57 protein-coding genes (2 of these 57 running past the window's edge) are annotated in these 54647 nt (G+C 57.2%); 35 read left to right on the forward strand and 22 right to left on the reverse strand.

All coding sequences use genetic code 11. The annotated features are described in order from the left end of the window. Positions 1-319 carry the final stretch of an SMP-30/gluconolactonase/LRE family protein gene (locus tag AC2FLE_RS15130; RefSeq protein WP_496698037.1) on the forward strand. Its footprint begins 752 nt before the window's first position, so the window shows 319 of its 1071 coding nt (coding positions 753-1071); its start codon lies off the left edge, out of view; the stop codon is at positions 317-319. Between the two features lie 66 nt (positions 320-385). Next, positions 386-1168 (forward strand): crotonase/enoyl-CoA hydratase family protein, encoded by a 783-nt coding sequence (locus AC2FLE_RS15135; protein WP_496698039.1) that lies wholly within the window; start codon positions 386-388, stop codon positions 1166-1168. Between the two features lie 205 nt (positions 1169-1373). Here the strand turns inward: AC2FLE_RS15135 and AC2FLE_RS15140 are convergent, their stop codons facing one another. Together AC2FLE_RS15140 and AC2FLE_RS15145 are read right to left on the reverse strand one after the other, a co-directional pair. Further along, the gene (locus AC2FLE_RS15140; RefSeq protein ID WP_496698041.1) at positions 1374-2537 is read right to left on the reverse strand and encodes a benzoate/H(+) symporter BenE family transporter; all 1164 of its coding nucleotides are present in this window, start codon (positions 2535-2537) and stop codon (positions 1374-1376) included. Between the two features lie 143 nt (positions 2538-2680). Then, on the reverse strand, positions 2681-5833 hold the full coding sequence (locus tag AC2FLE_RS15145) for a valine--tRNA ligase (RefSeq protein ID WP_496698043.1): 3153 nt from the start codon (positions 5831-5833) through the stop codon (positions 2681-2683). Positions 5834-5975: 142 nt separating this feature from the next. Here AC2FLE_RS15145 and AC2FLE_RS15150 point away from each other — a divergent pair, with 142 nt between their 5' ends. The 3 genes from AC2FLE_RS15150 (at position 5976) to AC2FLE_RS15160 (ending at position 10534) form a co-directional block, all read left to right on the forward strand. Then, complete coding sequence (locus AC2FLE_RS15150; protein WP_496698044.1) at positions 5976-8267, forward strand: xanthine dehydrogenase family protein molybdopterin-binding subunit; 2292 nt, start codon at positions 5976-5978, stop codon at positions 8265-8267. After that, a complete protein-coding gene (locus AC2FLE_RS15155; RefSeq protein WP_142638056.1) occupies positions 8245-9321 on the forward strand; it encodes a T6SS phospholipase effector Tle1-like catalytic domain-containing protein in 1077 nt (358 codons plus the stop codon). The genes AC2FLE_RS15150 and AC2FLE_RS15155 overlap by 23 nt, the downstream gene beginning before the upstream one ends. Positions 9322-9445: 124 nt before the next feature. Next, positions 9446-10534, forward strand: coding sequence for a Hint domain-containing protein (locus tag AC2FLE_RS15160; RefSeq protein ID WP_496698046.1), 1089 nt, complete (start codon positions 9446-9448; stop codon positions 10532-10534). Between the two features lie 101 nt (positions 10535-10635). Here AC2FLE_RS15160 and AC2FLE_RS15165 read toward each other — a convergent pair whose 3' ends face one another. Further along, positions 10636-11211: a GcrA family cell cycle regulator gene (locus AC2FLE_RS15165; protein ID WP_142638060.1), complete on the reverse strand. Its 576-nt coding sequence runs from the start codon at positions 11209-11211 to the stop codon at positions 10636-10638. Between the two features lie 126 nt (positions 11212-11337). On the opposite strand from AC2FLE_RS15165, the gene AC2FLE_RS15170 reads away from it, so the two are divergent. Continuing rightward, a complete protein-coding gene (locus AC2FLE_RS15170; RefSeq protein WP_142638062.1) occupies positions 11338-12141 on the forward strand; it encodes an ABC transporter permease in 804 nt (267 codons plus the stop codon). On the opposite strand, the gene AC2FLE_RS15175 is transcribed toward AC2FLE_RS15170, so the two are convergent. After that, complete coding sequence (locus tag AC2FLE_RS15175) at positions 12123-13016, reverse strand: DMT family transporter (RefSeq protein WP_281973253.1); 894 nt, start codon at positions 13014-13016, stop codon at positions 12123-12125. The two genes, AC2FLE_RS15170 and AC2FLE_RS15175, sit on opposite strands and share 19 nt — an antisense overlap. A 47-nt stretch (positions 13017-13063) precedes the next feature. After that, the gene (locus AC2FLE_RS15180) at positions 13064-13429 is read right to left on the reverse strand and encodes a MerR family transcriptional regulator (RefSeq protein ID WP_496698048.1); all 366 of its coding nucleotides are present in this window, start codon (positions 13427-13429) and stop codon (positions 13064-13066) included. A gap of 72 nt (positions 13430-13501) precedes the next feature. Here AC2FLE_RS15180 and AC2FLE_RS15185 point away from each other — a divergent pair, with 72 nt between their 5' ends. The 6 genes from AC2FLE_RS15185 (at position 13502) to AC2FLE_RS15210 (ending at position 18845) form a co-directional block, all read left to right on the forward strand. Further along, complete coding sequence (locus AC2FLE_RS15185) at positions 13502-13759, forward strand: zinc ribbon domain-containing protein (RefSeq protein ID WP_496698050.1); 258 nt, start codon at positions 13502-13504, stop codon at positions 13757-13759. A 239-nt stretch (positions 13760-13998) separates the two neighbouring features. Continuing rightward, entirely contained in the window at positions 13999-15186 is a 1188-nt protein-coding gene (locus AC2FLE_RS15190; protein WP_496698052.1) for an aspartate aminotransferase family protein, read from the forward strand. Positions 15187-15214: 28 nt separating this feature from the next. After that, positions 15215-16141, forward strand: coding sequence for an ornithine carbamoyltransferase (argF, locus tag AC2FLE_RS15195; RefSeq protein ID WP_271950442.1), 927 nt, complete (start codon positions 15215-15217; stop codon positions 16139-16141). Between the two features lie 57 nt (positions 16142-16198). Continuing rightward, entirely contained in the window at positions 16199-16540 is a 342-nt protein-coding gene (locus tag AC2FLE_RS15200) for a 5-carboxymethyl-2-hydroxymuconate Delta-isomerase (protein WP_496698054.1), read from the forward strand. 309 nt (positions 16541-16849) lie between these two features. Continuing rightward, a complete protein-coding gene (locus tag AC2FLE_RS15205; RefSeq protein WP_282027759.1) occupies positions 16850-17812 on the forward strand; it encodes a pirin family protein in 963 nt (320 codons plus the stop codon). A gap of 67 nt (positions 17813-17879) precedes the next feature. Next, on the forward strand, positions 17880-18845 hold the full coding sequence (locus tag AC2FLE_RS15210; RefSeq protein ID WP_496698056.1) for a 2-dehydropantoate 2-reductase: 966 nt from the start codon (positions 17880-17882) through the stop codon (positions 18843-18845). 4 nt (positions 18846-18849) lie between these two features. On the opposite strand, the gene AC2FLE_RS15215 is transcribed toward AC2FLE_RS15210, so the two are convergent. The 3 genes from AC2FLE_RS15215 to hrpB form a co-directional block, all read right to left on the reverse strand. Continuing rightward, positions 18850-20328: an inorganic phosphate transporter gene (locus AC2FLE_RS15215; RefSeq protein WP_496698058.1), complete on the reverse strand. Its 1479-nt coding sequence runs from the start codon at positions 20326-20328 to the stop codon at positions 18850-18852. 93 nt (positions 20329-20421) lie between these two features. Beyond that, positions 20422-20880: an NUDIX hydrolase gene (locus AC2FLE_RS15220; RefSeq protein ID WP_496698060.1), complete on the reverse strand. Its 459-nt coding sequence runs from the start codon at positions 20878-20880 to the stop codon at positions 20422-20424. Between the two features lie 139 nt (positions 20881-21019). After that, the gene (gene hrpB / locus AC2FLE_RS15225; RefSeq protein ID WP_496698062.1) at positions 21020-23452 is read right to left on the reverse strand and encodes an ATP-dependent helicase HrpB; all 2433 of its coding nucleotides are present in this window, start codon (positions 23450-23452) and stop codon (positions 21020-21022) included. Positions 23453-23605: 153 nt separating this feature from the next. Between hrpB and meaB the strand changes: the two genes are divergently transcribed. From meaB to AC2FLE_RS15250, 5 genes are all read left to right on the forward strand, one after another. After that, entirely contained in the window at positions 23606-24583 is a 978-nt protein-coding gene (gene meaB / locus AC2FLE_RS15230) for a methylmalonyl Co-A mutase-associated GTPase MeaB (protein ID WP_142638208.1), read from the forward strand. Between the two features lie 149 nt (positions 24584-24732). Further along, positions 24733-25872 carry a Hint domain-containing protein gene (locus AC2FLE_RS15235; protein ID WP_496698064.1) on the forward strand — a complete coding sequence of 380 codons (1140 nt, stop codon included), beginning with the start codon at positions 24733-24735 and terminating at the stop codon, positions 25870-25872. Positions 25873-26041: 169 nt separating this feature from the next. Continuing rightward, positions 26042-26329 (forward strand): 50S ribosomal protein L28, encoded by a 288-nt coding sequence (rpmB, locus tag AC2FLE_RS15240; RefSeq protein ID WP_142638086.1) that lies wholly within the window; start codon positions 26042-26044, stop codon positions 26327-26329. A 407-nt stretch (positions 26330-26736) separates the two neighbouring features. After that, positions 26737-27087, forward strand: coding sequence for a hypothetical protein (locus AC2FLE_RS15245; RefSeq protein WP_496698066.1), 351 nt, complete (start codon positions 26737-26739; stop codon positions 27085-27087). A gap of 42 nt (positions 27088-27129) precedes the next feature. Beyond that, positions 27130-27594 carry a copper chaperone PCu(A)C gene (locus AC2FLE_RS15250; protein ID WP_142638090.1) on the forward strand — a complete coding sequence of 155 codons (465 nt, stop codon included), beginning with the start codon at positions 27130-27132 and terminating at the stop codon, positions 27592-27594. An 81-nt stretch (positions 27595-27675) separates the two neighbouring features. On the opposite strand, the gene AC2FLE_RS15255 is transcribed toward AC2FLE_RS15250, so the two are convergent. Both AC2FLE_RS15255 and AC2FLE_RS15260 read right to left on the reverse strand, forming a co-directional pair. Further along, positions 27676-28284: an HdeD family acid-resistance protein gene (locus AC2FLE_RS15255; RefSeq protein ID WP_496698068.1), complete on the reverse strand. Its 609-nt coding sequence runs from the start codon at positions 28282-28284 to the stop codon at positions 27676-27678. Positions 28285-28338: 54 nt separating this feature from the next. Then, positions 28339-29034 (reverse strand): NAD-dependent deacylase, encoded by a 696-nt coding sequence (locus AC2FLE_RS15260; RefSeq protein ID WP_496698070.1) that lies wholly within the window; start codon positions 29032-29034, stop codon positions 28339-28341. A gap of 28 nt (positions 29035-29062) precedes the next feature. On the opposite strand from AC2FLE_RS15260, the gene AC2FLE_RS15265 reads away from it, so the two are divergent. Continuing rightward, positions 29063-29506, forward strand: a complete 444-nt coding sequence (locus tag AC2FLE_RS15265; protein WP_496698072.1) for a low molecular weight protein-tyrosine-phosphatase — start codon at positions 29063-29065, stop codon at positions 29504-29506. Between the two features lie 67 nt (positions 29507-29573). Here the strand turns inward: AC2FLE_RS15265 and AC2FLE_RS15270 are convergent, their stop codons facing one another. The 3 genes from AC2FLE_RS15270 to AC2FLE_RS15280 all read right to left on the reverse strand — a co-directional run bounded on the left by AC2FLE_RS15270 (position 29574) and on the right by AC2FLE_RS15280 (position 31979). Next, on the reverse strand, positions 29574-30500 hold the full coding sequence (locus tag AC2FLE_RS15270; protein ID WP_496698074.1) for a DMT family transporter: 927 nt from the start codon (positions 30498-30500) through the stop codon (positions 29574-29576). Between the two features lie 159 nt (positions 30501-30659). Next, positions 30660-31601 carry a LysR family transcriptional regulator gene (locus AC2FLE_RS15275; RefSeq protein ID WP_496698076.1) on the reverse strand — a complete coding sequence of 314 codons (942 nt, stop codon included), beginning with the start codon at positions 31599-31601 and terminating at the stop codon, positions 30660-30662. A gap of 66 nt (positions 31602-31667) precedes the next feature. Beyond that, a complete protein-coding gene (locus AC2FLE_RS15280) occupies positions 31668-31979 on the reverse strand; it encodes a hypothetical protein (protein WP_496698078.1) in 312 nt (103 codons plus the stop codon). Between the two features lie 175 nt (positions 31980-32154). On the opposite strand from AC2FLE_RS15280, the gene AC2FLE_RS15285 reads away from it, so the two are divergent. From AC2FLE_RS15285 to AC2FLE_RS15305, 5 genes are all read left to right on the forward strand, one after another. Then, complete coding sequence (locus tag AC2FLE_RS15285) at positions 32155-32778, forward strand: RNA ligase family protein (RefSeq protein WP_496698079.1); 624 nt, start codon at positions 32155-32157, stop codon at positions 32776-32778. Between the two features lie 86 nt (positions 32779-32864). After that, positions 32865-34664 carry a translation elongation factor 4 gene (lepA, locus tag AC2FLE_RS15290; RefSeq protein WP_142638105.1) on the forward strand — a complete coding sequence of 600 codons (1800 nt, stop codon included), beginning with the start codon at positions 32865-32867 and terminating at the stop codon, positions 34662-34664. Between the two features lie 162 nt (positions 34665-34826). Continuing rightward, positions 34827-35744: an LAPAL motif-containing putative phage structural protein gene (locus AC2FLE_RS15295; RefSeq protein WP_496698081.1), complete on the forward strand. Its 918-nt coding sequence runs from the start codon at positions 34827-34829 to the stop codon at positions 35742-35744. Between the two features lie 303 nt (positions 35745-36047). Then, entirely contained in the window at positions 36048-36227 is a 180-nt protein-coding gene (locus AC2FLE_RS15300; protein ID WP_142638109.1) for a CTP synthetase, read from the forward strand. Between the two features lie 90 nt (positions 36228-36317). Beyond that, entirely contained in the window at positions 36318-36638 is a 321-nt protein-coding gene (locus tag AC2FLE_RS15305) for a hypothetical protein (RefSeq protein WP_496698083.1), read from the forward strand. 1294 nt (positions 36639-37932) lie between these two features. Here AC2FLE_RS15305 and AC2FLE_RS15310 read toward each other — a convergent pair. The 4 genes from AC2FLE_RS15310 to AC2FLE_RS15325 form a co-directional block, all read right to left on the reverse strand. Beyond that, on the reverse strand, positions 37933-38070 hold the full coding sequence (locus AC2FLE_RS15310) for an entericidin A/B family lipoprotein (RefSeq protein WP_142638111.1): 138 nt from the start codon (positions 38068-38070) through the stop codon (positions 37933-37935). Between the two features lie 76 nt (positions 38071-38146). Beyond that, entirely contained in the window at positions 38147-38941 is a 795-nt protein-coding gene (locus tag AC2FLE_RS15315) for a metal ABC transporter permease (protein ID WP_271950389.1), read from the reverse strand. Further along, positions 38941-39690, reverse strand: coding sequence for a metal ABC transporter ATP-binding protein (locus AC2FLE_RS15320; RefSeq protein WP_496678354.1), 750 nt, complete (start codon positions 39688-39690; stop codon positions 38941-38943). The genes AC2FLE_RS15315 and AC2FLE_RS15320 overlap by 1 nt, the downstream gene beginning before the upstream one ends. Further along, positions 39687-40166 (reverse strand): Fur family transcriptional regulator, encoded by a 480-nt coding sequence (locus AC2FLE_RS15325; protein ID WP_142638114.1) that lies wholly within the window; start codon positions 40164-40166, stop codon positions 39687-39689. The genes AC2FLE_RS15320 and AC2FLE_RS15325 overlap by 4 nt, the downstream gene beginning before the upstream one ends. Positions 40167-40259: 93 nt before the next feature. On the opposite strand from AC2FLE_RS15325, the gene AC2FLE_RS15330 reads away from it, so the two are divergent. Continuing rightward, positions 40260-41306 carry a zinc ABC transporter substrate-binding protein gene (locus tag AC2FLE_RS15330; protein WP_496698086.1) on the forward strand — a complete coding sequence of 349 codons (1047 nt, stop codon included), beginning with the start codon at positions 40260-40262 and terminating at the stop codon, positions 41304-41306. A 23-nt stretch (positions 41307-41329) separates the two neighbouring features. On the opposite strand, the gene AC2FLE_RS15335 is transcribed toward AC2FLE_RS15330, so the two are convergent. After that, positions 41330-41665, reverse strand: coding sequence for an ArsR/SmtB family transcription factor (locus AC2FLE_RS15335; RefSeq protein WP_496698088.1), 336 nt, complete (start codon positions 41663-41665; stop codon positions 41330-41332). A gap of 320 nt (positions 41666-41985) precedes the next feature. On the opposite strand from AC2FLE_RS15335, the gene AC2FLE_RS15340 reads away from it, so the two are divergent. The 6 genes from AC2FLE_RS15340 to AC2FLE_RS15365 all read left to right on the forward strand — a co-directional run bounded on the left by AC2FLE_RS15340 (position 41986) and on the right by AC2FLE_RS15365 (position 45751). Beyond that, entirely contained in the window at positions 41986-42618 is a 633-nt protein-coding gene (locus AC2FLE_RS15340; RefSeq protein WP_496698089.1) for an ATP-dependent Clp protease proteolytic subunit, read from the forward strand. 132 nt (positions 42619-42750) lie between these two features. After that, positions 42751-44016 (forward strand): ATP-dependent Clp protease ATP-binding subunit ClpX, encoded by a 1266-nt coding sequence (gene clpX, locus AC2FLE_RS15345; RefSeq protein ID WP_142638118.1) that lies wholly within the window; start codon positions 42751-42753, stop codon positions 44014-44016. Between the two features lie 66 nt (positions 44017-44082). Then, positions 44083-44457 carry a Rid family hydrolase gene (locus AC2FLE_RS15350; RefSeq protein ID WP_496698091.1) on the forward strand — a complete coding sequence of 125 codons (375 nt, stop codon included), beginning with the start codon at positions 44083-44085 and terminating at the stop codon, positions 44455-44457. Between the two features lie 79 nt (positions 44458-44536). Then, entirely contained in the window at positions 44537-44920 is a 384-nt protein-coding gene (locus AC2FLE_RS15355; protein WP_271950379.1) for an NADH:ubiquinone oxidoreductase subunit NDUFA12, read from the forward strand. A 13-nt stretch (positions 44921-44933) separates the two neighbouring features. Further along, positions 44934-45386 (forward strand): outer membrane lipid asymmetry maintenance protein MlaD, encoded by a 453-nt coding sequence (gene mlaD, locus AC2FLE_RS15360; protein WP_142638125.1) that lies wholly within the window; start codon positions 44934-44936, stop codon positions 45384-45386. Continuing rightward, positions 45383-45751, forward strand: coding sequence for a DUF2155 domain-containing protein (locus tag AC2FLE_RS15365; protein WP_496698093.1), 369 nt, complete (start codon positions 45383-45385; stop codon positions 45749-45751). The genes mlaD and AC2FLE_RS15365 overlap by 4 nt, the downstream gene beginning before the upstream one ends. Here AC2FLE_RS15365 and aat read toward each other — a convergent pair. The 4 genes from aat to AC2FLE_RS15385 form a co-directional block, all read right to left on the reverse strand. Then, entirely contained in the window at positions 45706-46338 is a 633-nt protein-coding gene (gene aat / locus AC2FLE_RS15370) for a leucyl/phenylalanyl-tRNA--protein transferase (protein ID WP_496698095.1), read from the reverse strand. The two genes, AC2FLE_RS15365 and aat, sit on opposite strands and share 46 nt — an antisense overlap. A gap of 48 nt (positions 46339-46386) precedes the next feature. Next, complete coding sequence (accC, locus tag AC2FLE_RS15375) at positions 46387-47736, reverse strand: acetyl-CoA carboxylase biotin carboxylase subunit (protein WP_496692843.1); 1350 nt, start codon at positions 47734-47736, stop codon at positions 46387-46389. A gap of 9 nt (positions 47737-47745) precedes the next feature. Further along, positions 47746-48237 (reverse strand): acetyl-CoA carboxylase biotin carboxyl carrier protein, encoded by a 492-nt coding sequence (gene accB / locus AC2FLE_RS15380; RefSeq protein WP_281995796.1) that lies wholly within the window; start codon positions 48235-48237, stop codon positions 47746-47748. 152 nt (positions 48238-48389) lie between these two features. Continuing rightward, positions 48390-48926 carry a helix-turn-helix domain-containing protein gene (locus AC2FLE_RS15385; protein ID WP_142638135.1) on the reverse strand — a complete coding sequence of 179 codons (537 nt, stop codon included), beginning with the start codon at positions 48924-48926 and terminating at the stop codon, positions 48390-48392. Positions 48927-49152: 226 nt separating this feature from the next. Here AC2FLE_RS15385 and AC2FLE_RS15390 point away from each other — a divergent pair, with 226 nt between their 5' ends. From AC2FLE_RS15390 to AC2FLE_RS15410, 5 genes are all read left to right on the forward strand, one after another. Then, the gene (locus tag AC2FLE_RS15390) at positions 49153-50448 is read left to right on the forward strand and encodes a helix-turn-helix domain-containing protein (protein ID WP_496698097.1); all 1296 of its coding nucleotides are present in this window, start codon (positions 49153-49155) and stop codon (positions 50446-50448) included. Between the two features lie 78 nt (positions 50449-50526). Next, positions 50527-50907: a response regulator transcription factor gene (locus tag AC2FLE_RS15395; RefSeq protein ID WP_142638139.1), complete on the forward strand. Its 381-nt coding sequence runs from the start codon at positions 50527-50529 to the stop codon at positions 50905-50907. After that, positions 50904-51206 (forward strand): hypothetical protein, encoded by a 303-nt coding sequence (locus tag AC2FLE_RS15400; RefSeq protein ID WP_496690133.1) that lies wholly within the window; start codon positions 50904-50906, stop codon positions 51204-51206. Before AC2FLE_RS15395 ends, AC2FLE_RS15400 begins: the two co-directional genes overlap by 4 nt. After that, on the forward strand, positions 51206-53884 hold the full coding sequence (locus AC2FLE_RS15405; RefSeq protein ID WP_496698099.1) for an ATP-binding protein: 2679 nt from the start codon (positions 51206-51208) through the stop codon (positions 53882-53884). The genes AC2FLE_RS15400 and AC2FLE_RS15405 overlap by 1 nt, the downstream gene beginning before the upstream one ends. Positions 53885-53961: 77 nt before the next feature. Next, positions 53962-54647, forward strand: the 5' portion of a protein-coding gene (locus AC2FLE_RS15410; protein WP_496698101.1) for a FliM/FliN family flagellar motor C-terminal domain-containing protein. It continues 406 nt past the right edge of the window; the window shows 686 of its 1092 coding nt (coding positions 1-686); the start codon lies at positions 53962-53964; its stop codon lies beyond the right edge, outside the window.

Below are 54647 nucleotides of genomic sequence, written 5' to 3' on the forward strand. Positions count from 1 at the left end.
CCCCGATAACCTCACGGCGCAGGGCGACGGCACTTATTGGATGGCCTTCGCCAGCCCACGGGTGCCGAGTGAAGCTTTGATGCCCTATCCGTTTTTGCGCAAGGTGATCTGGCGGCTGGGTCCCTTGGTGCGACCGGCGCCGATTCATCGCGGCATGATCGTCCAATTCGACGGGGATGGCACAATCCTGCAAACCTTGCAGGACCCCGGCGGGCGGCTGGGCATCACCACGGCGGGTCAGGTCGTTGGTGACCTGTTCTATGTCATGACGCTGGATTCGCCGTGGTATGGCCGGATGCCCGTCGCTGATTTGCCCTGACGTCGTGGTGGCACTGTCCTCATCTTGCTGGCATGGTTGACGCAACACTGATTTCCGGAGGGACCGATGTCTCGCGTTTCCATCGAATACAAAGACCATATCGCCCATGTCACGCTAACCCGTGGCGACAAGATGAACGCGCTGGACGAAGCCATGATCAAGGCGATCCTGTCTGCCGGGCAAGAGGTGGCGGTCTCCGACGCCCGCGCCGTGGTGCTGTCGGGTGAGGGTAAAAGCTTCTGCGCCGGTCTCGACATGGCCAGTTTCGCCAGCATGGCCCACAAGGACCCAACCGAATGGCTGATGAACCGCAGCCATGACGACGCCAACGAAATGCAGGAGCTTGCCTTGATCTGGCGCCGTGTTCCCGTTCCAGTCATCTGTGCCATTCAGGGTGTGGCCTATGGTGGCGGACTGCAAATCGCACTGGGCGCGGATATCCGCATTGCCCACCCCGAGGCGAAATTGGCGGTGATGGAGATGAAATGGGGTATCATTCCCGACATGGGCGGCATGGTTCTGCTGCCCGAGCTTGTGCGCTCGGACGTGCTGCGCTTGCTGACGTATACTGCACGTCCAATAGGCGCGCCGCAGGCGGCTGATTGGGGGCTGGTCACGAAACTCTCGGACGATCCTTTGACCGAGGCGCTGGCTCTGGCTGAAGACATCGCAGGCCAAAGCCCTTCAGCCATCCGTGCCGCCAAGCGCCTGATCGACGTGGCCGAAACCCGTTCGCGAGCCGACGTTCTGCTGGCCGAATCTGCCGAACAGGTGGAGCTGATCGGCAAACCCGATCAGATGGAGGTTGTCATGGCGCAGATGCAGGGTCGTAAGCCGAAGTTCAAGTAGTCACCACATGAATCCCGATGCGCATCGCGGACCTGCGTGTCAGGCAGTGGGGTGTAGGCTTTGCGCATCTTTTCCAGCGTTACATGAAACGAATTCTCTGGGTTGGACTTTGGTCTGTGCTTTCTTGACCCGGCGTTCCACCAGAGTTCCCAATGATCCAAATTTAAGCTGGTTTTGCTTTGGCTGTGGCCTCAAGGCTAAGCGGCTATCGCAGCCGGTTAGTCACCAGATAGGCAATGCCACCAGCCAGCAAACCCCAGACCGCGGCCCCCAGCCCGAAGACTGTGATACCGGACGCAGTGATAGCAAAAGTCAGGATCGCCGCCTCACGCTCGGCCACAACCTCCAGCGCAGCGTGGATCGCATTTGCCAGCACGCCGATCAGTGCGACCCCGGCCAGCGTCCCCATCAGCAACGGATCGGCATGGGCGGCAAATCCGGTGATGGCCACGGCAAAAATACCAAACAGGCAATAGAATACGCCACCCATGATGGCCGACCAATAGCGCAGCGCAGGATCGGGATGACTATCCTGATTTGAACACATCGCGGCAGTGATGGCGGCAAGGCAGGTGGCGGGGGCTCCGAACGGGGCGGACAGCAGGCTGGCCCCTCCGACGGCCGAGAACAATTTGCCCGGCACGGGCGCAAAGCCAAAGCTGCGCATCACCGCGATGCCGGGGATGTTCTGTGTCGCCATAGTGACGATGAACAGCGGCATTCCGATCCCTATGGCCGAGGCCAGCGAGAATGTAGGCATGGCCCAGATCGGTGCCGCAACCAGACGCTCGGGCATGATCGTTGTATCCCCGGCGTTCAGGATGACTATAATGGCTGCTGCGATCACTGCCGCGGGAACCGCAAAAAGCCGGTTGAACCGCCCCGCGATGAACCATGTCAGGATTACGGGTAGCGCCTGCGACGGAATCTCGACGGCCGCTTTGAACGGGAGGATACATAGCGGCATCAGAACCCCGGCAAGCATTGCCTGCGCTAACGTGGTCGGGATTGCAGCTGCCAACCTTCCCAGCGGTTTCCACAACCCAGCCACAACCGTCAAAGCGCCAGCGCACAGGAACGCACCGATAGCTCCTGAGAACCCCTCGACAGGTGTAGCGGATACAGCCAACAGCGCGACACCCGGCGTGGACCAGGCGACACTGATCGGCAACTTGTAGCGCAAGCTCAGCACGATGGCGGCCAGCCCCATGGCGATGGCGGCGGTCATCAGGCCCGATGCGGCCTCCTCCGGTGACGCGCCCATCGCATCCAGCCCCTGCAATACAATGGGGAATGAGCTGAAAAAGCCGACGATGGCCACAACCAATCCGGTTGAGATGGTCTGCATTGGTGGAAATGCGCGTGTCATTCTGCCCTCAGCGTTATCAACCTGCACTTGCTAGCAATCGTAAGCGGAGGTGAACAGGGCGAAATCCGGGCCGGGGAACGAAAACCCCGCCAACGCGGGCGTGGCGGGGTCTGGTATCTTGAACGGCTTGGAGCAGGCGAAGATCAGGCGATTTCGGCCAGACGTGCTAGCGCCTCGTTCAGTTTCACCTCTTCCTCTTCACGGGCGGCGAGGTTGGCTTTGGCTTCGGCAACAACCTCTTCCGGGGCCGAGGCCACAAATTTCGGATTGTTCAGACGACCGCGCAAACCACCCAGTTCCTTGGCAAGTTTGCCCTTGGCCTTCTCAAGTCGTTCCTTTTCGGCGCCGATATCGATGATATCCGCCAGCGGCAAACCGAACGTCGCACCCGGCGCGGCAATCGAGATCGTTCCCTTGGGAAATGCATCCACTTTGGTCAGGCTGTCGATCCGCGCCAGCCGCATGATCAGCGCCTCGTTACGGTCCCACGCAGCTTGGCCATGCGCGTCAATCTCTGTCACCAGCATCGGTACATAAAGGCCAGCGGGCACCCGCATCTGCGAACGCGCCGAGCGGGTGTTCTCGATCACCGAGATCACCCAGTTCATTTCGCGATCCGCCTCTGGGTCGACCAGTTCGGTGCCGTAAGTCGGCCAGTCGGCGTGTACGACCATCTTGGCGCGCGTGCCTGTCAGCCCCCACAGTTCCTCGGTAACGAAGGGCATGATCGGGTGCAGCAAGACCATGCACTGGTCCAGAACCCAGCGCATGGTAGCGCGGGTCTCGGCCTGTGCTTCGGCATCGTCACCCTGCAGCAGCGGTTTGGAGAGTTCAACGTACCAGTCGCAGACCTTACCCCAGACAAAGGCGTAAAGCCCGTTGGCCGCATCGTTGAAACGATAGCTTTCCAGTGCGGCGTCGACCTCGGCCCGTACGCGGGCAGTTTCGCCTATGATCCAACGGTTTACGGCGGCCTTGGGTTTCAGATCGGCGACGTCTAGTTGCGGTACGGCGTCGGTGAAGACCTCGTTCATCTCGGCAAAGCGAACAGCGTTCCAAAGTTTTGTACCAAAGTTGCGATAGCCGGTGATGCGTTCGCGAGACAGTTTCAACACGCCGCCAATCGCCGCCATCGAGGCATTGGTAAAGCGCAGCGCGTCGGCGCCGAATTCGTCCACGATCTCCAGCGGGTCGATGACGTTGCCGGTGGTCTTGGACATCTTCTTGCCCTTCTCGTCGCGGACGAGCTGGTGCAGGTAGACGGTGTGGAACGGGATCTGATCGACCACCGCCAGTTGCATCATCATCATCCGGGCGACCCAGAAGAACAGGATGTCAAAGCCGGTGATCAGAACGTCCGTGGGGAAGTAGCGTTCCAGCTCCTCGGTCTGCTCGGGCCAGCCCAGCGTGCCGATGGGCCAGAGGCCGGAGGAGAACCAGGTGTCGAGAACGTCGGGGTCACGCCAAACCGGATAAACCAGCTTCGTCGGGTCTTGTTCAACTGCATACTGAGCAAGGCTTTCGGCGAATTGATGGATCGCTTCTTGCTTATCGGCAACTTCGATTACAGTTGCGTGGCTTAGCGGGCTGGGAATGTTTGCATTATCGTCCAGGAATTTTTCAGTCACTGCCTCCAGACTCGACGCGCATTCCATGACATTGCCACGATGCAACATACCACCTTCGTTCAGCAAACGACCCAATTCGACCAGATCAAGGTTGCCGTCGTTTTCGTCATCTTTGAAGTTTTCGGCCGACAGGTCGAGACCATACCAAACCGGAATCTGATGCCCCCACCACAACTGGCGCGAGATGCACCAGGGCTCGATGTTTTCCAGCCAGTGGTAATAGGTCTTCTCGCCCGACTCGGGGATGATCTTGACCGTGCCGTCCTTGACCGCGTCCAGCGCGGGGCCGACGACTTTTTCGGCATCCACGAACCACTGGTCGGTGAACATCGGTTCGATCACGACCTTCGAGCGGTCGCCAAAGGGCTGCATGATCGGTTTGCTCTCGACCAGCGGGACGAGTGCAGCCGGGTCGTCGTCCTCACCCAGCTTTGTGCCCAGAACCGGATTGTCGGCGCGGGTCATTACGGCCAGGCCGTCGGCGGTGATCTCTTCGACCACTTTAGCGCGCGCTTCGAACCGGTCCAGTCCCCGCAGGTGATCAGGGATCAGGTTGATCGCGTCGATCTCATTCTCGGTGAATGCTTTGCCGCGTGCGTATTCCTGCGCTTTGCCCGCCTCCTCGGCGTAAGGCGCGCCATCGGCCCGCATTGCGCCACGCGTGTCCATCAGACGGTACATCGGAATACCGCCACGCTTGGCGACCATGTTGTCGTTGAAATCATGCGCGCCGGTGATCTTCACCGCGCCCGAGCCGAAATCGGGATCGGGATAGTCATCAGTAATGATCGGAATCTGCCGACGATGCACTTTCGGTCCAACGGGAATTTCACAGAGTTTGCCGATGATTGGCGCATACCGCTCATCTGACGGATGAACCGCAACCGCGCCGTCGCCCAGCATTGTTTCGGGCCGTGTCGTGGCGATTGAGATATAGTCGCGCTGTTCCTCAAGCACGATATTCCCGTCCTCATCCTTTTCGACATACGTATAGGTCTCACCACCCGCCAGCGGGTACTTGAAGTGCCACATATGGCCCGCGACTTCGATATTCTCGACCTCAAGATCCGAGATTGCGGTCTCAAAATGCGGGTCCCAGTTGACCAGACGCTTGCCGCGATAGATCAGGCCCTTTTCGTACATTTCTACGAAGACCTTGATGACGGCATCGTGGAAATTTGCAGAATTCTCATGCCCTGTGCGCGGGTCACCCGGTGCACCTGCCATGGTAAACGCGTTGCGCGACCAATCGCAGCTGGCGCCAAGACGCTTGAGCTGTTCAATGATCGTGCCACCGTATTCACCCTTCCATTCCCAGACTTTCTCAAGGAACTTCTCGCGCCCGAGTTCACGCCGCCCTTCGTTGCCCTGCGCCGCCAGCATCTTTTCAACCTGCATCTGCGTGGCGATGCCCGCGTGGTCCTGACCGGGTTGCCAAAGCGTGTCGAAGCCGCGCATCCGGTGCCAGCGGGTCAGGATATCCTGCAGCGTGTTATTGAACGCGTGTCCCACATGCAGCGCCCCCGTCACGTTGGGCGGCGGGATCATGATGGTAAAGCTTTCATCGCGCGATCTGTTCGCGCCCGCCTTGAAGGCTCCGACCTGTTCCCAAGCCTCGTAAATGCGGGCCTCGGCCTCGGCCGCGTTGAATGTCTTTTCCATCGCCATTGGATGCGTCCTGCGTCAACAAATTCGGGTTAGCGCTTGCAATATCGAAAGGATAGCAAAAGGGAAAGGGCCAAGCGCCGGGGCTATGGACAATGATGCATCGCAGCCTAATGTCGCCTAGAGGCACAGACAGGAGTGCGCGGTGGAAAAGTTTGGCAAAAGCCAGCCCGTCAAACGGACCGAGGACCAGCGGTTTCTGACCGGGCAGGGGCATTTTATGGACGATGTCCTACCGCACGGGGCTTTGCATGCGGTATTCGTGCGATCCCAGTTGGCGCATGGGGTGATTGGGGCGCTGGTTCTGGATGACGCGCGCGCGGCCGAAGGGGTGCGGCTGATCATGACGCTGGACGACCTGAAGGCCGCCGGGATCGACACGTGTATGAATGCGGCCATCCTGAATAACCGAGACGGTTCGAAAGCCGCTGCGCCGGACCGGCATATGCTGGCCGCGGATCGCATACGATTTGTCGGAGAACCCGTCGCTGTAGTCATTGCCGACACCGCCTTACAGGCCCGCGATGCGGCCGAGCTGATCTGGGTCGAAACCTCAGAATTGCCCGTAAAACTGGACGTGTGTGCGGGCGGAGAAACGCTGCACGCGGAAACTCCGGATAATCGGGCATTTGACTGGGCGCTGGGCGATGAGGCGGCAACTATTGCTGCGTTTCAGCAGGCGGCTCATACCGTTGCACTGAATGTAGTAGACAATCGAGTGATCATCACGTCGATTGAACCGCGGGGCTGTCAGGCGCATTGGGTTGATGGGCGGTTGCACTTTTCCTATGGCGGGCAGGGAGTTTGGGCCATGCGTGGTCAGCTGGCGCAAAAGTTGCGACTCAACCCCGAAGATATCCGCGTCACGACCCCGGATGTCGGTGGCGGGTTCGGCATGAAGGTCATGCCCTATCCCGAATATTTCTGTGTGGCCGTAGCTGCGATGAAGTTGGGCCAGCCTGTTCACTGGATGTCTGACCGTTCCGAGGCAATGTTGTCCGATCACCATGGCCGCGACCTGTCTTCGCTGGCAGAGCTGGCATTTGACAGCGATCACCGGATCACCGCCTATCGGGTGCACAGCAAGGTAAATCTTGGGGCCTATAACAGCCATTTCGGCCAGGCGATACAAACCAATCTCTTCAGCAAAGTGTTGATGGGCGCCTATGATGTACAAACCACCTATCTGCGGGTCGAGGGGTTCTTTACCAATACAACGCAGGTTGACGCCTATCGCGGCGCAGGGCGACCCGAGGCCATATATGTCCTTGAACGCGCTATCGACCGCGCGGCCCGAGAACTGGGCGTAGATCCCTGGGAGTTGAGGCGCAAGAATTTCATCCGGCCTGAGGCCTTTCCTTACAAGACCGCGACCGGCGAAACGTATGATGTCGGCGATTTCGACATGGTCCTGTCCCAAAGCCAAAGACAGTCCAGCGGCTTTGCCGCCCGCAAGATCGCCGATGCTGAACGCGGTTTGTTCCGGGGGCAGGGGATTTGTTACTATATCGAAAGCATTTTGGGCGACCCTTCCGAGAACGCAAAGATCGAGTTCGTTGAGGATGGCACCTTGAAACTTTTTGTCGGAACCCAATCCAACGGGCAGGGGCACGAAACGGTCTATGCTCAGTTCCTGTCTGACCAAACCGGGGTTCCCCTGGATTGCATCACCGTAGTTCAAGGTGACAGCGACCAGCTTCCGAATGGTGGGGGAACCGGGGGATCGCGATCAGTTACGGTGCAAAGCACAGCGACGCTTGCCACGATCGACGTCATGGTTGCCGCATTCACGCCCTATCTCGCAGATAAGATGGGGGTGGAGGAAAGCGACGTGCGCTTTGATTTTGAAACCTTCCGCGCGCCGGGATCAAACCTGACGCCCACTTTGACCGAGGCCGCGGATATGGCCCGTGCCGACGGGCGCGTTGATTTGTTGCAGCATCAGGCAAGCATCACGCTGGACGACCGTAGCTATCCCAACGGGGCACATGTTGCCGAAATCGTGATTGACCCTTGTACCGGCGAAACATGGGTAGACCGCTATACTGTGGTCGATGATTTCGGTAATCTTATCAATCCGATGCTGGCCGAGGGGCAAGTTCATGGTGGTGTCGCACAAGGCATCGGTCAGGCGCTGTCCGAACATGTTGTCCATGATGCGCAGGGGCAACTGCTCACGGCATCGTTGATGGATTACGCCTTGCCCCGCGCAGCCGAGATACCCATGATTAAGTTTACCTCGGCGCCGGTACCGTCAACCTCTAACCCGTTGGGAATGAAAGGATGCGGAGAGGCCGGCACCGTGGGCGCGCTGGCTGCAGTGGCAAATGCGGTTCAGGATGCGCTCTGGGATCACGAGGTGCGGCAGGCCGATATGCCTTTTACGCCGCACAAAGTATGGGAACTGCTGAACGATGCAACTGTCGCGGCTGAGTAGAAAGGTACTGGGGTGGCTTGGACGGCCGCTGCGTTCCGAGCATTCGGCCGAAACGCGCCATCGTGAACCTGTCAGCCATGTCATCATTCTAGACGGCACCATGTCGACGCTTGAGCCCGGATATGAAACTCATGCGGGGCAGGCGCTGCGGCTGTGCTGCGAGATGGGAAGCAAGGTATCCGTCTTCTATGAGGCCGGCGTGCAATGGGAAAGCTGGAAGTCCTCGTTGGATGTGATGATGGGGCGGGGGATCAATCGCCAGATACGCCGGGCCTATGGCTATCTGGCCTCGCGGTATAAGCCCGGCGACCGTATCTATTTCATCGGCTACTCACGTGGGGCCTACGGTGTGCGCAGCCTTGCGGGTGTGATCGACATGATTGGCCTGCTCAAGGCCGAGCACGCGACCGTTAGGAATATCAAACAGGCCTACCGCCACTATGAATGCAATGCCAATGGTAGCGCCGCCGCTGCGTTTCGCCGGCAGTTCTGCCATGAAGATGTTGCAATCGAAATGATCGGCGTGTGGGATACAGTAAAAGCGCTGGGCTTGCGTCTACCGCTGCTTTGGCGGTGGGCCGAGGATCGCCACGCCTTCCACAACCATCAGCTTGGTCCCGCTACGCGCCACGGCTACCACGCGATGGCGCTGGATGAAACGCGCGAGGTATTCGAGCCGGTCCTGTGGAAATGTACCCCCGATTTTAAAGGCCATATCGAGCAAGTCTGGTTCCGAGGCACCCATGGCGATGTGGGTGGCCAGTTGAACGGGTTTGAAGAAGCCCGTCCTCTTAGCAACATCTCGCTGGTTTGGATGCTGGACAAGGCAGAGCTGCACGGCCTGCCCTTGCCGGAGGGATGGAGAGACCGCTTTGTGATCGACCCTCATGCGCGTTCGGTCGGCACATGGCGCGGTTGGGGTAAGATTTTCCTACTGCGCAAGCACCGCAAAGTAGGCCGCGACCGATCCGAGCGGCTGCATGTCTCGGTTTCGCCAAACGAACTGCCCGGTTGGGTGCCGATGCTGGATTTGCCATCGCATCCAGCGCAGTAATTCGGTTCCAGCTGCGAACAAAAATCACTGGGAACATTTACTGGTTAGTGAGACCCTAGTACTCATATATTGAAACAAGTATCGGATCATCATACTCACGCCGAACACAAAGGCGAATTGACATATGGCAGACCCATATTTTTCCGAACTCAAGTACCTTGGAGGCCCACCACAGGACTTTATCGAGGTCGCTGTTGACGCGGGTGCGGATGTTTCTGGGCTTGTTGTTACGATCTACAACTCTGACGGATCTATCCGCAGCACTAACACGCTTGATGGGATCACCCCGACGACAGTCGCAGGCCGGGACGTCTATGTAATTGACTCAGCCAGTTCCGCCACCTTTACCGGGCTCGGTAAAACGAATGGTATCTCTTTATCCGACGGGTCAACGGTTTATCAGTTCAGCTCTTTCAGCGATCCCCCCAGCCCCGGCCCGATAACGGCGACAGCTGGCCCCGCCAATGGGATGAGTTCGACGGTTATCGGCGAGGCCGGGGCGGGAGATTCACTTATTTCCACCGACAATGGTGGAACCTATACTCTGAACACCACTCCGACACCGGGCACCATACCGTGCCTTACGGCAGGAACGTTGATTGCGACCGATCAGGGCCCAGTCTTGATCGAGAGTTTGAAGCAAGGTGATCGTGTCTTGACGGATCATGGTTGCACGCAGCCTTTATCACAAATCATTCGGCGACATGTCAGCGCGCGGGATTTGCGCCGCCATCCCAAGCTTTACCCAGTACGCATTTGCGCTGGCGCGCTAGGGCAGGGCCTGCCCAGACGCGACCTGCTCGTGTCCCGTCAGCACCGGATGCTGATATCCTCGGCGATCGTTAAGCGCATGTTTGAGTGCCCCGAGGTTCTGGTCTCAGCTATAAAGTTGGTCGAGCTTCCGGGGATATACGTCGACGACAGAATTACAGAAGTTACTTATTTCCACCTGGTGTTTTCTGAACATGAGGTAATTTATGCAGATGGCGCCCCGACCGAGAGCCTTTTGCTTGGCGATGAAGCACTGAAATCTCTACCGGCAGCAGCCATGGAAGAGCTTTTTACGCTGTTCCCCGATCTTGTCGAAACCCCGATGCAAAAGACCAACTACAAAATCCCAGAGGGGGGGCGGCAAAAGCGATTGATCGCTCGGCATGCACGGAACCGGCGGCCGCTTTTGGCAGATTACGACTCTTCTTCGATTCCAGTGTGATCGCTCTTAGATGACGCAGAGCCAAAACAGGTGTATTACCTACATTCCGGCCTGCTGCGGGCACCGCGCTCTTTTGCTAGGTGCCTGCCTTCGTCAAAGCCTTACCGCCGCCGGTCGCGACGTGAGCTCATAGGCTGGAACGCCACACCCACATGCGCTTCGCAATAAGGTTTGCCTGCCTCAACGGGCAGACCGCAAAACCAGAAATCCTCGGTCGCGGGGTCGCCGACGGGCCATTTGCAGGTCTTCTCGGTCAGTTCCATCAGTGTCAGCTTTTTGGCTTTCTTCTCAACCTCGTTGACCTTGGCCAGCGCCTCGGGGCTGATCTCGTTCGCTGAAGGTTGCGGCGGCAGCGGTTGACCGGCCGGGATGATCTGACGGCGGGCCGGAACAGCGGGCTTGGCCTCGGCTGCCGGCGCTGCGGCTGGACGTGCCGGTTCCGTCTTGGGCGTGGGTTTGGGCTTGGCCTCGGCCTTGGGCGCGGGCGCTGGTTTTTCCTTTGGCTCAGCCTTGGCGGGGGTCGCGCCGGTTGCGCGATTCGACAGGCCCAGCCGGTGGACTTTGCCGATAACCGCATTGCGGGTCACACCGCCCAGTTCCTTGGCGATCTGGCTGGCCGACTGGCCCTCGCCCCACATCTTTTTAAGCAGCTCTACACGCTCGTCAGTCCAGGACATCATTTGCCTTTCAAAAGCGGAAAGCGGCCCCGGATTCGGGCCGCCTTGGGAATTCGTCTCAGCCCCCTATTTTAAACACTGCGGTCCGAGTTACAAGCGGTCTTCGAATCAGGTAGAGGGCAGATCATGCAGAATCTCATGGATCAGGAGGCACGCCGCTTTGGTGCGGTGAACTGGATGGGTCTCTATACGCTGGCCCGGCGGGAAACTTTGCGGTTTATGGCGGTGTGGACGCAGACACTTTTGGCACCGCTGGTGACTGCGGGGCTGTTTCTGCTGATCTTCAACATCGCTATCGGGCCCAGCCGGTCTGATGTGATGGGCGTGCCATTTTTGACCTTTCTGGCGCCGGGCATCATGATGATGACGGTGATCCAGAATGCGTTTGCCAATACGTCGTCCTCGATGGTGATCTCGAAAGTACAGGGCAACATCGTCGATACCCTTATGCCGCCGCTTTCGCCGTTGGAGATTCTGCTGGGATACCTTGCGGGCGGCATTGCCCGCGGCTTTCTGATCGCTGTTGTCGTTGCAACCGCGCTGGCGCTGGTGCTGGGTATTGTCCCGCAGAACCCACTGATCGCCATGATCTTTGTAGTGCTGGGAGGGGCCTTTATGGGCGCGCTGGGCCTTTTTGCCGGGATATTCGCCAATAAGTTCGACCAGATGGCTGCAATTACCAACTTCATCGTCACGCCTTTGGCGTTTCTTTCTGGCACCTTTTACTCGGTCGAGGCCTTGCCGCCGGTTTTGTACCGGCTAAGCCACGCCAACCCGGTTTTCTATCTGATCGACGGGCTGCGGTATGGTATGATTGGGGTTTCAGACAGCTCGCCCTACCTTGGGATGTTGATCTGCACGGCTGCAACACTGGTGGTCGGTGCACTGACCTGGCAGATGCTGCGAACGGGCTATCGGCTCAAGGCCTGACGGTGCCGCGCCTCGCGCCACACAAGAATCAGCCCTCCGGCCAAGATGATGGCAGATCCAATCAGGCTGACCGCGTCGGGGACCACATCGAAAATCGCAAAATCATATAGCGCAGCGAACAGCAGTGTCGCATAGCTTATCGGCGCTACGAAAGACGCATCTGCCCGCGCCATGCCGTTAACGAAACAGGCCTGTGCGCAAGCCATCAATGCGCCGATTCCCGCAAGGGCCGCCCATTGCGCCGGGTTGGGCATCTGAAACACGAAACTCACCGCGACTGATGCGATGGTCAGGCCCATCGCGTTGTTTACCAATAGAATTTGGATCGGGCTCTCTCGCCCTGACAGCTTTTTGATAAAGATCAGCTCCATCCCAATGACGACCGCCGCCGCCAGCGCCAGTAACGCCGCAGGTTGGAAGCTCGCAGGTGTCGGGCGCAGCAGAACCATTGCCCCGATCAGGGCCACCGCCGCCGCCAGCCAGCGCCAGGGGCCGACGCCTTCTTTCAGCAAGGGAATGGCCAGAACCATCGCAAAGACCGGGTTCAAGAACGAAATCGCCGTCGCATCCGCCATCGGTATGAACGCGACCGATGCAAACATCAGCGTGATTCCCAGCCAGCCAAAGCTTGTCCTACCGATATGCAGCCCCCAATGGGGCCGCCGCAGGGTAGGGCGCATGATGCCCACTGCCGAAACGATGACCAGGAAGGCGAATAGAAACCGCCCGTGGCTGATCTGCATTGGATGCAAAGGAGCACCTAGCGTATCTGTCCCCAAAGCTTTGGCCAGCAGGGTAGTTGCTGCAAGGAATGCACTGGCGACAAAAATCAACAGTGCCGCTAGGGGCGGGTTATGCGCTTTGGGAACGAACATGCGTAAGCGGTGCTGTACGGGTGGACGAAAGGCAAGGGGTAAAACGGTCAGGGCTGTCCCGACGGTGTAGCAAGAGCCTGTTTGGCCTGTCGCAAGCTGTCCAGAAAACGATTTGCGCGCTCGATCCGCGCCTCAACCTCTTCGATCCGTTCCTGAAGAAATGCTACGCCGTCAAAGGTTTCGGGATCAGCCGCACCAAGTTGCCCCAGCAGGGTTGCAAGTTGGGCGATACTGATCCCCGCCGCCTGTGCATCGCCGATCTGTTCCAGCGTGATCAGCGTGTCATCCGGGTAGTCGCGATAGCTGTTTGTCGCTTCTGGCCCGGGGCGCGAGGCAATCAATCCGTGCCGCTCGTAAAACCGCAATGTGTCGCGGGGCAGCCCGCTTCGGCGGGACAGTTCTCCGATACGCATATGTAAACCATTGACTATACTCTATGGTTTTGATCTTATGGTCCGTGGTCAAAGCCTGCAAGGGGAAAGATGATGGGATCCAAATGTCAAAGCTGCGGCATGCCTCTTAGCAAGGATACCGAAGGGGGCGGCAGCGAAACGGACGGAACCCGCAGCACACGGTATTGTTCACTCTGTTACGCTGACGGTGCGTTTCGACATCCCGATGCCTCGTTCGAGGAATTTCAGTCCCATTGTCTGGATGCGCTGGTGAACAAGGGCATGCCCCGCATTCTGGCCTGGGCTTTTACGCGCGGTATGGGGCGATTAGACCGCTGGAGCGAAGGCTGATACGGGGGTTGCAGCGTTGCAGCAACAAAGCCCTTTTCATCGCAAAACTTCAGCGCTATACGGCATCCATGATCAAACACGCTGATATCCTGCGACTTCGACGCCGACGCTTTGCCGCGTAACCGGCCCGTTTGATCCTTTTGCGCTGTCCAAATCGGCGCATCTCCCACCAAATCAGTTGACGAACATGGCCCTCGTGTATCACTCACGGGGCTCAACATATCGAAAAGGATGATCCGATGATCCCGTCCGTTCTGCCGACCTATAATCGTGCGCCCCTGACCTTTGTGAAGGGCGAAGGCGCTTGGCTGACCGAGGCGGATGGCCGACGTTTTCTGGATATGGGCGCGGGGATTGCGGTGAATGCACTGGGCCATGCGCATCCGGCGCTGGTGAACGCGCTGACGGAACAGGCCCACGCGCTGTGGCATGTGTCGAACCTTTATAACATCCCTCAGCAGCAGGCGCTGGCTGATAAGCTGGTTGAACATACCTTTGCCGACACGGTGTTCTTTACCAATTCAGGCACGGAAGCCTGCGAGCTGGCTGTGAAAATGGCACGCAAATATTTCTACGATAAAGATCAGCCCGAACGGGTCGACATCATCACCTTTGACGGTTCGTTTCACGGTCGGTCTTCGGCAGGTATCGCCGCTGCGGGGTCCGAGAAGATGACCAAAGGTTTTGGCCCGCTGCTGCCCGGCTTTGTACACCTGACATTTGGTGATCTTGACGGTGTCACCAATGCGATCTCGGACAAGACCGCGGCGATCTTGATCGAACCCATTCAGGGCGAGGGCGGTATTCGCCCCGTCCCTGATGCCGAGCTCAAAGCGCTGCGTCAAATCTGCGACGACAATGGCCTGTTGCTGATCCTCGACGAGGTCCAATGCGGCGTTGGGCGTACCGGTAAACTTTTTGCCCATGAATGGGCAGGCATCACGCCTGACATCATGATGGTCGCCAAGGGCATCGGTGGAGGGTTCCCTCTGGGTGCGGTGCTGGCCACCGAAGACGCGGCCAGCGGCATGACGGCAGGTACGCACGGGTCGACCTATGGCGGAAACCCTCTCGGTTGCGCGGTGGGCTGCGCGGTGATCGACCAGGTTGCAACCCCCGCCTTTCTGGACGGGGTCAATCGCAAGGCGGGCATGTTGCGCCAGAAGCTCGAAGGATTGATTGCAAATCATCCGGACGTGTTCGAAGAGGTGCGCGGCGCAGGGCTCATGCTGGGTCTTAAATGCAAGGCGACCAACTTGGATGTGATGAATGCGGGATATGATAACGGCCTCATCACCGTTCCCGCCGCTGACAATGTGATCCGCCTATTGCCGCCTTTGACCCTGACAGAGGACGACATTGCACAGGCGGTTATTCGTCTGGAGAAAACGGCCGCGCAGGTCGAAAGCAATCTGGCGTCTGCCTGAGCCCACCCGATTAGAAAAGCGAAACGACATGAAGCACTTCCTCGACATTCACAAAACCAATGCCGCCGCTTTGCGGGGCATGATCGACCAGGCTGCTGCCATGAAGCAGGCGCGTCTGGGGCAGCCAAAGGCGGCACCGGATGACGAATTGGCACTCAAAGACCGCATGGTCGCCCTGATCTTTGAAAAACCGTCAACCCGGACGCGCGTGTCCTTTGATGTAGGCGTGCGCCAGATGGGTGGTCAGACGATGGTCCTTTCGGGCAAGGACATGCAGTTGGGCCACGGCGAAACCATCGCTGACACTGCCCGCGTGCTGTCGCGCTATGTCGATATGATCATGATCCGGACATTTGACGAAACCATCCTAACCGAAATGGCGGAATATTCCGATGTGCCGGTGATCAACGGCCTGACCGATCGCACCCATCCTTGCCAAATCATGGCCGATGTTCTGACGTTCGAAGAGCACCGTGGCCCGATCGCCGGGAAGAAAGTCGTTTGGACTGGCGATGGTAACAATGTGTGTGCCTCGTTCCTTCACGCGGCGGGCCAGTTCGGGTTTGATCTGACTTTTACGGGCCCGGCGCAATTCGACCCCGAAGAGGATTTCATGGGTTTTGCCCGTCAAAAAGGGTCCAAGATTGTTGTGGAACGGGACCCCTACAAGGCTGTAGATGGGGCCGATCTGGTTGTCGCCGATACCTGGGTTTCGATGCACGACTCTCAATCCGCGAAAGAACGGCGCCACAACCTGCTGCGTCCTTATCAGGTAAACGCCGAATTGATGGCCCATGCCAAACCCGATGCGTTGTTCATGCATTGCCTTCCCGCGCACCGCGAAGAAGAAGCGACATCCGATGTCATGGATGGGCCGAACTCGGTCATTTTTGATGAGGCCGAAAACCGACTGCACGCCCAGAAAGCCGTTATGCGTTGGTGTCTGGGCGTCTGAACACATGAAAATGGCAAGAGAGAGCCGTGTGCTCTCTCATGATTTCCGGAGTGCACAATGCCCCATATAGTCCTCGAATTCTCTCAGGGCCTTGAAGAGAAACATGATTTCCATGCGGTCTGCGAGAAGTTGTTTGCGGTGCTTTCTGAACATGCTGAGTTTGATGCACCGGCCCTTAAGATCCGGGCCAACCCGGTCACCTATTTTCGGATCGGGACCGAACCGCAGACCTTTGTCCATGCGACGCTTTTATTGATGCAGGGCCGGGATGGGGCTACGCGAGCTGAACTGAACGCTACCGTTTTGGATGTTCTGACTGTTGCCATGCCCGAGGTTGGCAGCATCACGGTACAAGAGGTCGAACTGAACCGTGCGTCTTATGCCAAACGCCTGGCGTGATTGTTTTTGGCAATTTGTCGATCTGAAGCACGGCGACTGACACCTTCTTTGGTCGTAAGCAACATTCCTTTGCAGGGCAGCAAAAATGCCCTGCATTCCCCGTCAAACAGGTGATCGGATAGCGAGCTGTTTGGATGGTTCTTTTCTCAGGTGGAACTTCTGTTAGAATTGTTATGTAATAACATTAATGATATGTCATAACGGACAAAAATCCACCGGAGTTGTGCAATTATTGAGGTTTCTTTCAGGTGCAGCGGCCTGCATCTTGCAGGGGCGAACCGTTGCCTGCCGAAAAAGGGAGAAACTGGAATGAGCTGGAACCCGTCTCACAACCCCGATCGTTTGACTGAGAACCCGTCTTTAGAGGCACTGATCATTCCTCGTGCACGTGATCTGGGTGGGTTCGAGGTGCGCCGCGCGCTACCCTCGGTCAAACGACAGCTTGTTGGCCCGTTCATTTTCTTTGACCAGGTCGGCCCTGCAGAATTCATCACAGAAGGCGGTATAGACGTCCGGCCTCACCCTCATATCGGGTTGGGCACGGTCACCTACCTGTATAAAGGGGAATTTGAGCATCGTGATAGCTTGGGCACCCATCAGATGATCTATCCCGGTGAGGTCAACTGGATGATTGCAGGACGTGGCGTGACCCATTCTGAACGCACCAGCAAGGAAACGCGCAGCAAAAGACACAGTCTTTTTGGCATTCAGACCTGGATCGCGCTGCCAGAGGACCAGGAAGATATTGCACCGGACTTCGAACATCACAAACAATCTGCGCTGCCCCATATTCAGGATGCTGGGGTCAGCGCTCGTCTCATCCTTGGCTCGGCTTATGGTGAAAGCAGCCCGGTCACGACACTGTCTGAAACCTTCTATCTGGACGTGCAGCTTGCCCCCGGGGCCTCTTTTCCTTTGCCTGATGATCAAGAAGACCGCGGTGTTTATGTGACGGAAGGAACGGTTGAGATTGCCGGCGATCAGTTCACCCAAGGTCGTATGATGGTGTTTCGGCCAAGGGATCGCCTTTCCGTTCAGGCAGGGCCGCAGGGTGCGCGGCTAATGTTGCTTGGAGGTGCGACGTTGAACGAGGATCGTTATATCTGGTGGAACTTCGTGTCGTCCTCAAAGGAAAAGATAGAAGCAGCCACCCGCGAATGGAAAACGGCGGACTGGGCCAAAGGGGCTTTTCAACTGCCTCCGGGGGACGATCAAGACTTCATCCCGATTTCAGAAGACCTTGAACGCACCCGTCCGAGGCGCGCGCGCTGACCTGGCGTCAGTTGGCCTTGTCTGACAGGCGGATCGCGGCAATCTTTGACCGAAGGGGAGGGGCGTCATGAGGATCGCAATCGCGGGGGCGGGCAGCATTGGATGTTACTGCGGGGCTTTGCTGGCCCGATCCGGTCACGATGTCACCCTGTTGGGGCGGGCACGAATCCTCGACCCGATCCGGGATAAGGGGCTGATGGTCACAGATTTTTCAGGCCTGCGGTGTCATGTGACCAACCTGTCCCTGACCGAAGATCCGGCGGAACTGAGTGATGCTGAAATAGTCATTGTCACGGTAAAGACCGGCGCGACGGAAGAGATGGCGAAGGATATCGGGAAACACGCTCCAGACGCTGTGATCCTCTCCTGGCAAAATGGGCTGGAAAACGCAGGCACCTTACGTACGATGCTTCCGCACCACGATGTCCGCGCCGGTATGGTGCCGTTCAACGTCGTACCGACAGATACCGGCGGATTTCATCGCGCGACTTCAGGTGAAATCGTTATCCAATCCGGCCTCGGCGATTTGGGCGCAAAGCTGACTGGCCCCGACCTACCGGTGTCAGAGAGTGACCAGATCGAAGCCGTCCAATGGGGCAAGCTGGTGATCAATCTCAATAACGCGCTGAATGCGCTGTCGGGGTTGACGTTGAAACAGCAGTTGCTGGACCGCAACTGGCGCCAACTGATGGCGGATCAGATGTCCGAGGCTCTGACCGTGCTGCACTCCGCCGGCCAACCGATTGCGTCAATGACGCCGCTGCCCGCATGGATGACACCGTATATCCTGCGCCTGCCGACGCCCTTGTTTTCGCGGGTTGCCTCCCGGATGCTGACCATTGACCCCTCGGCGCGCACCTCTATGGCCTATGACCTGTTGGCAGGGCGCCCAACGGAAATCGACAGTCTGCAAGGCGAGATCATCCGTTTGGGCGAGCGGCAAGGCATTGCGACCCCAATCTGCGCGCAGGTTCGCGAAAAGATTGCACAGAACCCAAAATCCCCGCTTACTCCCGAGCAAATCCGAATCTGATGGGCTAGAGAAAAGCCGTCAGCGTCCAGAAAATTGCTGCCGACAGCACTGCCGTTGCGGGAACCGTTATGATCCAGGCCGCCACAATCGTCATGAAATGCGAGCGACGGACGAGCTTCCGGCGCCTTTTCTCTTCTTGCGCCTGTCGCTGCTCGGGCGGGCGTTGGTGGTTCGCGTTTTTCCTGCGCCGTTCGGCATGCCATTCGCGATAAAACCCCACGCCGAACACCGCGCCCACCGCGATATGGGTGGAGCTGACAGGCAGGCCCAGCCAACTGGCTAGGATCACGGTGATTGCCGCAGACAGGGCGACACAGAATGCGCGCATTGGGTTGAGCTTGGTGATCTGACTGCCGACCATCCTGATCAATTTTGGGCCAAACAGGAACAGCCCAAAGGAAATTCCCAGCGCTCCGATCACCATCACCCAGGTTGGAATTGCGACTTGTGCAGCGAAATCCCCGAACTGCGCCGTATGCACGATTGCCGCCAACGGACCAACCGCATTTGCCACGTCATTGGCGCCGTGGGCAAAGCTAAGAAATGTTGCTGAAATAATAAGTGGTAGCCCAAACAGCGTTTTCAGAGACTTCGTTCTGTTTTCTAGTCCTTCTGATCTGCGATGCACCCAAGGGACTGTCACCAGCCATGTCAGAAATCCGGTGGCCAGACCGAACAGCAAAGCGACTTCAAGCTCAACTTTGACCAGCTTGTTCAGGCCTTTGACGGCCAAATAGGTGGTAAAGGCACCAGCCATGACAGCAACGAGTATCGGCACCCAACGGCGGGCAGCGGCGATCTTGTCGTCCTGATACTGAATTTTGGCATTGATCAAAGCCAGAAAGCCAGCGGCAATAGTTCCACCTAGCACAGGAGAGATGATCCAACTGGCGGCAATGGCGCTCATCGTGGTCCAACTGACCGCGCTTAGGCCAGCTGCTGCGATGCCCGCCCCCATGACGCCCCCTACCACCGAATGTGTGGTCGAAACAGGCGCGCCGACCCAGGTGGCCAAGTTGACCCACATGGCTGAAGAAATCAGAGCCGCCATCATCGCCCAAATAAAGACGGTGCTGTCGTGAACTGATGCCGGGTCTATAATCCCTTTCGAAATCGTCGAGACGACATCCCCACCTGCCAGCAAGGCCCCCGCGCTTTCTGCGATGGCGGCGATGACGATTGCGCCGGTCATGGTCAGCGCGTTGGCCCCGACAGCGGGGCCCATGTTATTGGCAACGTCATTTGCGCCGATATTGATGGCCATATAGGCCCCAAAACCCGCTGCCGCGACAACGATCAACCCGCCATCAGCCCGCCCAAAAACCACTGCGGCCGTCAGCCCGGCCAGCGCAATAAAGGCGAAGGCGATACCCGGCGCCAGCATGGGGCGTGCCACATGGGCATTGGCATACTCAACGCGCGAGATGCGCGCCAGATCGCTGTCCAGCGATTGCCAACGGAGTTTGGAGCTTGGGTTCGACATCAGGCTATTGCGGGCGGTTTCCAAAAGAACACCCGCGGCTATACGGTTTCGCTCAGACGAGCAACCGTGGCGTCATCACTTTTTGTGGAGGTGTCACAGCTGCAGCAGCAAAGCGCGCAGTTCGGGTTCCTGAACACGTTCGGCCGCTATCACGGGCGAAACCCACTCGCGGGTCCTTTCCTCGGCCTCGGGGTAGATATCGGCCAGTTCCTGCACTTCGATCCGATAGACATTGGTCACCACAGTCTGGCTGGCTCCGTCTTTTAGGATCTTGTCATAAGTATATTGCCCAACAGGGTCTTTGGATAGGGATTGGGCGCACACGCCGGCTTCTTCCCAGGCCTCTTGCCGGGCAGCCTCGGCGCCATCCAGGCCATCAATCGGCCAACCTTTGGGGATGATCCAGCGTCCGGTGTCCCGGCTGGTGATCAAAAGAACCTGCAGCCCGTCCTGCGTTTCGCGGGTGCACAAGGCGCCAAACTGCACCCGATGGGGGCGCAGGAACAGAGGCCGGGCGACCTCTTCCCAAATATTTCGCAGCCATTTTGTCATGTTTGTCGTTCGCGTACCCGGGTTTTACCTGAGCAGCCCACATAGCAATGAAACAGATAATCTTCAATGAACGCCCGGAATCGCCGTGCTTTCCGCATCTTCATGCCAAGAATTTTCGACGAAAATTCCCGACGGCCGCCTAATTTCGACGTTTTGCGCGCAGGGTGGGGTCGGCCTTGGTCGGATCTTCGGGCCAAGGGTGTCTGGGATATTGCGCGCGCATATCTTTGCGCACATCCGCGTATGACCCAGCCCAGAAACCGGGCAGGTCGCGCGTGATCTGGATGGGTCGTTGGGCCGGTGAAAGAAGCGTGATCTTGAGGGCCTCACCGCCAATGACTGGATGGCGCGTTACGCCAAACAGTTCCTGCAGCCGCACCGAGATTTCCGGTACTGCACCGCCATAATCTATCGGCACCTTTCGCCCCAGAGGAGTTTCAAACGACCCTGGAGCGCGCCGGTCCAGTTCCTGCGTCTGGGCCCAGTCCAGTCGGGCGCGCAACGCTGGCAACAGGTCGAACCGTTTCCAGTCTTCAGCATTGCGGACGCCGGAAAGCATCGGCAACAGCCAGTCTTGCAGCGTGTCGGTCAACCCCTCGATCGAGAAATCAGGCAGCTCTGCGCCTTCGGTCCGGACCAGTTCCACCCGTGCCGCCAATCGCGCAGCGGCCCCGTTCAGTCGCAGGCCAAGATCACGGACGCCATCCAGCATCGCCAATGCAACTGCTTCGTCCGGAACCTCTTTCCAAACACGATCACTCAACGTGATTGCGCCTAGCCGTTCTTGTTTGCGCGCAACGACACGGCGGTCACGTTTTGACCAGTCGCAGACCTCGATCCAGGTGATCTGATCCTCGAACAAGTCACGAATTTCCTTTTCCGAGATCTGTGCGGCCATGCGCACCTTTGCTTCGCGGGGGTTGCCATCGGTATCGGTCACAACCAGATAAGGCGCGGCAGCCAGCGTATCGCTGCCATCCAGCACAACACCCTTCCCTCCTGACAACACATAACGCGGCTCATCCCCTTTGCGCCGTTGTCCAATGCGATCGGGATAGGCGAGTGCGGCTGTTGCCGCTGGGCTGAAGTCGGACAGGTTGCCTTTGGTTTGCAGCCGCTTGGTCTCGGTTTTTATCCGTTCTAACGCACCAATGTTGACCTGCCAGACACGGTTGCGTTGAAAGGCGCGCATATCTCGCATGGCTTCGAGCCTAAGCAACAGATCCACCGGAGCACCCCGTAAGGGATCGCGTTCGGCCATGAGAGCGGCCAAAGGTGCGGCGGCGGGGCCGACCTGTTCCAGCATATGTCCCAATCGCGGGTGCAGAGGTAGCGCCGCTAGTGACCGCCCGTGGTCGGTGATCCGTCCCTTCCCATCCAGCGCGTCCAGCATCATCAGCAACGTGCGTGCCTCTGTCATCGTGCCCTCGGGTGGAGGGGTCAGGAAAGACAGTTCTTCGGGGTCCGCCCCCCAAAGTGCCAGTTCCAGCGCCAGCCCGGTCAGGTCGGTTGCCTCGATCTCGGCCGGGGGATAGGCGGCCAGCGCGCCTTCTTCGCCCTTCGACCATAAGCGATAGCACTTGCCTTCGGCGACACGACCAGCGCGGCCAGCGCGCTGCGTTGCCTCGGCGCGCGTCACCCGCTCGGTCACTAGTCTGGACATACCCGACCCCGGATCGAAACGCGCCCGCCGAGCCTGTCCCATGTCCAAGACCACGCGAATGTCTGGAATGGTCAACGAGGTTTCGGCAATGGACGTAGCCAAAACCACTTTGCGACCGGTTTCGATCGGTGCAATCGCTTGGCGCTGGGCAGCAAAAGGCATCGCACCGAATAGTGGTCGCACCGTAGCTTTGCTGGATAGCCGGCCAGCCAAGGCGGCCTCTGCCCGGCGGATTTCGCCTTCTCCGGGCAGGAACACCAACATCCCACCTTCTGTTTCGCGCTCGGCCTGAACCACAAGATCGACCAATGCGTCCAGCTTTCGCGCCTGTTGTCCTAGCGGTCGGTCCAGCCAACGTGTTTCGACCGGGTAATTGCGCCCTTGGGACGTCACAACGGGGGCCTCCATCAACCGCCCCACGGGTTCAGCGTCCAGCGTTGCCGACATTGCCAGCAGGATCAGATCGTCCCGCAATGCCCCGGCGACCTCAAGGCACAAGGCCAGGCCGAGATCCGCGTTCAGGGACCGTTCATGGAATTCATCGAAAATCACCGCACTAATGCCGGGCAGATCGGGTTTGACTTGCAGCATTCGGGTCAGGATACCTTCGGTGACGACCTCGATCCGGGTCGATTTCGATACCTTCGCCTCGCCCCGCACGCGATAACCAACTGTGTCGCCCACGCGCTGTCCCAGCGTATCGGCCATGCGCTCAGCAGCAGCCCGGGCCGCCAAGCGGCGGGGTTCCAGCATCACGATCTTGCCATCGCATAGCCCCGCCTCGAATATCGCCAGCGGCACTCGTGTTGTTTTCCCCGCGCCCGGAGGCGCCTGCAGCACTGCGCGGCCCGAAGCCTTTAGGGCGGCAAGAAGGTCAGGAATGGCGTCGTCGATGGGCAGGCGTATCATGCGGGCTTTATCCGCCAACGGTACGACAAGGTCCAGTTCCGTCTCTTATGCCCGGAGAGCGCATATCCCAGAGGTAAATTCTTGTGCGCTCTGGTCTGGACAAACCCCTCATTGGGACGGCAACTAGAACTGCCGCAACTGATTGGGGGCGAAATGGAACTGGACAGCCTGAGTGACAGGATTTTGAACGGAGACCGGCGCGCGCTGGCCCGTGGTATCACGCTGGTGGAAAGCGGTCGCGCCGATCATCGTGCGCAGGCGACGGAACTGCTGACCAGATTGACCAAAGAGGGCCGCCAGGCCCTGCGGATCGGATTGTCAGGAACGCCCGGCGTCGGCAAGTCCACGTTCATCGAAAGCTTTGGTATGATGCTGACAGGGCAGGGGCTGCGTGTTGCAGTTCTTGCAGTAGATCCCAGCTCGACTCGGTCGGGCGGGTCCATTCTGGGGGACAAGACCCGGATGGAACGCCTGAGCCGCGAGAAAAACGCCTTTATCCGTCCATCACCCAGCCAGTCGCACCTGGGCGGCGTTGCCCGCCGCACACGTGAGGCCATCGCTTTATGTGAGGCCGCTGGGTTCGATGTTGTTTTGATCGAAACGGTTGGTGTCGGGCAATCGGAGACGGTTGTCTCCGAGTTGTCGGATCTGTTTATGCTGTTGCTTGCCCCGGCGGGCGGTGACGAACTGCAGGGCGTCAAGCGCGGTATCATGGAAATGGCCGACATGATCTTGGTCAACAAGGCGGATGGTGACTTGAAATCTGCCGCCACTCGCACCTGCGCCGACTATTCCGGGGCGCTGCGTCTTTTGCGTAAACGACCCCAGGACCCGGAAGGATTTCCCAAGGCGATGACTGTCTCAGCGGTCGAGGAACATGGGCTGGCTCAAGCCTGGGAGGAGATGCAGTCCCTCAGTAAATGGCGCCGTGAAAATGGCCACTGGGAGGTCAACCGCGCCACGCAAGCACAATATTGGTTCGAACAAGAGGTTCGGTCTGCCCTTCTGGCACGCCTGGCGACTCCACAAGCGCGCTCGGAAATGGAGCGTCTGGGCTCGCAGGTCAGCACTGGTCAGCTCAGTCCGTCGGTTGCGGCGGAACATATGTTGTCTGCTTTAGTCGCTGGCTAAGGCCTTATTCAAGCCTTTGATCTCATTCTCTTTCTGATTTCGGATCGGTGGGATATCGCCCATAGGTTGCAAGTTGACCCAAACTTGATGCAAACTCAGGTTAAGGCCGCGCATCTGTCGCCAGGCCGGATATGCGGGAACCGTCAGCTATGCCCGATATTACTGGGACCAACGGCAACGACGATATCGACGTTAACAATGACACGGGGACCCTGAACGGTTCACCGGCTGGAACTCCGATTGATAATATCCGCGGCCGGGGTGGCGACGACGACGTCGACATCAATAACAGCACGATTACCGGGAATGTCATCGGCAATGCCGGCTCCGACACGATCACCGTCACCAGTAGCACCATTGGTGGCAGGATTGCCAGCGGGTCGGATGACGACACTGTCGATATCAGTGGCTCGAATGTTGGAAACATCCGGCTGGGGAGCGGCAACGATACCCTGAATTTCACCAGCACCAGCGTCAGTGGCGATTTGCGGGGTGGCGGCGGAACCGACACGTTGAACTTGCCTGTGGGTACCGTCATCACCGATACCAATTTTGGCGTCATTAACGTCGTAGATGGCGTAGGCTATACCCTGTCCAGCGGGACATTCACCCTACCATCCGGTATCACGGTCACATATTCTGCCTTTGAGAACGGAAGTGGCGTTCCTTGTTTTACCCGTGACACGCACATCCTGACGAAGGACGGCATGAAAGCAATCCAAGCGCTGCGGATCGGGGACATGGTCCCGACCATGGGGTGCGACCCTCAGCCTATACGCTGGATCGGTCGTCGACAGTTTGACCGCGCCGCCTTGCTGGAAAATCCCCGGCTCTTGCCGGTACGAATCCTTGCAGGTGCGTTGGGCGAGGGGTTGCCGCATCGCGATCTTCTGGTCTCACGCCAGCACAGGATGCTGGTGCAGTCCAGAATCGCGGAACGCATGTTCGGTACCACCGAAGTTTTGATTCCGGCGATCAAACTGACCGCACTGCCGGGAATCTATATCGATGAGGCCGTGCAATCGGTTGAGTATTTTCACCTGCTATTTGATCGCCATCATGTCATCTTTGCCGAAGATGCCCCAACCGAAAGCCTGTTCACCGGAGTCGAGGCCCTGAAATCCCTCGGATCGGAGGCGCGGCAAGAAATTTTCGAAATCTTTCCGGAACTGATCGAAAACCATGGTGAAAATCCGGCCCGGTTCATTCCATGTGGACGTCAACAATCCCATCTGATCCAGCGGCATTTGAAGAACAACAAACCCTTGCTTCAACGCAATGGCGCCTAGGTCTTATAGAGTTTAAGATGGGTGCAAAGATTTCGCACTGCCCGTCTTGACCCTTCCTGTGATTCCCACTAAACGCATCCAACCAGTTTTCGGGCGCGACTTCGGGTTGCGCCCCTTGTGATTTGGCCACGGGTCCTGTACCCAGCCCGCAGATACAAAGGAAGAAACCATGTCGCGCCGTTGCGAACTGACCGGAAAAGGCCCGATGACTGGCAACAATGTCAGCCACGCCAAAAACAGAACTCGTCGTCGTTTTCTGCCCAACCTGAACGACGTAACCCTGCAGTCGGAAACCCTGGGTCGTGGCGTCAAGCTGCGTATCTCGGCCGCTGCCCTGCGTTCAGTTGACCACCGTGGTGGTCTGGATGCGTTCCTGGCCAAAGCCAAGGATGACGAGCTGTCCACCAACGCACTGAAAGTGAAAAAAGAAATCGCCAAGGCTCAAGCTGCGGTCTAAGCGTTCTTTTTCACCAAAGATTTCGACCCTGTACCCGAACGGTGCAGGGTCTTTTCTTTTGTCTGATTGAGTTTAGACGATTTCGCCGTCAGAGCGTGATCTTGTTCACATACAGTGTTCTGATGTTTGAATATGTTTGTTCATATTCTATTGGCGGAGTTCGATCTCATGTCTTTCAAATCCTTTGATTCCCTCTCCCTGTTGGCGGCCTTTTTTGGCAAGACGTTTGGGACATGTGTGCGGATGCAGCGTCAGGTGAACAGGTTGCATACCAGCCTGACCAAAGGGTCTGTCAAACGTCCTGGATTGGACAACTGACCTCGTACTGACCAAAATGACCCGAGGGCTTCTGGCGCATTCGATTGTGCTTGAAGCCCTTTTTGTCTCGGGCGTATACCGAAGGCAGGATGAAACACTTTCGGAACAGATTTCTATCATTTGCCCTGTCGCTGCTGGTCATTCTGACCGGTCAGGGGGTGGCTGCGTCGCGTGGCGTTGATACCGCAGTCGGGCAGATGGTGCTGTGTACTGGTGTTGGTCCTGTGGTGATCTATATGGATGCCGAGGGGCAACCGGCAAAGCCCCCGCATTTCTGCCCCGAATATGCGCTGACGTTGCTGGGTGCTATTGCCGTCGTTTCACATGTGCTGCCCGATGCACCAAGTTATGCCGGGCCATTTTTAGAGCGCGGCGACAGGAGCCTAATAGCAGCGCCCGTTCCGTTTCAGCCCGCCCGCGCGCCACCTGCAAGAGCCTGATTAAATTTAACTTTTTCAGACACTTGACATAGGAGAGGCGCAATGTCCCTCACTTCCAAACTTTTGGCAACCCTGGCTGCGGCCGCATTTGCCACCACTGCTATGGCGCAGGAAACCATCACACTAGAAGATGCCTATGCGCGCTCCGCCGGCAAAACGGCGAAAGCGGGCGCGGCCTTTATGGTGATTCAGAACACGGGCGAGGCGGATGACCGTCTTGTTCGTGCGGAATCGGAGGCGGCTGCACGGGTTGAGCTGCACACGCATCTGATCGATGCCAACGGCGTGGCGCAGATGACCCATGTCGAAGAGGGATTCGTCATCCCAGCCGGTGGTGCGCATGCGCTCAAGCGCGGGGGCGATCACGTGATGTTCATGGGATTGGTTGCTCCGTTTGAACATGGTGCAACTGTGCCTGTAACGCTGGTTTTTGAAAAAGCCGGTGAGGTTGAGATCGACGTGCCGGTTGATCTGGAACGAAAAGACATGGGCGCCCACTCGAACTAAGGTCACGTCATCCTTCAAGCCGCTATGCGGCCGTCATCCACGCGTCAGGCCGGGCTTTGCCCGGCCTGTTTGCCTATCGCTTCAACGGTGAACAACCCGCATCGAAACGCGGTCATGTGCCCGTTTGAAGCGCACTGCCAGAAAGAACATCACGGCGGCGAAAGCCAGCGCGGAAAAGGCAATGGCCCACCCCAGTGCGACCATGCCACTGCCGGGCCAGAACAACAGCACCAACCCAATGATCAGTGCAATGATCCCCGAGTTTCGCACCATCACGGCATCCGGGTTGTTGCTGGGTATCTGCCGCCATGCCAGCAACGAACCGATGCCGACGATCAGCGCCCAAGCACCCAGCAGGAAAAACGTCAGCCGCGCAACACCCTCGGGCCAGATCAACAGGACAAGCCCAATCAATAGAGCCCCGATGCCGACGCCGCCGATCAATCCGCGCCGTCCAAAGCCCAGTAGGGTCAGGCCGCCATCTAGAACCAAAAGCAGGCCGACCAGTCGCAACAGCAAAGAGATACTGCCCGTTGGCCAAAACAGCGCGGCGATCCCCAATGCTCCGGCCAGACATCCGCGCAACAGGAAGGTCCACCACAGATTTGCCAGTTGGTCGCCAAATGTATCGCGGCCCTCCATACTGGAATCGTCCAGGATTTCTTCGCGCGTGTGGTGGGGGTCGGTCATGGGAGCCTCTTATTTAGATTGTCGTATCAATAATTTTGGTGCCGGTCTGGCGGGTTAAGATTCGCGCAGTAGCTTTTGAACCCAGCGTGGCACGGTTTCGGATGCAGGGCCAAGTATCACCTGATCGAAACTCGAGGCGCCGGATGACGGATCCAGGTTCAACTCGACGGTTCGTGCGCCTGACATTGTCGCCTCGTGCACAAATGCTGCGGCGGGGTAGACCTGACCCGAGGTGCCGATTGAAGCGAAGATTGTAGCATTGGCCAGGTGATCGTAGATCAGGTCCATAAAATAGGGCATCTCACCGAACCATACAACATCGGGTCGGGCGGTTGGGCCACCGCAGGCGGGGCAGGGTTCGCCCACCGACATCTCGGGCGGGGCGACCCAGCGGTAATCGCAGGTGGTGCATAAGGCCCCAGCGAGGGTGCCGTGCATATGGATCACATTCTCGGATCCTGCGGCTTCGTGGAGGCCGTCGACATTCTGGGTCACGATGATAACCTCGCCGGGCCAGTTGCGTTGCAGGTGGGTCAGCGCGGTATGGGCCGGATTGGGTTGCGCCTGTGCAGCCTGCACACGGCGCGCGTCGTAGAACTTGTGCACCACCGCCGGATTGCGGGCAAAGCCTTCGGGCGTGGCGACATCCTCGATCCTGTGCTGCGCCCACAGACCTCCTTCGTCGCGGAATGTGCCCAGCCCGCTTTCGGCGGAAATCCCGGCACCGGTCAGAATGACGATCTTTTGCATTTCCGCCTCACGCGTTACACCCGGTTGTATGACACACCGTATCCTTTTCGTCTGTTTGGGCAATATCTGCCGGTCTCCGGCCGCCGAAGGTGCTTTTCGCGCCCGTGCGCCGCATCATGCCACTGACAGCGCCGGAACCTCTGGCTGGCACATCGGAGACCCGCCTTATGGCCCAATGCAGCAGGCTGCTCATGCCCGTAGTATCGACATCAGCGATCTGCGCGCGCGCAAATTCGTGGCCGAAGATTTTGACCGCTTTGACCTGATCATCGGAATGGATGCAGAGAACCTTACCAATATCGAAAATTTGCGTCCCCGTGGCAACGAAACTCCGGTTCGCTTGCTGACTGATTTCGCTACTGAGACAGGCGCGGATCATGTGCCCGATCCGTATTACACCCGTGATTTCGAGGGCACGCTGGATTTGATCGAAAAGGCCGTCGCAGGTCTTGACGCACATCTGAGGGCTTAGTTGTAAGAGCTCTGATGTCTTCGACATTCAGATGTAAAATCAATCGACGCCTGCATCGGGGCCAAGCTCACCTGTTTGGTTCTTTCGCAATCACAGTGGATAAGGTGCGTGTCGTCCGGCTTCTGGTGATCGCAATCGCACCCAAAACCAAAGCGCAGGCTACGGCCTGTGGCGTTGTGATTGCTTCGCCAAAGGCAAGAAAGCCCACAGCAAACATTGTCGGCAATTCAATGCTGCCGACGACCGCAGTTTGAGAAGCGCCGATCAACGGTGAGCAGATCGTATAAATGAGCTGTGGCACAAGCGCTGTGACCAGGCCAATTCCGACGATCAAAATCCAGTCGGATTGCCCCTGCGGGAGCAACTTGGCAACATCGGCGTTCAGCATCAGCGGCAAGAGCCCGAGAACCGATCCCAAGGAAACCGAAGCAATGCGCGCAAGCGGTGCGATGCGGGACAACCTGTGAACCAAGACACATATGCCGAAGCCGAACCCGATTGGGGCTGCTAGCGACATCAGAAGCGTTGGTATGTGCTGTAGCGGAACGGATGCGGGCGATCCTGCAATGAGTGCCGCCAACGTAATGAGGCCCGAGGCGAACAATGCGCGCCTTGTGGGTGTATCGGCGAACAAAGCCCAGGCAATGATCAGCGTGAAAACCGGATAGGTCATATAGAGAACGCCCACAGTCGATGCGGGTAATGTCTCCAGCGCCGTCACATATCCAATCCATCCAAGGCTCATTACCGCGCCTGCCGAAAGCCCCCAAACAATCTCGCGCCAAGCGTTTCGGTGTATAAAAAGAACAGGCAGCAGCAGAATTGCCGTAACGATGTAGCGATAGAACGCGACGGCATAAGGCGCGACGCCTTGCTCGGTCAGCCCTCGGCTAAAATAAGGAACCAGCCCGAAACAAATTGAGGCGAATAGAACGCCGGCAACCGCAATCGGATAGGGAATAGTTGGTCTGGTCTGTGTTGATATCGTTGCCATTCCAATTTGCTATCACAGGTTTGCGACTGCTGTAGCAGAGATTCGTCGAGCGGTTGCTTCGGTTCGCAAAGCTAACCCTAGTTCGGTTCTGTATGAAGATGGTGGCAGAAACACACGGCGCGTTGGTAATTATGCTTCCAATATCTGCGGTGCCCTACACTAACTCATCACCTTCAACTGCCCGCCCAGCCACGGCACCTGCGCGACTGCCGGATCAACAATCTGGGTCCGCATCAGCCGTCGGATCATGTCTGCAACCTCTTTGGGTACTTGGTCCGACCAGTCAGAGCGGGTGAACAGCGAAATTGTGCGGGCGAAGTCACCGAACGGGACCGGATGCGCCTCCATCCCGTCATGAAACCGCGTCGCACGCATATATCCCAGTGGTGTTGTGATCGCCCAGCCAAGCCCCTGTGCGACCATTGCCATCAGCGCCAGGTGCGAGCCGATTTCAAACCGTTCCTCGAACTCCATTTGCTGGCGCGCCAGATGCGCCTCGATCTGGCGACTGATCAGCTGATCTCGGGCGTATCGCAGAAAGGGCAGGTCCTGTATTGAATTCCCCATACCCTTTGGGGTCACCAGAATGAAAGGGTCCTGAACCAGAGGGTATTCAATCACACCCTTCAGGACCTCTCCGGAATGCGCGGATACAGCCATATGCAGCCTCTGCGCCTCCAGCTCGGCGAACAGGTTTAGACTGGGCAACGTGATCAGTTTGAATTTCGACCGGGTCAGGCTGTCGGCCAGCAAAGTCGCCAGCCGCGGGGTCAGATCGTTGTCGAAGTCGTCAATCAAACCGATGGAGAGGGTGGTCAGATGCCCCAGATCCATCACGGTCAGTTCGCTTTGGGCCATTTGCAGTTCGGCCAGCACGACCTCGGCCCGCGCCAGAAAGCTGCGGCCGGCTTGCGTTAAACGCATTGGTCGTCGCCCGTGATCGACCAGATCAGTGCCCAATGCCTTTTCCAGATTGCGCAATTGCTGAGAAATCGAAGGCTGGCTGAGCCCCGTGATCTCGGCGGCCTGTGCCACCGATCCTGTCCGCGCCAAAGCCTCGAACACCTCAAGGCCCCGCAGGGTCAGCCCTTTCATTACCATCTGATACACCTTTCGCTGCGCCATATCTGAGGTGCAGTGCGCATCAGGTCAAGCAGCGTGACCAGCTTAGTTGCAGATTGCCTGCGCCATCTGGCCAAAGTTCTTATACCGATCCCACAGCGCATCATCGCGCGAAGTCTGCGACATCTTCAACTCCTGCGCCTGATGGGGGTCGGTGAACCACTTGGCGACGGTCTTCTGATCGCCCCGCGTCAACGCCTGATCTGCGACGCGCTGAATGCAACTGCACCGCGCCCGCGTCGCCGCCGACCGGTCCGACGCCAGACACGCCCGTTTGATCTGCGCAGCCTCGCTCGGTGCCGGAGCCATCACCGTCAGCGATGCCGCACAAAATGCGATTAAGAGGAACTGTTTCATGCTCTTGCCTCGTTTTTGCCTGCCCGGACGGGTCTGATGCCCCTCTCGGTCTGTGGCGGAGTATGAATCAAAGTGGATTTCGGATCAATCATGTGCTGCGAAAAAGTGATTGCGCACATAATTGATGTCGCGTTTTCTGGCCTGACTTCGCTTAGAACTCTATCGTGAGACCAAAATGCTAAAGAAATACGGGCGTACATTCCACTTGCCGCAATCTCCCGGTGCTACGAGCGATGACAAGATCATGTCGAGTGTTGATGAGTTGGCATCAGCGGACGAAGTCGTCTTTACCGAAAAGATGGACGGTGAGAATACGACCATCCACAGTCAAGGCTGTCACCCTCGCAGTATCGACGCCAGATATCACCCGTCGCGAGACTGGATGAAGGCTTTCGCAGCTGGTATCGCACCGCAACTTACAAAGGATGAGCGCATTGTTGGCGAATATCTATTCGCACGTCATTCCATCGTGTATTTGGAATTGCCGACTTATTTTTTGGGATTCGCGTGGATCAAGGCTGGCGTCGTTCAGCCATGGGATGCGACGCTGTCACGCTTTACAAAACTTGGAATCAGCCCTGTTTCCGAACTGTATCAAGGACGGTTCTCAGCTCAGGTCGTCGCTGATGTAATTGCAGCCCTAGATCTAGACAAACAAGAGGGGTTTGTCGTTCGCACAACAGCAGCATTCGAGGAAGAAAACATGCCCACTCATCTCGCGAAGTACGTACGTGAAGGTCATGTGCAAAGTGAGACGCATTGGATGAATGCTGAACTGGTTAGAAATGGGCTGGTCTGATCGGATCGAAGCCTAGCAACTAAAGGGTTTCGTCGGGTCTCGTCCTACCTTGACCGCAGCCCATTTCCGACGCATATCCCCAACCCATGACAGACCTCGCTCACATCCGCAATTTCTCCATCGTCGCGCATATCGACCATGGCAAATCCACCCTTGCTGACCGGCTCATCCAAGAGACCGGGACAGTCAAGGATCGTGACATGAAGGAACAGCTGCTCGACAGCATGGATATCGAGCGCGAGCGCGGCATCACCATCAAGGCCAACACGGTCCGCATCGACTATACCGCTGACAATGGCGAGCAATACGTGCTGAACCTGATCGACACCCCCGGCCACGTGGACTTTGCCTATGAGGTTTCGCGGTCGATGCGCGCGGTCGAAGGCTCGCTGCTGGTTGTGGACTCCACCCAAGGGGTCGAGGCGCAGACGCTGGCGAATGTCTATCAGGCCATCGACGCCGATCATGACATCGTGCCGGTGTTGAACAAGATCGACCTGCCTGCGTCCGATTGTGACCGCGTGGCCGAACAGATCGAGGATGTGATCGGCATCGACGCGTCCGAGGCGATTCAGGTCAGCGCCAAGACCGGGCAGGGCATCCATGAGACGTTGGAGGCCATTGTCACCCATCTGCCGGCCCCCAAGGGTAATCTGGATGCACCGCTCAAGGCGATGCTGGTCGATAGCTGGTACGACGCCTATCTCGGCGTCATCGTTCTGGTCCGCATCATGGACGGCACCCTGAAAAAGGGCATGCGGGTCAAGTTCATGTCGAACAACACCCTGCACCATGTCGACCGCGTCGGCGTCTTCCGGCCTGAGATGGAGATGGTCGACAGCCTCGGCCCCGGTGAGATCGGCTTTCTCACCGCCTCGATCAAACAGGTCCGTGACACCCGCGTCGGTGACACGATCACCAATGACCGCAATGGCGCAGAAATCGCGCTGGACGGCTTTAAACCCGCGCAGCCGGTGGTGTTCTGTGGCCTCTTCCCCGTCGACAGTTCCGAATTCGAAGACCTGCGCGATGCGATTGACAAACTGGCGCTGAACGACGCCAGCTTCAGCTTTGAGATGGAAACCTCGGCCGCTTTGGGCTTTGGCTTCCGTTGCGGCTTCCTTGGCCTGCTGCACCTTGAGGTCATTCGCGACCGGATTGAGCGCGAGTATGATATCGAGCTGATCACCACCGCGCCTTCGGTGATCTATCACGTCTTCATGAAAGACGGCGAGATGATCGAGCTGCACAACCCCGCCGACATGCCCGACCCCTCAAAGGTCGACCATATCGAAGAGCCGCGCATCAAGGCGACCATCCTTGTGCCGGATGAATTCCTGGGCGACGTACTGAAACTGTGCCAGGACCGCCGCGGCATCCAGATGGACCTGACCTATGCGGGCAGCCGCGCCATGGTCGTCTATGACCTGCCGCTGAATGAGGTCGTTTTTGACTTTTACGACCGCCTGAAATCGGTGACCAAGGGCTATGCCTCGTTTGACTATCAGATGACCGGCTATACCGAGGACGCGCTGGTCAAGATGTCGGTGCTGGTGAATGACGAGCCCGTTGATGCGCTGTCGACCATGGTTCACCGTGACCGGGCCGAGATGCGGGGCCGGGCGATGTGCGAAAAGCTCAAGGACCTGATCCCGCGCCACATGTTCAAAATCCCGATCCAGGCCGCCATCGGAGGCAAGGTCATCGCCCGCGAGACTCTCTCGGCGCTGCGCAAGGACGTGACCGCCAAATGCTACGGAGGCGACGCCACGCGGAAACGCAAACTGCTGGACAAGCAGAAGGCGGGTAAGAAGAAGATGCGTCAGTTCGGGAAAGTGGATATTCCGCAGGAGGCATTTATCTCAGCGTTGAAGATGGACAGCTAAAAGCTGGCCATTTTCAAGGCGGGTGGGCGAAAGCGGTTGGCGCAGCCAACTAGCGTGCCCACACGGTCGCTTTGGAACCAAAGTTTCTATCGCTTTTCATAACCTCTAGATTGTTTGTTTTTCGGGGATTCACTTTTGAGTGGATGTGTTTAGAGTGTTATTATGGTTAGAAAGATACGTATTTTAGACGAAGAGCCGAATGCTGACGCAGATCTTGTATTGAAGATCAACTACGATCCTAGTGTTGGGTCGGCGGCACGCGCATTTGAAATCGCAGCAGACCTGATTCATTCGCTCGAGGATATGGACCGAGTTTTCACGCAAACAATCGATGCGCAGCTTGAGACAGCGTTGATTGTAGAAGACCTTCAAAAGTCGAGCCTAAAAATTTTTCTTCGAAATGTACTCAAAAGTCTCCCTGATGAAGCCCTAAAAGACGGGGATATCAAGAAGCTGATTGGCCACTATCTGCTCAAGGCCAAGTATGCTGCGATTGAGTGGTTAGATGAACCGGCGAACGAGAACAGGAAACTCACCGATTTGACGGAAGAAATCGCCGAAATGGCAAGAGCAACAGGGATTCGCCAACTTCCAGATTATCCGCCTGCGAACCCAACAAGGCTATCGCAACCACTCGATAGATTCCAAGAAACAAAGCGCAAGTTTACGTCGGAGGAAGGACTAACGATTACTCTTGGAAAAGAAGAGTATACGGTCAATCTTAAGAGTGATTGGTTGCCTTCCGAGACGAGTGAAGACACTGGCGATGAGAAGGAGTTGGTCAACGAACAAGACCTATTTCTAGTGATCGGAAAACCAGATTTCATCGGTAACGCCAAGTGGACTTTCAAACACGGCAAGACAACACTGACATTAAATATCTTGGATGACATTTGGTTGTCTGAGTTCAAAGCAGGCAGCTTCCCGATCAAACCCGGTGACGCTCTTAAAGTTCGTTTGCGAGTAGAACATCATTATGATGCAAAAGGGAATTTGACCAGTTCATCGGAAGAAATAGTTAAAGTTTTCGAAGTGATTGAGGATGCTGGCAGGCCCAGCGGTTTGTTTGATAATCACTGAAAGCCAAGACCATCAACCCACCCGCCCGGCGGCACCGCCGGGCCGCGCCGACCCGCCCCGTCAAACCGAGGTTTGCCTCCGGCAAAACGGGCGGCGCGTTTGCGCCACCCCTCGGGTCGGCGCTGCCCTCATCTCTGCTGATCATCCGTTGCGCTGCGCGGGACGCCGCAGGGCTCCGCCCGTTCGGCCCTGAAACTCCGCCAGACCGTTTCCAAGACGCCGCTCACCCTGACCCAGATCAAAGACCGCAGGCGTGCTCGATCCTAGGATCAGCGGAACCTGAGTCCCTGATATGAGGCCCCCATGCTTCCCCTGATGTTGATCGTACATATCTTCCTTGGTTCCACCTTTGCCGGGTCCGCTGTCATTGCGGTTCTGTCGATGGGGTATACGACGCTATACCCTATCCTGATCGCTGCCGGAGCTGGCTTTATTGCGGCGTTTCCGGTTTCGTATCTGGTGACCCGAAAGATCGCGGGATAAGGCCTGTTCGACCCATTGTGACCAACCTCACAGCCGCATCCCGGCTGGCCTGCTAGAGTTTACCCTGCGGAACCCTAGCAGGAGGCGCAGATGTCCACATCCATGATCCCCTTCATTGCCCCCGGGTCAGCGGGTCTCTATTCCGTTGCCATGGTCGCGATGAAGTTCTGGTGGAAAATCCCAGGCCTGGGGCTTGGCCTGCTGATCGTCGCGACCCTGCTGGCCGGGGCGACGCTCGAACTCGCCGCGCTGCGCGACGAACGGTTGGGCATAATCTATACTGGCATTCTGGGGGCCGAGGTCGTTCTGATCGCCATCGCCTCATTCTTTCTGTTTGGCGAAAACTTCTCGCATCGCGAAGTGTTTGGCATTTCCCTGGTCGTGATCGGCACCGCGCTGGCCTGGGCCTAAGCGCGACAGTCTGGTTAGGCTTTTTTAAAGCCTTCATGAAGCTTCCTTTAGGTAAGTTGCAACCGGCCCTCAGCCACCCAATCTGTATAAAAGGCCAGCGAAAGGCCCAGCACAGGAGGTGAGCCAGTGACAGCAAATTCAACTATCGAAGCGGTAAATGCCCCTTCATTTAGGTTGGCTGCGTGGGCTGGCGCAAGATCCTTGGGCTGTATGTAATTTTGAATTTGCGTAGCCTGCGCGATCGAACGAGTTCCGGGCTCGTCTCTGGTCTCCAGGTGAACTGAAGCGTCTCTGGTCCGGTTGGAATTTAGGGGGTACTGGCTGCGAATTGCCGCAGCGCTTAGTAGGTAACCCAACCGGGTCGGAGCGCTTCTCAAATTCAGAACAGGCTTTCAGCGCAAAATGCGGGCAGGTGGCCCTGATTGGTCAGAAAATGCCTCGGTCCTCGGAGGCCGTGGCCAAAGAGCGACCCGTTCAAGGCGGGTTTGATTCGAAATATCAGGGATCGGATCGGCGCAATCGCTCACCAAAACCCCCAGAAGGGTCGTGCAGTCCGTTCGCGCCTGCAGAAAGAGTCCAAAATCCCGGGCCGAGCACGCAATTTCACTTGTCCATTGGCAACTCTGCGCAGGAACGCAAAATCTAGAGTTATCCACATCACTCTCCAGCGAGATATCAACAGTTTATCCCCGGCTATTTTTTATGCTGCAGTGCTATTTTCTTGCCCGTTTATGACCGCGATGTAACAGTTAGGTTACCGCAGAGGTTCTTAGGATCCTGGGTGGGACGCAAAGACCAAGGGGGTCGCTGCGGTGAAGGGAAATCTTAGGATTTTGTTCTACTGCAAAGACTTACCGGTGCGTGATCCGCTGATTTGGGCGTCAAGTTTGAAACAGGTGATCAAGCTCTCAGAAGGTTAATGCGTGCTGTGCGGGGCCCTCGGGCTCTGTTCAGCGGCTGTGGCCCCTTAGGGGGACAAAGCAACTGGATCGGGACGTCCCTCGGGCGTGTCGAACCGGTAAGGCGTCAGGGGTGTCCTTTGGGCACGTGCAAAGACCGCGTCTGCGCACCTGACGCCTTTTCCTTTTTCCGGGCCCCGGATTCATACAGGCAGCGATTTAATTCCCCCTAAAACGGGAACGGGGTTCTAGCGTTTAAGCAAGAACCCCGTGATCGTGTCAGAAATGCAATGCCGCGTCTATGCACCTGTGTCCGCAACGATAGCGGGTCCGGGTGCAGAGGGCAACTATATCTTGTATGTCGCCCGATCTTGATCGCTACATTCCGAAAGGAATCAGATGTTTTCCTGAACCTCGGTGGCTGCGCCCTGAATTGCGTCACCTGCTTTTTCAATATCTTTACCGGCGCCTTTAGCGGTTTCACATGCGGCGAGTGTGCAAAGGGCCAGTCCAATAAGTGCGGCTCGGATCATAGGTCTCTCCTTTTGTATAAGTCCCGATTTTCGTAGCAGTTTTGCTAATGGTGAACCAGAGTTTTGAACCGGCAATCTATTCTTTACGAAAAAGTGGCCCGATGGCGGCGGTTACCAGAAAGATCACAGCTGCGGCGCAGACGATGCTGGGCCCGGCCGGAGTGTCGGCAAGATACGCACCGCACAGCCCGACAAGGGCGGCAGCTGATCCGATGATGGCGGCCCCGAACGCCATATTTTCAGGGGTTCTCACTAAAGACCGCGCGCCGGCTGCCGGGATGACGAGCAGGGCGGCAATCAACAGAACCCCTACCACTTTGATTGCCACGGCAACGGCCAGCGCCATGGTCAGCGTCAACCACACCTCCTCGCGCTTTGGGTCAATGCCGGATGCATAGGCCATGTCCGGGTTCAGCGTGGCGACAAGTAGGGCTGACCAGCGCCAGATCATGACTGCCAGGATCAACGCGCCGCCACCCCAAATGGTTGCCAAATCGCCTTTGGTGACAGCCAGGATATCACCAAACAGAAAGGCATTTAAATCCAGCCGGACGTCGGACAGCAAGGCGACGGTGACTAGCCCTGCGGCCAGGGCTGTATGCGCTATTACGCCTAGTAATGTATCCATCGCCAACCCCTTGCCACGCAAAAGCGTGACGGTAAGCCCCATGGCAAGCGCTGACGCCACAATCGACGGCAGCATCGGAAGTGAAAATGCCAGAGACAGTGCCACACCCAGAACAGCCGCGTGCGCTGTGGCCTCGCCCAGATAGGCCATCCGGCGCCATACCACAAAGCACCCCAAAGGGGCCGCCGCGAGTGCAACGCCAATACCCGCCAGCGCCGCACGAACCATAAAATCGTCTAACATCAGTTGGTTGTTTCCTGGTCGTGGTGGTGGTCATGGTCGTGCGAATGGCTGTGTTGATGTTGGTAAAGGGCCATCATGCCCTTGGTTCCGCTGCCAAATAAGGCCCGGTATTCAGGTGCGTCCGCGACGGTATGAGGCGACCCCTCGCAGCATATATGTCCGTTCAGACATAGCACACGGTCTGAGGCCGCCATAACAACGTGCAGATCGTGACTGACCATCACGATCGCACAACCAAGGTCGCGTCTGACCTGCTCAATGCGTTGATAAAAGGCAGCTGCACCCGGTTGATCCAGGCCTTGCGTCGCTTCATCCAAAAGCAAGACCTGAGGATCATCAAGGAGTGCGCGCGCCAGCAGAACTCGTTGAAATTGACCGCCCGAAAGCTGGGTCATTTGCCGGTTGCGCAGATCCGGGACGCCCGCTCGTTCTAGTGCATCCAGCGCTTTGCGGGCCGAGATCCGTTTGGGTAAGCCCAGGAAACGTTGCACGGTCATCGGTAAAGCGGCGTCCAAAGCCAGTTTTTGCGGGACATAACCGATGCGCAGGCCGGGTGCGCGGCTTACCTGGCCTTCTGATGGGGCAATGGCCCCAATGATCGCCCGTAAAAGAGTCGACTTACCAGATCCGTTGGGCCCCACAATGGTCACGATCTCTGCTTCGGAAACTGCCGCGTTCACATGTTCAAGGATCGTGCGGCCGTCGATCCGAATGGACATGTTTTTCAATGAAATAAGGGGAGTATTCATGCCGCCGAACCTACGCATTCGGGACATAGGCCCTCGGCCTCGACCACTACTCGTTCGATTTGAAACCCCGAGGTGTTCGCCGCAGCGCCCAATCGACCCTGTGTCAGCTCGGTTTCCGTTTCAGCCACCGCTTTGCAGGACCTGCAGATCAGAAACGCGGGGACATGGTCATGGGTCGGGTGGGCGCAGGCTGTATAGGCATTCAGTTGCTCGATACGATGCACGAACCCGTTTTGCACAAGGAAATCCAGTGCACGATACGCGACCGGAGGTTGCGACCCGAGCCCTTCTGCAGCTAGCACAGCCAGGATATCATATGCGCCCATTGCCCGGTGCTTTTCCAACAGGATCTCAAGAACACGGCGTCGGACAGTGGTGAACTGCAGGCGCTTTGTTCTGCACTTGTTTTCGGCCTGAGACAGCGCAGTGTGAACGCAGTGGGCGTGATCGTGTTGTCTGAATCCAACGGTGCTCATAACGGGGCTCCAATGATTTTGAACTTGATATGTAATAACGTCCGGATTAACAAGCGCTCAACGAATGTAATAACATATCAATTTGGAGGGAAAATGTTCCGATCTACACTATATGTGTGCTCACTTGCGTTTGCGGGCCAGGCAATCGCCGAGGCGCCAAGCGTGGCCGTCGATATTGCGCCTGTCCATTCGCTGGTCGCCCGGGTGATGGACGGCGTGGGTGAGCCCAGCTTGATCATTCCACCCGGCGCGTCTCCGCATGATCACGCGATGCGGCCTTCTGAGGCGCGGTCTTTGCAATCCGCCGAGATCGTATTCTGGACCGGAGAAGAGCTGACCCCTTGGCTGGTTAAACCCTTGGGCGCGCTGTCGCCGGATGCGCTGCATGTCTCTTTGTTGGATGCGGATGGAACAATTCTCTATGAATTCCGGGATACGACCGACCATGATGACCATGATGACCATGATGACCGTGCGGATCATGATGGCCACGACGATCACGCGGATCACGACGATCACGCGGATCACGACGATTATGCGGATCACGACGATCATGCGGGTCATGACGATCACGACGACCATGCGGGCCATGCAGACGACCATGGCCATGATCACGAAGGGGTTGACCCCCACGCCTGGCTGGATCCCGAAAATGCACGTATCTGGGTTCAGGTAATTGCCGCAACGCTCTCAGAGGCGGACCCTGAAAACGCCGATGCTTATCAGCAGAACGCGGCGACCGCAGATCGGGAACTGGTTGAACTGAAAGAAAAAATTATGACAGATCTGACAGATATGCAGACGCTGTCATTCATAACGTTTCATGATGCCTATCAGTATTTCGAAAAGCGATTTGGGCTGGAGTCATCCGGCGCAGTCAGTCTTGGCGATGCGTCCTCTCCCGGGCCGGCGCGATTGGCGGCTTTGCGTGAAAAGGTTGAGCATGAAGGAATTGTTTGTGCCTTTTCCGAGCCGCAATTTGACACAAGGCTGGTGCGGACAGCGATCGAAGGAACCGGGGCCACGATCTTTGAATTGGATCCCGTAGGCGTGAGTTTTGACACGGGAATTTCGCACTATGATAGTTTGCTAATGGCCATGTCCGCCGGCTATCAAGACTGTTCCAAAAGTAAGTCGTAAGTTGCTGGGATAGCGGATTGCTCTTATTCTTCGTTGCAAAAGAGTTCGTAGACAACCTCTAACATCCGGCGTGGCCGTTCATCGGCCAGTCTATAAAAGATCGCCTTGCCTTCGCGGCGAGGCGTCACCAACCCTTCAAGTCGCAACCGCGACAGTTGTTGCGAAACAGCGGCTTGCCGCGCCGAAAGCAGCTCTTCCAGTTCTGTTACTGACTTTTCTCCCGATACCAGGTGGCACAGGATCATGAGACGCCCTTCGTGGCTGATGGCCTTGAGAAAATTTGCAGCATGCGTTGCATTCTCAACCATTTTGTCGAAATTTTCCGGAGATATTTCCTGTGAAAGTTGTGGAAGGGCCATCCTCTGTTTCCTTACCAGCCCACACTTTGGGCGCCTGTTTGTGTTGCTGCCTGAAGAAGGTCGCAAGTCAGCTAATTATGAACATTTACTCTCATATGCATGAATCAAAATGAGGTGAAGGGAAAAGGGGAACTTGTGAGAGTTCGACGCAGATTTCGACTTTGAAGAGCGTATCGCTTTAGTCACCGCTGAATATCAATTTGCATTTGCAGGGCATGAAGTTTCCTGCACCCCTTGCAGCCCCACTGTGGCGATACTAAGACTCAGGTAACAGATTTTCGGGTAGTGTCCCGATCCATAGCAAAGCAGGCAGGTTTCTTATGTTCGATCCCGTTGACACATACATGAACACGCTTGTCCCAATGGTCGTTGAGCAGACCAGCAGGGGTGAGCGCGCATATGATATCTTCTCGCGCCTTCTGAAAGAGCGGATCATCTTTATCAACGGCCCGATCCACGACGGGATGAGCCATCTTGTGGTTGCTCAGCTGCTGCACCTTGAGGCGGAAAACCCGAACAAGGAAATCTCGATCTACATCAACTCGCCGGGTGGCGTGGTCACCAGCGGTTTGTCGATTTACGACACAATGCAGTATATCAAACCGAAGTGTTCAACATTGGTGATCGGTCAAGCGGCCTCGATGGGGTCGGTTCTGCTGGCCGGTGGCGCGAACGGGATGCGCTTTTCCCTGCCGAACAGCCGCATCATGGTGCACCAGCCCAGTGGCGGATACCAGGGTCAGGCAAGTGATATCATGATCCACGCAGCTGAGACGCAAAAGCTGAAGGATCGCCTGTATGATATCTATGTACGCCATACTGGACAGACCAAAAAGGCCGTTGAAAAGGCGCTGGACCGTGACAACTTCATGAGCCCGGAAGAGGCTAAGGAATGGGGTCACATCGACGAGATCGTTGAAAACCGCGCCAAGATGAGCGGCGAAGAGAGCTAAGCCCAGACCCCTCGTGTCGCCGATACGGGGGGTATTTTGAGATTGTAGCCGCCACAGTGCTGGCCTAAGCTGCACGAACAGGCGCAAGCGCGGCCCCGCAAGGGGCATAGGATGGAGCCCGAAAGGTAGATCATGGCGACGAATTCAGGCGGTGACGGCAAAAACACGCTCTACTGCAGCTTCTGTGGCAAAAGCCAGCATGAGGTGCGTAAGCTGATTGCAGGTCCGACCGTGTTCATCTGTGATGAATGCGTCGAGCTGTGTATGGACATCATCCGCGAAGAGACGAAAGCCAACGGGCTGAAATCTTCTGACGGAGTGCCGACGCCGAAAGACATCTGCGAAGTTCTGGACGATTATGTGATCGGTCAGGCTACGGCCAAGCGGGTTCTGTCAGTAGCGGTTCACAACCACTATAAACGATTGAATCACGCTCAGAAAGCCGGTAGCGATATCGAGCTGGCCAAATCCAACATCCTGTTGATCGGCCCGACAGGCTGCGGCAAGACGTTGTTGGCGCAAACTCTGGCGCGCATTCTGGATGTGCCCTTTACCATGGCCGATGCGACCACGCTGACCGAAGCCGGTTATGTGGGCGAGGATGTCGAAAATATCATTCTCAAACTGTTGCAGGCCAGCGAATACAATGTCGAACGCGCGCAGCGCGGCATCGTTTACATCGATGAGGTCGACAAGATCACGCGCAAATCCGAGAATCCCTCGATCACGCGCGACGTGTCGGGCGAGGGCGTGCAGCAGGCGCTGCTGAAGCTGATGGAAGGCACCGTCGCCAGTGTTCCGCCGCAAGGTGGACGCAAGCATCCGCAGCAGGAATTCCTGCAAGTGGACACGACGAATATCCTGTTCATCTGCGGTGGTGCCTTTGCGGGTCTGGATAGAATTATCGCACAGCGCGGCAAAGGCTCGGCCATGGGCTTTGGTGCCGATGTGCGGGACAATGATGACCGCGGCGTGGGTGAGATTTTCAAAGAGCTGGAGCCTGAAGACCTGCTGAAATTCGGTCTGATCCCGGAATTTGTCGGACGTCTGCCAGTTCTGGCCACGCTTGAGGATCTCGACGAGGATGCGCTGGTCACCATTCTGACAAAACCCAAGAACGCGCTGGTCAAACAGTATCAGCGTCTGTTCGAACTGGAAGATGCCGAGCTGGGCTTTACCGACGATGCGCTCAAGGCTATCGCCAAACGCGCCATTGAACGGAAGACCGGTGCACGCGGGCTGCGCTCGATCCTTGAAGACATCCTTCTGGACACGATGTTCGAATTGCCTGGCATGAAGAACGTGACCGAAGTTGTCGTCAATGAAGAGGCTGTATCCTCGGACAAGCAGCCGCTGATCATCTATGCGGATGCGGCGGAATCGGCTTCGGCCGGGTAATCACTGAATTTGAATTGCAACAGATGGCGCGGTGATCCCGCGCCATTTTGTGTTTGGGAGGGCAGGATGACGATAAGGCGAATTTCCTCGGGCGGCCAATATGAGGCCAAAGTCGGCTATTGCCGGGCAGTGGTTGCAAACGGTTTTGTCTTTGTTGCCGGAACCTGCGCACAAGGCGAAATCATTCCCAAAGATATCGTCGGACAGTGCAAATCCGCGCTGCAGGCGATTGAAAAGGCTTTGGATGTGGCTGGATCAAATTTGGCGCATGTGGTTCGGGTAAACTACTACCTTCCGGACATGTCGGAATTCGAACTGTGCTGGCCTTTGCTGGTTGAGGCATTTGGTGAAAACCCGCCGGCGGCGACAGTGACCGAATGCAACCTGATCACGCCAGAGGACCGCATCGAGATTGAAGTGACCGCAGTTTTGCCGGATTGATGCGCAACGCTACCCTAGCACTGGACCTTGGCGGACCTTTGGTCCATATCTGCAGAGACAAAAATGCCGGAGGCAGCCGATGGGAATCCTGAACAGTCTTTTGCGCGCCGTGACCTGGTGGAACGGGGCCACCCTGAACACCCAGATTTACACCGCGCGCAAAGGCGTGAAAGTCGGTGAAGATAATGAAGGCAATATGTTTTATCGTACCGCGGATGACAGCAGGCGTTGGGTGATCTTCAACGGCGAGGCCGAGGCCAGCAGGGTTGATCCCGATTGGCACGGTTGGTTGCACCGCACCTGGGACGAACCGCCAACCGACAAACCTCTGGCACATAAATCCTGGGAAAAACCGCATCAGGAAAACCTGACAGGAACCGCGCTTGCTTATGCACCGGCGGGGTCTTTGCGCCGCCCGGATCCGGTCGAGCGTTCGGATTATGAGGCCTGGAACCCGGAATAAGACGAGGCGAGCAATGTCATCTTACAAAGTTTCAGAAGTTTTGGTCGGAGGCGCCGTCCTGGCCGGGGCAATAGCGTTTGGCGTCTATGCGAGCCAGTCGACAGGCCTGTCCCAGGGCGGTTCTGGTTATGAGCTTAACGCCTCTTTCCGCTCGCTCGAAGGCGTCGGCGTCGGAACGGACGTGCGGCTTGCCGGGGTCAAAATCGGCACCGTGACAGGGGTGACCCTGAACCCGGAAACCTACCGGGCGGACACGACTTTTGCGATTTCTGATGGAATTCTGGTCCCCGATGACAGTGCTATCGTGATCTCATCCGAAGGGTTGCTGGGTGGTAACTTTGTAGAAGTCATGCCAGGCGGATCGCTCTTTAACTTTGAACCGGGCGATCAGGTCGAGGATACACAGGGCGCAGTCAGCCTGATTTCGCTTTTGGTTAAGTTCGTCGCCGGAGATGGCGGCGAATGAAGCGATATGCTCTGATCGCGGCAATGCTGGCAGCCTCTGGGGTAGCGGCACAGCAAAAGGTTCAATCCGGACCGGGTGCAATGCTCAGAGGGCTGGATAAGGTCAATGGCCAGACCGTTGATGTCGAACTGCAAAACGGCCAATCCAAGACAGTCTTTGGGCTGGATGTCGCGCTGGGTGATTGCCGCTATCCTGCAGATAACCCAACAGGGGACGCGTTTGCCTACCTGACCATTTGGGAACAAGGCGGAACGGATCAGCTGTTTGACGGGTGGATGATTGCCACCTCGCCAGCCCTGAATGCGCTTGATCATTCGCGCTATGACGTCTGGGTGATCCGCTGTATCACGCCATCCGGCGATTGATCGAGATCAGCAGAGAAATCTGCTGCAATAGTCACTGCCTCTTCCAGCGCGTTCCGATACTGTGCCCGCGGCACCTCAATCGCGCCGAGCGAGGCGAGATGCGCGGTTAAAAACTGTGTATCGAACAGTTTGAACCCGCAGGACCGCAACCGGTCGACCAGATAAGCAAGCGCAATTTTTGAGGCATCCTTGCGTCGGGAAAACATGCTCTCACCAAAGAAGGCAGCGCCAAGAGTAACGCCATAAACGCCCCCAACCAAATTCGGGCCGTCCCAGATTTCCAGTGAATGGGCGTGACCGGATTGGTTCAGCTTTTGGTAAAGGGTGCGAAGTTCCTGATTGATCCAGGTATCCGTGCGATCAGCGCAGCCATCAACAACGCCGGCAAAATCCCTGTTGATTGACACCGTGTACCGACAGTTCCGAATCCTGCGGGCCAAGCTGCGTGAGATGTGAAATCCGTCCAGAGGGAAGATGCCGCGAAACTTAGGATCAACCCAAAACAGGTCCGGATCATCGCGATGTTCAGCCATCGGGAAGATACCGATGGAATATCCATGGAGCAGTAATTCCGGGGAAAGGCTCATGCCAGGCGCCTCAGGGTCGGAAAGCGGTAACCTTCCGACCCAGCAGAGTTAGTCGGCCATATTCTCCGCAAGCCAGTGCTCCAGCCAGTGGATGTTATAATCACCGCTTTGGACGTCACTTTCTTGCAGCAGCGCGTGGAACAAGGGAACCGTCGTGTCGATTCCGTCCACGATCAACTCTCCCAATGCGCGTTCCAGACGGGCTAGTGCTTCGGGTCGGTCGCGGCCCTGCACGATCAGTTTGGCGATCAGTGAGTCGTAGTAGGGCGGGATCGTGTACCCGTCATACAACGCTGAATCCATCCGCACACCCAGACCGCCCGGCGCATGGTAGGCCGAGATTTTTCCGGGGCAGGGTGAGAAGTTTGGCAATTTCTCGGCGTTGATCCGAACCTCGATAGCGTGACCATTGATTTTCAGATCATCCTGACCGAATGACATTGGCTGACCAGCCGCAACGCGGATTTGTTCGCGCACCAGATCTACGCCAAAGATGCCCTCAGTGACCGGGTGTTCGACCTGTAGGCGGGTGTTCATCTCGATGAAAAAGAAGTCGCCATTTTCGTACAGAAATTCGATCGTACCTGCACCGATATAGTTGATCTTGGCAACCGCATCGGCACAGACCTTACCGATCCTTGCGCGCTCTTCGGGGGTGATGCAGGGGCCGGGTGCCTCTTCGAATACCTTTTGGTGGCGGCGCTGCAGGGAACAGTCGCGCTCGCCCAGATGAACCGCTTGGCCCTTGCCATCGCCAAAGACCTGAATCTCGATGTGGCGCGGTGTGGTCAGGTATTTCTCAATATAGACCTCGTCATTACCAAATGCGGCTTTGCCTTCGGCGCGCGCGGTCATAAAGGCGCTTTCCATCTCATCCGCACTCATCGCGACTTTCATGCCGCGTCCGCCGCCACCGGCGGTGGCCTTGATGATGACAGGATAGCCGAATTCTTCACCGATCCGCTTGGCTGCGGCCAGATCCGGCACGCCACCATCTGAACCAGGCACACAGGGAACGCCCAAGGCTTTCATCGTGTCCTTGGCTGTGATCTTGTCCCCCATCACGCGGATATGCTCAGCGGTGGGGCCAATGAAGGTGATGTCGTGATCTTCGACGATCTGCACAAACTCGGCATTTTCAGACAAAAAGCCGTAGCCCGGGTGGATCGCCTGAGCGCCAGTGATCTCGCAGGCTGAGATGATCGCAGGCACCGACAGATAGCTTTGTGGGCTGGGCGGGGGGCCGATGCAGACCGATTCGTCCGCCATGCGTACATGCATCGCGTCACTGTCTGCGGTTGAATGGACGGCGACTGTCTTAATCCCCATCTCGCGGGCGGCGCGGATGACGCGCAGGGCGATCTCGCCTCGGTTGGCAATCAGGATCTTGTCGAACATGGGGCCGCCTTACTCAACAATGACCAGAGGAGTGCCGAATTCCACAGCATCGCCATCACCCACCAAAATACGCTTGATAGTGCCGGATTTAGGCGCGTGGATGTGGTTCATGGTTTTCATCGCTTCGACGATCAGCAGCGTGTCGCCTTCGGAAACACTGGCACCGACGGAGATGAAGGACGGCGCACCCGGCTCGGGCTGCATGTACACGGTGCCGACCATGGGCGAAGTCACAGCGCCCGGATGGCTGGCTGGATCGTCACTTGCTGCGGGTGCTTCAGCTGCTGCAGGTGCGGCTGCCGGGGCTGCGGCTGGCGCGGCCGCCGGGACCGCAACCTGGACCGGAGCGGCGACGGGTGACATGCGGCTAACACGTACGTTCAGGCTGTCATCTTCGCCATAATCACGCTTTACCTGCAACTCGGTCAGGTCGTTTTCCCGCAGCAGTTCGGCCAGTGCCTTGATAAACGCCACATCCGCTTCGTGTTTGGTATCTGTCATGAGTGTCCTCGACGGTTCCCCTTTGGCCCGTCTGTTTCGCGCGGGCTTTGGTCTGATTACGCAGCGTTATAAGCTAAGCGTACGGCCATGAAAAGCACAGTCTCGGCCTGTCAGATGGGGGTTTTGCTGAAGATTACCAGTGGTAAACAGCGTTACAGCGGCATTCCGGAGAGTTTCGCAACCAGTTCAGGCAGTTTACGTGCCCCGAATTTTTCGAGCAGCCGCGCACGGTAGGCTTCGATTGTACGATAGCTCAGGTTTAGTTCCGCACCGATTTCCTTGGCCGACAAGCCCTTGCAGGACAGAATGGCAACCTCGCGCTCACGGCTGGTTAGCTCGACCAAAGGGCGTTCCTCGGAAATATCCGAAAAACTCCAGATGCCATGGCGGAATGGATCTTCAGGCGTTAGCGAACGTCCACGCGCGCGGCACCAGAATAAGTCGCTATCGCGGCGACGCATGACCCTCTCATCCGTATAATATCCGGTGTCGCGCATGATTTGCAGGCTCCGTGCGCCGATACGTTCCCAATCTGCGACAGAAGGATAGAGGTGTAGCAGGGGCATGTTGCGGTAATCGGCCTCTTCACCGCCGAAAGTGCGTGCGAACTGCAGATTACACCGGCGGATCACGCGGTTCTCCAACTCGACCAATCCGATCGGCGCATATTCAAAGGCTGGGTCGCTCATATGTCCATGGTGCAGGTGTTTTGCCGAAAATAGAAGGGGAAGGCCTGTGATTTTCGAAATATGCAAATGGGTTACACCGTGGACCGGGTGTTTGGAATTGCGGGATGCGTTTGTGAAGAAAGTAAATTGCTCAAGAAAATTAATTGCTAAAGACTTATATTTAAATAATAGTTTTGAAAATGCTTCTGAGGTTGACCAAAGGAGCCAGCGGAAAAAGAGGAAATTTTTGCGGGACACGTTAACAGGCAGCCGTATTCGCGAAAGGCGGCAGATCGCAGGATTGCGTCAGGCCCAGCTTGCACGGCAGGTTGGAATCTCGGCATCCTATCTGAACCTGATCGAGCATAACCGCCGCAGGATCGGAGGAAAGCTGCTGGTGGATATCGCTGCGGCTCTGACCGTTGAGCCTTCGGTGCTAACCCAGGGGATCGAGGCGACGCTGATTTCTGCGCTGCGCGAGGCTGCGGCAGATGCAGTTGGCCAGAAAGCCGAAGTGGACGGGCTTGAGGAATTCGCAAGTAGGTTTCCAGGGTGGGCGGGCGTTTTGGCGCAAATGCACAGCCGAGTGGTGTCGTTAGAGCGAACGATTGAAACCCTGTCGGATCGTTTGACCCACGATCCGCATCTGGCGGCATCCATGCACGAGGTCCTTTCGACAGCCGCCGCGATTCGTTCCACCGCTGCCATTCTTGCTGAAACGCAAGAGATTGAACCCGAGTGGCAAGACCGATTCCACCGGAACCTGCACCAGGATGCCGAACGCCTGGCCGATAGCTCCAAATCGCTGGTGGCCTATCTGGATGATTCCGAGGGGGCCGAGGATCGTCGCGGGGTCCCTCTGGAAGATGTCGAAGCATTTTTTGACAGGCATGATCACCATTTCCCGGAAATCGAATCCGGAGGCGGAAGCGCAGATGTTAATCTGAATGAGATTGATTCCTCTGCCGCGCGAAAAGTGGCGCGGGATATTCTGGACGTCTACGAATCCGACGCTCGGCTTTTGCCTCTGGATGCGCTCAAAGGGGCTTTGGATCGGGGAGTTACAGATCCTTTGCTTTTGGCAGCAGAGTATTCAGTCGACGTTGCCAGCGTACTGAGGCGGCTGGCCGCCTTGCCTAAAGGGTATTTGTCGCGCCCGACCGGGCTGGTGATTTGTGATGCCTCGGGCAGCATTTTGTTCAGCAAATCGGTGCCCGGTTTTGCCATGCCCAGATTCGGCGAGGCGTGTCCTCTGTGGCCGCTGTTTCAGGCGCTGAACCGGCCGCTGGTTCCGATCCGAAAACGGATCGTCCAGTTGGGGCGAACGGCTGCGGAATTCGATTGTTATGCCTATGCCTGGCCGCAATCCATTTCCGGCTATGACGATGCGCCGGTTTATCGTTCTGTCATGCTGGTTCGATCCGTCGAAGAAAGCCCTCAGGGCAGTCAGGCGGTTGCCCATGTTGGCCCAAGTTGCCGGGTCTGCCCCAATAAGGACTGTGAATCGCGCCGAGAGCCCTCGATTCTGAGCGAAGGTTTTTGACAGTTTCGTGACACTGCGCATAAGCTGTTTCGGACAGGTTGACAGTGGTGCAGCCCGTCTCGGGGAGGAATGAAATATATGAGCCGAAAGGTTCTGTTGATCGAGGATGAGCCGAACATTGCTGAAGCCATTCGGTTTTTGCTGACCCGCGAGGGATGGCAGGTTGAAACGCATGCTGAAGGGACGGATGCGCTGCTGGTGATACAGGGCGCGAAGCCGGATCTTGTGATTCTGGATGTGATGCTGCCGGGCAAAAGCGGGATGGAGATTTTGCGCGACTTGCGCGAACTCGAAGAACTGCGAAATCTTCCGGTTCTGATGCTAACGGCTCGTGGCCAATCGAAAGATCGTGAGATGGCCGAGAATGCAGGGGTCAGCCGGTTCATGACAAAGCCGTTTTCCAATGCCGAAGTTCTGACCGCCGTCCGCGATTTGCACGCGCAGGCCTCGCGGTCATGAGCATGCAGGACGACCGCCAACCATCTGGTGCGCGGCCGTCGCTGTTTCTTGAACGTCAAAGTTACCGCCGACGCAGGCTGACCGACGCCGCCCGATTGCTGCCCATTCTGGGGGGCGCGCTGATTGCGATTCCGTTGCTGTGGCCGCGTGGGGGCGATGCAGCGGACGGGGTGCCGCTGTCTTCTGCGATTCTCTATATCTTCACATGCTGGGCGGTTTTGATCGTTGCCAGCGTTCTCTTTGGGTTCGCCGCAAGACGCATATCAACCGGCGATGATTCCGAGCCAGGTCAAGACTGATGGCAACGCTGAACGTGCTGATCCTGGTTTGTTTGGGCTATGTGGTGCTGTTGTTCAGCGTCGCATTTGCCGCCGACAGAATGGCCGCGGCGGGCAGGGGGGCGTGGCTGCGATCTCCGTTGATCTACACGCTGTCGCTGTCGATCTATTGTACCGCCTGGACCTTTTATGGCGCGGTAGGGAACGCCGCCCGGTCGGGGCTGGAGTTCGTAACGATCTATCTGGGCCCCACGCTGGTCATGATCTGTTGGTGGTGGGGATTGCGCAAGCTGGTTCGGGTTGGCCGCAGCCAGAGGGTGACCTCAATCGCTGACCTGATTTCGTCTCGCTATGGCAAGTCGAACACTCTGGCGATTTGCGTCACAATTCTGGCCGTGTTGGGCGGGACGCCCTATATTGCGCTGCAACTTCAATCCATTACGCTGTCATTCTCAATCTTTGCCGAGGCCGACCCAAGCGGTCTTTACCGCGAAGGGTCCAGTGTGTTCTGGGTTGCGGCGGGGCTGGCGGTTTTCGCCATTCTGTTCGGTACCCGCAATCTGGATGCCAACGAACGCCATCATGGCGTTGTCACAGCCATCGCATTGGAATCTGTCGTTAAACTCTTTGCGCTGCTGGCCGTGGGCATTTTCGTTGTCTGGGGTATAGCCGGAGGAGTCGGTCCGATGATGGACCGCATCGATGCCTCTGAGATCGGGCAGTGGAATGTGAATGCCGGACGCTGGACCACGTTTGTATTTCTATCGGCTGCGGCCTTTGTGTGTCTGCCGAGGATGTTTCAGGTGATGGTGGTCGAGAACGCCGATGAAGGGCATCTGAGGACAGCCGCATGGGCCTTCCCCCTGTATCTGCTGTTGATGAGTCTCTTTGTCGTGCCAATCGCGGTCGTAGGATTGGACCTTTTGCCCGAAGGATCGAATCCGGATCTGTTCGTGCTGACGGTGCCCCTGTCGCAGGGCAATGAATGGCTGGCGATGCTGTCCTTTATTGGCGGCTTTTCATCCGCCACATCGATGGTGATTGTCACGGCAATGGCCCTATCGACCATGGTGTCAAATCACGTCGTGATGCCGATCTGGTTTAGCCGGCAGGAGGGCGCTGGCGCCGTATCCGGTGATGTCCGCAATGTGGTTTTGCTGTCGCGGCGGATTTCAATCGCCGTGATCATGGTGCTTGGGTTCTCGTATTACCGCATTTCCGGCGGCGGGGCCGCGCTGGCCTCGATTGGTCTGGTGGCCTTTGCCGGGATTTCCCAGATTTTGCCTTCGCTGGTTGGCGGGCTGTTCTGGCGCGGGGCGACGCGAACAGGGGCTCTGATCGGACTGACTGTGGGATTCTTGTTGTGGATCTACACGCTTTTGTTGCCGGGAATGGGTAGCGCGATTATGTCGGATAGCGTCTTGCAGAACGGGCCGTTCGGATGGGGCTGGTTGCGCCCGCAGGCCCTGTTCGGAATCGACGGAATGGACCCGATGGTGCACGCGGTGTTATGGTCGCTTTCTCTGAACACATTGGCATTTTGCGCGGCCTCTTTGCTGAGTTTTCCAAGCCCGCTCGAACGTTTGCAAGGGGCGCAATTCGTCAACGTATTCGACCATTCGGTCGCGCTGCGCGGTTGGACCGGATCGGTAGCGCAAAGCGAAGACCTGATGATCATGACCCAGCGCATTTTGGGCGCAGGTCCGGCGCAAGAGTTCTTTCAGGCGCAGGCGGAACAGCAGGGTGGGCGTTCCAGCCTGCCCGAACCTACGCCTGGGTTTTTGGAGCGGTTGGAACGTGAACTCAGCGGCTCGGTCGGGGCGGCGACAGCGCATGCGATGATCGGGCAGATTGTTGGTGGTTCCTCCGTTTCGGTCGAGGATTTGCTCGCTGTGGCCGACGAATCCGCGCAGATGTTGGAATACTCCAGCCAACTGGAAGCGAAATCCGCTGAACTCAGCCGTACGGCGCGTCAGTTACGTGAAGCAAACACCAAACTGACCCAGATTTCCGAACAAAAGGACGGGTTCCTTAGCCAGGTCAGCCACGAATTGCGAACCCCCATGACCTCGATCCGGGCATTTTCCGAGATCATGCGGGATACCGAAGGTCTGACCAGCGAAGAGAGAACGCGTTACGCTGCCATCATCCATGACGAGGCGCTTCGGTTGACACGGCTGCTGGATGACTTGCTGGACCTGAGCGTTCTGGAAAGTGGACGAGTCAATTTGAACAAGAGCGGTGACACCCTGCGGTCGGTCTTGGACCGTGCCGTGTCCAGCGCCTTGGCTGGAAACAGCCAAAGACTGGCCGTTCGGCGGTCTAAAACCTCCGAACGCGTTCTCCTGCATACGGATTTGGACCGTCTGGGGCAGGTGTTTATCAACCTGATTTCGAACGCTCAGAAATATTGTGATGCCAAAGAACCGGTTCTGACGATTTCCGCGCATGATGTCGGTGGACAGGTCGTCATTGATTTTGCTGATAACGGCACTGGCATTCCTCCAGATGCCCGGCAGATGGTTTTTGAGAAATTTGCCCGCGTCGGAGGCGACAAGGCAGGTGGTGCGGGGCTGGGATTAGCGATCTGCCGTGAGATTATGCAAAGACTGGAGGGCGATATCAGCTACTTGCCCGGCCATGGTGGGGCTGCGTTCCGGGTCAGGCTGCCACAGGCCTACCGACAGGCTGCGCAGTGACGGCTGTATAAACAGGTTGGTAACTATCGCCGGGTTAGACCTGAAAGAGAATGTAGGAACAATCAGCGGTTTTAGGCATGACGCAATCTGTCAGCGCGGCTCTGGCGCGCAAGCTTTCGATCAGTCAGGAGGAAAAGGGTGACAAGCCTCGCTCGATCCTACGTGCGCTGCGTCTGGCTTTTGCTCGGGCGGCAGAAGATCGTTTGCAGATGCCGTTGTCGGTTATCGGCGCCAAACAATCCTGTCGGCCACCAGGTGGGCTGACACAATCTTTGGATGAGGAATGGATATTGCTGCTCTTTTCAGGCTCTGACAGCAGCTTGGCTGCGATCTGTATGGATATAGGGTTAGTGTCGTCTGTCGTGCAGGCTCAGACAATAGGCGAGGTGATGCCGGGAGCGCCTTCTGCGCGGGGGTTCACCGATACGGACGCGGCCATGGTGTCCCCTTGGATCGAAGAGGGGCTGTCTCGCGCGGCATCACTTGTCGAAACGGCGAGTGACCGCATGTGCCTGATCGGTTTTGAATATGCTTCGCGCCTTGCGGATCTGCGGACTTTGAGCCTGGCGATGGTGGAAGAGGAATACCGAGTTTTTGAACTGACAGTCGAACTTGGCGGTGGGCTGAGACAAGGTCAGCTTTCAGTACTGTTGCCCATCCGACCGGCTGAAACGGCCGAGACGGAGGTGATTCATGATGAGCCAGAGGGCAGGCTTGATCAGGCATCGGGCGTGTTGAGGGCAGATTTGAATACGGTGGTCTG

Source organism: Ruegeria sp. CDSA077, assembly GCF_059612265.1.

What these genes read in the sequence shown, in the direction of transcription:
- AC2FLE_RS15145 (WP_496698043.1), bottom strand. Translation starts at nt 5,833, where the DNA reads ATGGCGATGGAAAAGACATTCAACGCGGCCGAGGCCGAGGCCCGCATT.
- accC (WP_496692843.1), bottom strand. Translation starts at nt 47,736, where the DNA reads ATGTTCGACAAGATCCTGATTGCCAACCGAGGCGAGATCGCCCTGCGC.
- AC2FLE_RS15320 (WP_496678354.1), bottom strand. Translation starts at nt 39,690, where the DNA reads ATGAATACTCCCCTTATTTCATTGAAAAACATGTCCATTCGGATCGAC.
- AC2FLE_RS15265 (WP_496698072.1), top strand. Translation starts at nt 29,063, where the DNA reads ATGACACACCGTATCCTTTTCGTCTGTTTGGGCAATATCTGCCGGTCT.
- AC2FLE_RS15305 (WP_496698083.1), top strand. Translation starts at nt 36,318, where the DNA reads ATGTCCACATCCATGATCCCCTTCATTGCCCCCGGGTCAGCGGGTCTC.
- AC2FLE_RS15260 (WP_496698070.1), bottom strand. Translation starts at nt 29,034, where the DNA reads ATGCAAAAGATCGTCATTCTGACCGGTGCCGGGATTTCCGCCGAAAGC.
- AC2FLE_RS15365 (WP_496698093.1), top strand. Translation starts at nt 45,383, where the DNA reads ATGAAGCGATATGCTCTGATCGCGGCAATGCTGGCAGCCTCTGGGGTA.
- AC2FLE_RS15160 (WP_496698046.1), top strand. Translation starts at nt 9,446, where the DNA reads ATGGCAGACCCATATTTTTCCGAACTCAAGTACCTTGGAGGCCCACCA.
- mlaD (WP_142638125.1), top strand. Translation starts at nt 44,934, where the DNA reads ATGTCATCTTACAAAGTTTCAGAAGTTTTGGTCGGAGGCGCCGTCCTG.
- AC2FLE_RS15245 (WP_496698066.1), top strand. Translation starts at nt 26,737, where the DNA reads ATGAAACACTTTCGGAACAGATTTCTATCATTTGCCCTGTCGCTGCTG.
- AC2FLE_RS15400 (WP_496690133.1), top strand. Translation starts at nt 50,904, where the DNA reads ATGAGCATGCAGGACGACCGCCAACCATCTGGTGCGCGGCCGTCGCTG.
- AC2FLE_RS15155 (WP_142638056.1), top strand. Translation starts at nt 8,245, where the DNA reads ATGCAACTGTCGCGGCTGAGTAGAAAGGTACTGGGGTGGCTTGGACGG.
- AC2FLE_RS15235 (WP_496698064.1), top strand. Translation starts at nt 24,733, where the DNA reads ATGCCCGATATTACTGGGACCAACGGCAACGACGATATCGACGTTAAC.
- argF (WP_271950442.1), top strand. Translation starts at nt 15,215, where the DNA reads ATGAAGCACTTCCTCGACATTCACAAAACCAATGCCGCCGCTTTGCGG.
- rpmB (WP_142638086.1), top strand. Translation starts at nt 26,042, where the DNA reads ATGTCGCGCCGTTGCGAACTGACCGGAAAAGGCCCGATGACTGGCAAC.
- AC2FLE_RS15335 (WP_496698088.1), bottom strand. Translation starts at nt 41,665, where the DNA reads ATGGCCCTTCCACAACTTTCACAGGAAATATCTCCGGAAAATTTCGAC.
- AC2FLE_RS15295 (WP_496698081.1), top strand. Translation starts at nt 34,827, where the DNA reads ATGGTTAGAAAGATACGTATTTTAGACGAAGAGCCGAATGCTGACGCA.
- AC2FLE_RS15280 (WP_496698078.1), bottom strand. Translation starts at nt 31,979, where the DNA reads ATGAAACAGTTCCTCTTAATCGCATTTTGTGCGGCATCGCTGACGGTG.
- AC2FLE_RS15210 (WP_496698056.1), top strand. Translation starts at nt 17,880, where the DNA reads ATGAGGATCGCAATCGCGGGGGCGGGCAGCATTGGATGTTACTGCGGG.
- AC2FLE_RS15175 (WP_281973253.1), bottom strand. Translation starts at nt 13,016, where the DNA reads ATGTTCGTTCCCAAAGCGCATAACCCGCCCCTAGCGGCACTGTTGATT.
- AC2FLE_RS15220 (WP_496698060.1), bottom strand. Translation starts at nt 20,880, where the DNA reads ATGACAAAATGGCTGCGAAATATTTGGGAAGAGGTCGCCCGGCCTCTG.
- AC2FLE_RS15180 (WP_496698048.1), bottom strand. Translation starts at nt 13,429, where the DNA reads ATGCGTATCGGAGAACTGTCCCGCCGAAGCGGGCTGCCCCGCGACACA.
- AC2FLE_RS15340 (WP_496698089.1), top strand. Translation starts at nt 41,986, where the DNA reads ATGTTCGATCCCGTTGACACATACATGAACACGCTTGTCCCAATGGTC.
- accB (WP_281995796.1), bottom strand. Translation starts at nt 48,237, where the DNA reads ATGACAGATACCAAACACGAAGCGGATGTGGCGTTTATCAAGGCACTG.
- meaB (WP_142638208.1), top strand. Translation starts at nt 23,606, where the DNA reads ATGGAACTGGACAGCCTGAGTGACAGGATTTTGAACGGAGACCGGCGC.
- AC2FLE_RS15140 (WP_496698041.1), bottom strand. Translation starts at nt 2,537, where the DNA reads ATGACACGCGCATTTCCACCAATGCAGACCATCTCAACCGGATTGGTT.
- AC2FLE_RS15395 (WP_142638139.1), top strand. Translation starts at nt 50,527, where the DNA reads ATGAGCCGAAAGGTTCTGTTGATCGAGGATGAGCCGAACATTGCTGAA.
- hrpB (WP_496698062.1), bottom strand. Translation starts at nt 23,452, where the DNA reads ATGATACGCCTGCCCATCGACGACGCCATTCCTGACCTTCTTGCCGCC.
- AC2FLE_RS15310 (WP_142638111.1), bottom strand. Translation starts at nt 38,070, where the DNA reads ATGATCCGAGCCGCACTTATTGGACTGGCCCTTTGCACACTCGCCGCA.
- AC2FLE_RS15170 (WP_142638062.1), top strand. Translation starts at nt 11,338, where the DNA reads ATGCAGAATCTCATGGATCAGGAGGCACGCCGCTTTGGTGCGGTGAAC.
- AC2FLE_RS15275 (WP_496698076.1), bottom strand. Translation starts at nt 31,601, where the DNA reads ATGGTAATGAAAGGGCTGACCCTGCGGGGCCTTGAGGTGTTCGAGGCT.
- AC2FLE_RS15205 (WP_282027759.1), top strand. Translation starts at nt 16,850, where the DNA reads ATGAGCTGGAACCCGTCTCACAACCCCGATCGTTTGACTGAGAACCCG.
- aat (WP_496698095.1), bottom strand. Translation starts at nt 46,338, where the DNA reads ATGAGCCTTTCCCCGGAATTACTGCTCCATGGATATTCCATCGGTATC.
- AC2FLE_RS15285 (WP_496698079.1), top strand. Translation starts at nt 32,155, where the DNA reads ATGCTAAAGAAATACGGGCGTACATTCCACTTGCCGCAATCTCCCGGT.
- AC2FLE_RS15325 (WP_142638114.1), bottom strand. Translation starts at nt 40,166, where the DNA reads ATGAGCACCGTTGGATTCAGACAACACGATCACGCCCACTGCGTTCAC.
- AC2FLE_RS15215 (WP_496698058.1), bottom strand. Translation starts at nt 20,328, where the DNA reads ATGTCGAACCCAAGCTCCAAACTCCGTTGGCAATCGCTGGACAGCGAT.
- AC2FLE_RS15330 (WP_496698086.1), top strand. Translation starts at nt 40,260, where the DNA reads ATGTTCCGATCTACACTATATGTGTGCTCACTTGCGTTTGCGGGCCAG.
- AC2FLE_RS15255 (WP_496698068.1), bottom strand. Translation starts at nt 28,284, where the DNA reads ATGACCGACCCCCACCACACGCGCGAAGAAATCCTGGACGATTCCAGT.
- AC2FLE_RS15190 (WP_496698052.1), top strand. Translation starts at nt 13,999, where the DNA reads ATGATCCCGTCCGTTCTGCCGACCTATAATCGTGCGCCCCTGACCTTT.
- AC2FLE_RS15165 (WP_142638060.1), bottom strand. Translation starts at nt 11,211, where the DNA reads ATGTCCTGGACTGACGAGCGTGTAGAGCTGCTTAAAAAGATGTGGGGC.
- AC2FLE_RS15300 (WP_142638109.1), top strand. Translation starts at nt 36,048, where the DNA reads ATGCTTCCCCTGATGTTGATCGTACATATCTTCCTTGGTTCCACCTTT.
- AC2FLE_RS15135 (WP_496698039.1), top strand. Translation starts at nt 386, where the DNA reads ATGTCTCGCGTTTCCATCGAATACAAAGACCATATCGCCCATGTCACG.
- AC2FLE_RS15405 (WP_496698099.1), top strand. Translation starts at nt 51,206, where the DNA reads ATGGCAACGCTGAACGTGCTGATCCTGGTTTGTTTGGGCTATGTGGTG.
- clpX (WP_142638118.1), top strand. Translation starts at nt 42,751, where the DNA reads ATGGCGACGAATTCAGGCGGTGACGGCAAAAACACGCTCTACTGCAGC.
- AC2FLE_RS15185 (WP_496698050.1), top strand. Translation starts at nt 13,502, where the DNA reads ATGGGATCCAAATGTCAAAGCTGCGGCATGCCTCTTAGCAAGGATACC.
- lepA (WP_142638105.1), top strand. Translation starts at nt 32,865, where the DNA reads ATGACAGACCTCGCTCACATCCGCAATTTCTCCATCGTCGCGCATATC.
- AC2FLE_RS15315 (WP_271950389.1), bottom strand. Translation starts at nt 38,941, where the DNA reads ATGTTAGACGATTTTATGGTTCGTGCGGCGCTGGCGGGTATTGGCGTT.
- AC2FLE_RS15350 (WP_496698091.1), top strand. Translation starts at nt 44,083, where the DNA reads ATGACGATAAGGCGAATTTCCTCGGGCGGCCAATATGAGGCCAAAGTC.
- AC2FLE_RS15355 (WP_271950379.1), top strand. Translation starts at nt 44,537, where the DNA reads ATGGGAATCCTGAACAGTCTTTTGCGCGCCGTGACCTGGTGGAACGGG.
- AC2FLE_RS15270 (WP_496698074.1), bottom strand. Translation starts at nt 30,500, where the DNA reads ATGGCAACGATATCAACACAGACCAGACCAACTATTCCCTATCCGATT.
- AC2FLE_RS15385 (WP_142638135.1), bottom strand. Translation starts at nt 48,926, where the DNA reads ATGAGCGACCCAGCCTTTGAATATGCGCCGATCGGATTGGTCGAGTTG.
- AC2FLE_RS15250 (WP_142638090.1), top strand. Translation starts at nt 27,130, where the DNA reads ATGTCCCTCACTTCCAAACTTTTGGCAACCCTGGCTGCGGCCGCATTT.
- AC2FLE_RS15200 (WP_496698054.1), top strand. Translation starts at nt 16,199, where the DNA reads ATGCCCCATATAGTCCTCGAATTCTCTCAGGGCCTTGAAGAGAAACAT.